The organism is Stenotrophomonas maltophilia group sp. Smal12 (assembly GCF_037079935.1).
In the GTDB taxonomy this organism is placed as follows: Bacteria; Pseudomonadota; Gammaproteobacteria; order Xanthomonadales; family Xanthomonadaceae; genus Stenotrophomonas; species Stenotrophomonas sepilia.
Genome location: NZ_JBAWUK010000001.1, coordinates 56,007 through 113,677, shown reverse-complemented (window position 1 = coordinate 113,677; position 57,671 = coordinate 56,007). Strand labels below are relative to the sequence as shown.

52 protein-coding genes and 1 pseudogene (1 of these 53 only partly in view) are annotated in these 57,671 nt (G+C 66.9%); 17 read left to right on the top strand and 36 right to left on the bottom strand.

Features of this window, described 5'->3' with window-relative positions; genetic code table 11:
• Positions 1-143: 143 nt before the first annotated feature.
• The 3 genes from WDC87_RS00530 (at position 144) to WDC87_RS00520 (ending at position 4,428) form a co-directional block, all read left to right on the top strand.
• Positions 144-2,153, top strand: coding sequence for a M13 family metallopeptidase (locus WDC87_RS00530; protein WP_301655188.1), 2,010 nt, complete (start codon positions 144-146; stop codon positions 2,151-2,153).
• 123 nt (positions 2,154-2,276) lie between these two features.
• Complete coding sequence (locus WDC87_RS00525; RefSeq protein WP_252745393.1) at positions 2,277-2,771, top strand: VOC family protein; 495 nt, start codon at positions 2,277-2,279, stop codon at positions 2,769-2,771.
• 73 nt (positions 2,772-2,844) lie between these two features.
• Entirely contained in the window at positions 2,845-4,428 is a 1,584-nt protein-coding gene (locus WDC87_RS00520; protein ID WP_227836926.1) for an NAD(P)/FAD-dependent oxidoreductase, read from the top strand.
• A 90-nt stretch (positions 4,429-4,518) separates the two neighbouring features.
• Here the strand turns inward: WDC87_RS00520 and WDC87_RS00515 are convergent, their stop codons facing one another.
• From WDC87_RS00515 to WDC87_RS00485, 7 genes and pseudogenes are all read right to left on the bottom strand, one after another.
• Positions 4,519-5,193: a rhomboid family intramembrane serine protease gene (locus WDC87_RS00515; protein WP_005410509.1), complete on the bottom strand. Its 675-nt coding sequence runs from the start codon at positions 5,191-5,193 to the stop codon at positions 4,519-4,521.
• Positions 5,194-5,286: 93 nt separating this feature from the next.
• Positions 5,287-5,625, bottom strand: a complete 339-nt coding sequence (locus WDC87_RS00510) for an MGMT family protein (RefSeq protein ID WP_227836960.1) — start codon at positions 5,623-5,625, stop codon at positions 5,287-5,289.
• Positions 5,622-6,542, bottom strand: coding sequence for a DMT family transporter (locus WDC87_RS00505; RefSeq protein ID WP_061479639.1), 921 nt, complete (start codon positions 6,540-6,542; stop codon positions 5,622-5,624). Before WDC87_RS00505 ends, WDC87_RS00510 begins: the two co-directional genes overlap by 4 nt.
• A gap of 159 nt (positions 6,543-6,701) precedes the next feature.
• Positions 6,702-8,060, bottom strand: coding sequence for a glutathione-disulfide reductase (gene gorA / locus WDC87_RS00500; RefSeq protein WP_072168518.1), 1,359 nt, complete (start codon positions 8,058-8,060; stop codon positions 6,702-6,704).
• Positions 8,057-8,221: pseudogene (locus WDC87_RS00495) on the bottom strand (amino acid dehydrogenase); the annotation flags it as partial. The gene gorA and the pseudogene WDC87_RS00495, both read right to left, overlap by 4 nt.
• 23 nt (positions 8,222-8,244) lie before the next feature.
• Positions 8,245-9,489, bottom strand: a complete 1,245-nt coding sequence (locus WDC87_RS00490; protein WP_252745392.1) for a DUF418 domain-containing protein — start codon at positions 9,487-9,489, stop codon at positions 8,245-8,247.
• A 99-nt stretch (positions 9,490-9,588) separates the two neighbouring features.
• On the bottom strand, positions 9,589-10,071 hold the full coding sequence (locus tag WDC87_RS00485) for a peptidylprolyl isomerase (RefSeq protein ID WP_005418041.1): 483 nt from the start codon (positions 10,069-10,071) through the stop codon (positions 9,589-9,591).
• A 111-nt stretch (positions 10,072-10,182) separates the two neighbouring features.
• On the opposite strand from WDC87_RS00485, the gene WDC87_RS00480 reads away from it, so the two are divergent.
• Positions 10,183-10,722 (top strand): C40 family peptidase, encoded by a 540-nt coding sequence (locus WDC87_RS00480; protein WP_005418044.1) that lies wholly within the window; start codon positions 10,183-10,185, stop codon positions 10,720-10,722.
• 197 nt (positions 10,723-10,919) lie between these two features.
• Positions 10,920-11,627: a C40 family peptidase gene (locus tag WDC87_RS00475; protein WP_227836959.1), complete on the top strand. Its 708-nt coding sequence runs from the start codon at positions 10,920-10,922 to the stop codon at positions 11,625-11,627.
• Between the two features lie 287 nt (positions 11,628-11,914).
• On the opposite strand, the gene WDC87_RS00470 is transcribed toward WDC87_RS00475, so the two are convergent.
• Positions 11,915-13,249: a dicarboxylate/amino acid:cation symporter gene (locus WDC87_RS00470; RefSeq protein WP_072168520.1), complete on the bottom strand. Its 1,335-nt coding sequence runs from the start codon at positions 13,247-13,249 to the stop codon at positions 11,915-11,917.
• Positions 13,250-13,403: 154 nt separating this feature from the next.
• Here WDC87_RS00470 and WDC87_RS00465 point away from each other — a divergent pair, with 154 nt between their 5' ends.
• The 5 genes from WDC87_RS00465 (at position 13,404) to WDC87_RS00445 (ending at position 18,644) form a co-directional block, all read left to right on the top strand.
• Positions 13,404-15,110 carry an alkaline phosphatase gene (locus WDC87_RS00465; protein WP_252745391.1) on the top strand — a complete coding sequence of 569 codons (1,707 nt, stop codon included), beginning with the start codon at positions 13,404-13,406 and terminating at the stop codon, positions 15,108-15,110.
• Positions 15,107-15,652, top strand: a complete 546-nt coding sequence (locus WDC87_RS00460) for a WG repeat-containing protein (RefSeq protein WP_188240763.1) — start codon at positions 15,107-15,109, stop codon at positions 15,650-15,652. The genes WDC87_RS00465 and WDC87_RS00460 overlap by 4 nt, the downstream gene beginning before the upstream one ends.
• Before the next feature lie 540 nt (positions 15,653-16,192).
• Complete coding sequence (gene tilS / locus WDC87_RS00455; protein ID WP_181357781.1) at positions 16,193-17,479, top strand: tRNA lysidine(34) synthetase TilS; 1,287 nt, start codon at positions 16,193-16,195, stop codon at positions 17,477-17,479.
• A 36-nt stretch (positions 17,480-17,515) separates the two neighbouring features.
• Entirely contained in the window at positions 17,516-17,776 is a 261-nt protein-coding gene (locus WDC87_RS00450) for an exodeoxyribonuclease VII small subunit (RefSeq protein ID WP_005410522.1), read from the top strand.
• On the top strand, positions 17,766-18,644 hold the full coding sequence (locus WDC87_RS00445) for a farnesyl diphosphate synthase (RefSeq protein WP_072168525.1): 879 nt from the start codon (positions 17,766-17,768) through the stop codon (positions 18,642-18,644). Before WDC87_RS00450 ends, WDC87_RS00445 begins: the two co-directional genes overlap by 11 nt.
• A 75-nt stretch (positions 18,645-18,719) precedes the next feature.
• Here the strand turns inward: WDC87_RS00445 and WDC87_RS00440 are convergent, their stop codons facing one another.
• Together WDC87_RS00440 and pmbA are read right to left on the bottom strand one after the other, a co-directional pair.
• Positions 18,720-19,091 (bottom strand): DUF4870 domain-containing protein, encoded by a 372-nt coding sequence (locus WDC87_RS00440; protein ID WP_005418071.1) that lies wholly within the window; start codon positions 19,089-19,091, stop codon positions 18,720-18,722.
• An 87-nt stretch (positions 19,092-19,178) separates the two neighbouring features.
• Complete coding sequence (pmbA, locus tag WDC87_RS00435) at positions 19,179-20,546, bottom strand: metalloprotease PmbA (RefSeq protein WP_072168526.1); 1,368 nt, start codon at positions 20,544-20,546, stop codon at positions 19,179-19,181.
• 68 nt (positions 20,547-20,614) lie between these two features.
• Between pmbA and yjgA the strand changes: the two genes are divergently transcribed.
• A complete protein-coding gene (gene yjgA / locus WDC87_RS00430) occupies positions 20,615-21,202 on the top strand; it encodes a ribosome biogenesis factor YjgA (protein ID WP_088496583.1) in 588 nt (195 codons plus the stop codon).
• A gap of 41 nt (positions 21,203-21,243) precedes the next feature.
• On the opposite strand, the gene tldD is transcribed toward yjgA, so the two are convergent.
• The 4 genes from tldD to WDC87_RS00410 are packed head-to-tail and all read right to left on the bottom strand — an operon-like array spanning position 21,244 to position 28,724.
• The gene (tldD, locus tag WDC87_RS00425) at positions 21,244-22,689 is read right to left on the bottom strand and encodes a metalloprotease TldD (protein ID WP_072168528.1); all 1,446 of its coding nucleotides are present in this window, start codon (positions 22,687-22,689) and stop codon (positions 21,244-21,246) included.
• A gap of 58 nt (positions 22,690-22,747) precedes the next feature.
• On the bottom strand, positions 22,748-26,605 hold the full coding sequence (locus WDC87_RS00420; RefSeq protein WP_252745390.1) for a YhdP family protein: 3,858 nt from the start codon (positions 26,603-26,605) through the stop codon (positions 22,748-22,750).
• Between the two features lie 30 nt (positions 26,606-26,635).
• On the bottom strand, positions 26,636-28,123 hold the full coding sequence (gene rng, locus WDC87_RS00415) for a ribonuclease G (RefSeq protein WP_005418079.1): 1,488 nt from the start codon (positions 28,121-28,123) through the stop codon (positions 26,636-26,638).
• On the bottom strand, positions 28,116-28,724 hold the full coding sequence (locus WDC87_RS00410) for a Maf family nucleotide pyrophosphatase (RefSeq protein WP_301655247.1): 609 nt from the start codon (positions 28,722-28,724) through the stop codon (positions 28,116-28,118). The genes rng and WDC87_RS00410 overlap by 8 nt, the downstream gene beginning before the upstream one ends.
• 130 nt (positions 28,725-28,854) lie before the next feature.
• On the opposite strand from WDC87_RS00410, the gene WDC87_RS00405 reads away from it, so the two are divergent.
• The 4 genes from WDC87_RS00405 (at position 28,855) to arcD (ending at position 35,029) form a co-directional block, all read left to right on the top strand.
• Positions 28,855-29,592: an SIMPL domain-containing protein gene (locus tag WDC87_RS00405; RefSeq protein ID WP_252745389.1), complete on the top strand. Its 738-nt coding sequence runs from the start codon at positions 28,855-28,857 to the stop codon at positions 29,590-29,592.
• Positions 29,593-29,807: 215 nt separating this feature from the next.
• Complete coding sequence (locus WDC87_RS00400; protein ID WP_005418094.1) at positions 29,808-30,458, top strand: energy transducer TonB; 651 nt, start codon at positions 29,808-29,810, stop codon at positions 30,456-30,458.
• 195 nt (positions 30,459-30,653) lie between these two features.
• Entirely contained in the window at positions 30,654-33,443 is a 2,790-nt protein-coding gene (locus WDC87_RS00395) for a TonB-dependent receptor (protein ID WP_061479655.1), read from the top strand.
• Positions 33,444-33,607: 164 nt separating this feature from the next.
• On the top strand, positions 33,608-35,029 hold the full coding sequence (gene arcD / locus WDC87_RS00390; protein ID WP_072168533.1) for an arginine-ornithine antiporter: 1,422 nt from the start codon (positions 33,608-33,610) through the stop codon (positions 35,027-35,029).
• Positions 35,030-35,385: 356 nt separating this feature from the next.
• Here the strand turns inward: arcD and WDC87_RS00385 are convergent, their stop codons facing one another.
• From WDC87_RS00385 to WDC87_RS00280, 22 genes are all read right to left on the bottom strand, one after another.
• A complete protein-coding gene (locus tag WDC87_RS00385; RefSeq protein WP_026069911.1) occupies positions 35,386-35,631 on the bottom strand; it encodes a DUF2274 domain-containing protein in 246 nt (81 codons plus the stop codon).
• Positions 35,628-36,917, bottom strand: a complete 1,290-nt coding sequence (locus WDC87_RS00380; protein WP_026069910.1) for a TrbI/VirB10 family protein — start codon at positions 36,915-36,917, stop codon at positions 35,628-35,630. The genes WDC87_RS00385 and WDC87_RS00380 overlap by 4 nt, the downstream gene beginning before the upstream one ends.
• Positions 36,918-36,919: 2 nt before the next feature.
• Complete coding sequence (gene trbG, locus WDC87_RS00375) at positions 36,920-37,915, bottom strand: P-type conjugative transfer protein TrbG (protein WP_099589025.1); 996 nt, start codon at positions 37,913-37,915, stop codon at positions 36,920-36,922.
• Between the two features lie 143 nt (positions 37,916-38,058).
• Complete coding sequence (gene trbF, locus WDC87_RS00370; RefSeq protein ID WP_252745388.1) at positions 38,059-38,760, bottom strand: conjugal transfer protein TrbF; 702 nt, start codon at positions 38,758-38,760, stop codon at positions 38,059-38,061.
• A gap of 18 nt (positions 38,761-38,778) precedes the next feature.
• A complete protein-coding gene (gene trbL, locus WDC87_RS00365) occupies positions 38,779-40,152 on the bottom strand; it encodes a P-type conjugative transfer protein TrbL (RefSeq protein WP_014646149.1) in 1,374 nt (457 codons plus the stop codon).
• The gene (locus WDC87_RS00360) at positions 40,149-40,439 is read right to left on the bottom strand and encodes a hypothetical protein (RefSeq protein WP_014646148.1); all 291 of its coding nucleotides are present in this window, start codon (positions 40,437-40,439) and stop codon (positions 40,149-40,151) included. The genes trbL and WDC87_RS00360 overlap by 4 nt, the downstream gene beginning before the upstream one ends.
• Positions 40,440-40,451: 12 nt before the next feature.
• The gene (trbJ, locus tag WDC87_RS00355) at positions 40,452-41,180 is read right to left on the bottom strand and encodes a P-type conjugative transfer protein TrbJ (RefSeq protein WP_014646147.1); all 729 of its coding nucleotides are present in this window, start codon (positions 41,178-41,180) and stop codon (positions 40,452-40,454) included.
• Positions 41,177-43,639 carry a conjugal transfer protein TrbE gene (gene trbE / locus WDC87_RS00350; protein WP_014646146.1) on the bottom strand — a complete coding sequence of 821 codons (2,463 nt, stop codon included), beginning with the start codon at positions 43,637-43,639 and terminating at the stop codon, positions 41,177-41,179. The genes trbJ and trbE overlap by 4 nt, the downstream gene beginning before the upstream one ends.
• A 12-nt stretch (positions 43,640-43,651) precedes the next feature.
• Positions 43,652-43,936 carry a VirB3 family type IV secretion system protein gene (locus WDC87_RS00345; protein WP_014646145.1) on the bottom strand — a complete coding sequence of 95 codons (285 nt, stop codon included), beginning with the start codon at positions 43,934-43,936 and terminating at the stop codon, positions 43,652-43,654.
• Positions 43,933-44,316 (bottom strand): TrbC/VirB2 family protein, encoded by a 384-nt coding sequence (locus tag WDC87_RS00340; protein ID WP_014646144.1) that lies wholly within the window; start codon positions 44,314-44,316, stop codon positions 43,933-43,935. Before WDC87_RS00340 ends, WDC87_RS00345 begins: the two co-directional genes overlap by 4 nt.
• Positions 44,313-45,365, bottom strand: a complete 1,053-nt coding sequence (trbB, locus tag WDC87_RS00335; RefSeq protein ID WP_014646143.1) for a P-type conjugative transfer ATPase TrbB — start codon at positions 45,363-45,365, stop codon at positions 44,313-44,315. Before trbB ends, WDC87_RS00340 begins: the two co-directional genes overlap by 4 nt.
• On the bottom strand, positions 45,362-45,826 hold the full coding sequence (locus WDC87_RS00330; protein WP_014646142.1) for a ribbon-helix-helix protein, CopG family: 465 nt from the start codon (positions 45,824-45,826) through the stop codon (positions 45,362-45,364). The genes trbB and WDC87_RS00330 overlap by 4 nt, the downstream gene beginning before the upstream one ends.
• Positions 45,823-47,823, bottom strand: a complete 2,001-nt coding sequence (locus WDC87_RS00325; protein WP_019184027.1) for a conjugal transfer protein TraG — start codon at positions 47,821-47,823, stop codon at positions 45,823-45,825. The genes WDC87_RS00330 and WDC87_RS00325 overlap by 4 nt, the downstream gene beginning before the upstream one ends.
• A gap of 235 nt (positions 47,824-48,058) precedes the next feature.
• On the bottom strand, positions 48,059-48,325 hold the full coding sequence (locus WDC87_RS00320; protein ID WP_014646140.1) for an EexN family lipoprotein: 267 nt from the start codon (positions 48,323-48,325) through the stop codon (positions 48,059-48,061).
• On the bottom strand, positions 48,322-49,266 hold the full coding sequence (locus WDC87_RS00315; protein ID WP_014646139.1) for a LysR family transcriptional regulator: 945 nt from the start codon (positions 49,264-49,266) through the stop codon (positions 48,322-48,324). Before WDC87_RS00315 ends, WDC87_RS00320 begins: the two co-directional genes overlap by 4 nt.
• Positions 49,267-49,275: 9 nt before the next feature.
• Entirely contained in the window at positions 49,276-49,611 is a 336-nt protein-coding gene (locus WDC87_RS00310) for a putative quinol monooxygenase (protein ID WP_034010246.1), read from the bottom strand.
• A gap of 67 nt (positions 49,612-49,678) precedes the next feature.
• Positions 49,679-50,182: a Slp family lipoprotein gene (locus WDC87_RS00305; RefSeq protein WP_019184026.1), complete on the bottom strand. Its 504-nt coding sequence runs from the start codon at positions 50,180-50,182 to the stop codon at positions 49,679-49,681.
• 165 nt (positions 50,183-50,347) lie between these two features.
• The gene (locus WDC87_RS00300; RefSeq protein ID WP_099589019.1) at positions 50,348-51,043 is read right to left on the bottom strand and encodes a hypothetical protein; all 696 of its coding nucleotides are present in this window, start codon (positions 51,041-51,043) and stop codon (positions 50,348-50,350) included.
• Positions 51,044-51,223: 180 nt separating this feature from the next.
• Positions 51,224-52,030: a MipA/OmpV family protein gene (locus tag WDC87_RS00295; protein WP_019184024.1), complete on the bottom strand. Its 807-nt coding sequence runs from the start codon at positions 52,028-52,030 to the stop codon at positions 51,224-51,226.
• A gap of 101 nt (positions 52,031-52,131) precedes the next feature.
• Complete coding sequence (locus WDC87_RS00290) at positions 52,132-52,419, bottom strand: EF-hand domain-containing protein (protein ID WP_034010244.1); 288 nt, start codon at positions 52,417-52,419, stop codon at positions 52,132-52,134.
• Positions 52,420-52,568: 149 nt separating this feature from the next.
• Positions 52,569-53,876 (bottom strand): ATP-binding protein, encoded by a 1,308-nt coding sequence (locus tag WDC87_RS00285; protein WP_252745386.1) that lies wholly within the window; start codon positions 53,874-53,876, stop codon positions 52,569-52,571.
• On the bottom strand, positions 53,873-54,592 hold the full coding sequence (locus tag WDC87_RS00280; RefSeq protein WP_014646135.1) for a response regulator: 720 nt from the start codon (positions 54,590-54,592) through the stop codon (positions 53,873-53,875). Before WDC87_RS00280 ends, WDC87_RS00285 begins: the two co-directional genes overlap by 4 nt.
• A 438-nt stretch (positions 54,593-55,030) precedes the next feature.
• On the opposite strand from WDC87_RS00280, the gene WDC87_RS00275 reads away from it, so the two are divergent.
• Together WDC87_RS00275 and WDC87_RS00270 are read left to right on the top strand one after the other, a co-directional pair.
• Positions 55,031-56,041, top strand: coding sequence for an efflux RND transporter periplasmic adaptor subunit (locus WDC87_RS00275; protein ID WP_014646134.1), 1,011 nt, complete (start codon positions 55,031-55,033; stop codon positions 56,039-56,041).
• Between the two features lie 9 nt (positions 56,042-56,050).
• Positions 56,051-57,671, top strand: the 5' portion of a protein-coding gene (locus WDC87_RS00270) for an efflux RND transporter permease subunit (RefSeq protein WP_014646133.1). It continues 1,421 nt past the right edge of the window; the window shows 1,621 of its 3,042 coding nt (coding positions 1-1,621); the start codon lies at positions 56,051-56,053; the stop codon falls past the right edge of the window.

Below are 57,671 nucleotides of genomic sequence, written 5' to 3'. Positions count from 1 at the left end.
ATCCACGCATGGCCCACGCCGTTGGAAGATGCCGACCTTGGTCGGCGCACGGCTCGGCGGAGCCACCGTGATGCGTGCATGCCGCGCCCATGCCCGGCTTGCTATAGTGCGCGCGCCCTCAATCCATCACGGATTCGTTCCACATGCCCAACTTCCGTCCGCTTGCCATCGCCCTGGGCATCAGCCTGGCGACTCTGGTCCCGACCCACGATGCGTTTGCCGCCGCCAAGAAGAAGGCCGCACGCGCCCCGGCCGTCAGCGCCCAGTGCAGCGACTTCTATAACACCACCAATGCAGGCTGGTTGAAGGCCAACCCGGTGCCGCAGACCGGCGCCACGACCGCGCTGGGCCAGTTGGTCGACCGCAGCCGCCAGCAGCAGCGCGACCTGCTCGATGCCGCGATGAAGTCGCCGCAGGGCAACGTGCAGAAGCTGCTGGGTGACTTCTGGGCCAGCGGCCTTGACGAAGCCGCCGTGGAAGCGGACGGTTCCAATCCAATCGCCCCGCTGCTGACTCGCATCAACGCCATCAAGAAGGCCAAGGATGTGCCGGCCTCGATCGCCGCGCTGCACCAGGTGGGCATCCCCGTCGCCTTCAACTTCGGCCCTGACGTCGACCTGAAGGCACTGGACCGCCACATCGGTTACTTCATGCAGGGCGGCATGGGCCTGCCGGATCCGGCGTTCTATACCCGCACCGACGCCGATACCGTGGCGCTGATGGGCCGCTACCGCAACTACGTCAAGCAGATCCTGGCGCTGACCGGCACCCCGGCGGCCAAGCTGGATGCCGAATCGCAGGCGGTGATCGCGCTGGAGACCGAGCTGGCGCGCAACGCGCAGTCGCTGGCCGGCATCAACAACCCGTTCAACAACTACGCGCCGATCTCCACCAAGGAGCTCAACAGCCGCTACCGCAACCTGCAGCTGGACGCGTTCCTGAAGGCACAGGGCGTGGACGATGACCTGGTCTCGCTGGCCGACCCAGGCCTGTTCAAGCAGCTCGATGGCATGGTCACCAAGCTCAAGCCGGAGCAGTGGAAAGCTTACCTGCGCTGGCGCGTGGGCGACTCGATGGCGCCGTACCTGTCCAAGGCCTACCGCGACGCCGAGTTCGAATTCCGTGGCCGTGTGCTGCGTGGCCAGACGCTGCCGCCGCAGCGCTGGGAATCCGTGCTGGATGCAATCAATGTGGCCGCCGGCCCGATGGTCGGCCGCGAGTACGCCGCCCGCTACCTGTCGGCCGAAGATCGTCGCCAGGCCGCATGGATCGTCGACAAGGTGCGCGAAGTACAGATCGAGGCGGTAAAGAACAGCAGCTGGATGAGTGCCGAAGCCAAGACCGAAGCGCAGGCCAAGCTGGCTGCGCTGAAGATCGAGATCGGCACTCCACTGCGCGACCTGGACTACAGCGTGCAGCCGATGGGGCGCGGCTCGTTTGGTGGCAACATGCTGATTGCATCGACTTGGCGCCACCGCGAGGAAATGAAGCGCATCGGCAACGGCAATGCCGACCGCCGCTGGGACGTGCTGCCGCAGCAGCCGTCGCTGGCCTACGACCTGGCGCAGAACCGCCTGATCGTCACCGCCGCGATCCTGCAGGGCCCGGTGTTCAACGCCAAGGCCGACGCCGCCGACAAGTTCGGCAGCTTCGGTGGACTGGTCGGCCACGAGCTGACCCGTGCGATCGATGCGAAGGGCGCGCTGGTCGATGCCAAGGGCGAACTGCGCAGCTGGTGGACCCCGGCCGACAAGACCGCCTGGACCCTGCTCGGCAATCGCGTGGCCGCGCAGTACAGCGCCTACGACTTCCCGGGCGTAAAGGGTGCCAAGGTCAACGGCACGCTGACCCAGGAAGAGAACCTGGCCGACATCGCCGGCCTGGAACTGGCCTGGGCGGCGTATACCGCGCAGGAACCGAAGGCCAAGCAGGCACAGCAGCAGGGCTTCTTCCGCGCCTGGTCGGCACTGTGGGTACAGCAGCTGTCGCCGAACGAGGCCGCGCGCCGCCTGACCGCCGACATCCGCGCACCGGGCCTGTGGCGCAGCAACGGCACGCTGGCCAACCTGCCGGCGTTCGGTGCCACCTTCAGTTGCAAGGCCGGGCAGCCGATGCAGCGCAGCGAAGCCGACCAGATCAAGGTCTGGCGCTGAGCCCGCGGCCGCACTGGTAGTACAAAGGGCGCCTTCGGGCGCTCTTTTTTTGCGGGTGCAGCACGATCCCGGGTTAACACTGCGCGTGCTATCGCTGCGGCTTCGTCCAACGTGGAGCCGGACATGGCACACAAGAACACGATCTGTATCTGGTACGACAACGGCGCGCTCGAGGCCGCCACCTTCTATGCCAACACCTTTCCCGACAGCGCGGTGACCGCTGTCCACCACGCCCCGGGCGACTACCCGGACGGCAGGGAGGGCAACATACTGACCGTCGAATTCACGGTCTGCGGCATCCCCTGCGTCGGCCTCAACGGCGGCACCGCGTTCAAGCACAGCGAAGCCTTCTCCTTCCAGATCCAGACCGAGGACCAGGCCGAGACTGACCGCTTGTGGAACGCCATCGTCAGCAACGGCGGACAGGAGAGCCAGTGCGGTTGGTGCAAGGACCGATGGGGCGTTTCCTGGCAGATCAGCCCACGCATGCTGATCGAAGCGGTGACCAGCCAGGACAAGGCACTGGCCAAGCGCGCCTTCAATGCGATGATGCCGATGAAGAAGATCGACATCGCCACCATCGAAGCGGCAATCAAAAAAGGGGACGGAGGGGATTAAGTCGTTTCTTCCCCCCTGTGCGCAGATGCGGATTGCGACTTAATCCCCTCCGTCCCCTTTCTCCGAGGTGCTGATGTCCTGGGATGCGATCATCATCGGTGGCGGCCACAACGGCCTGGTCTGCGCGGCCTATCTCGCACGCGCTGGCAAGAAGGTGCTGGTGCTGGAACGTCGTGGCGTTCTCGGCGGCGCGGCGGTCACCGAGGAATTCCACCCCGGGTTCCGCAACTCGGTGGCGTCATACACGGTGTCGCTGCTGCAACCAAAGGTAATCGACGACCTGCAGCTGCATGCGCATGGGCTGCGCATCATCAGTCGCCCGGCCAACAACTTCCTGCCATTGCCGGACGGCCGCTACCTGCTGTCCGCACCGGGCCGCACCCAGGCCGGGGTCGCGAAGTTCTCCGAGCGGGATGCACAGCGGCTACCCGAATACGAAGCGCGCCTGGAGATCTTCGCTGATGTGCTGCGCGCCTGGGCCCTGCGCGCGCCGCCGGACCTGGGTGCAGCAGGCGGTTGGCGTGCGCTGCCCGCCCTGTGGCAGATGGGCCGCCTCGGTCGTGAACTGGCCACGCTGGATGCCTCGCTGCGGCAGGAGCTGCTGGACCTTTTCACGCTGTCGGCGGCCGAGTACCTGGACCGCTGGTTCGAAAGCGAGCCGATCAAGGCGCTGTTCGGCTTCGATGGCATCGTCGGCAACTACGCAAGCCCCTATACACCGGGCAGTGCCTACGTACTGCTGCACCACGTGTTCGGCCAGTGCAATGGCATGAAAGGTGCGTGGGGCCATGCGATCGGTGGCATGGGCGCGATCAGCCAGGCCATCGCCACTGCCGCGCGGGAGGCCGGGGCTGAGCTGCGCGTGGATGCCGGTGTGCAACGCCTGCTGATCGAGCAGGGTCGTGTCGTGGGCGTGGCGCTGGCCAACGGCGAAATCCTGCGCGCACGCGCGATGATCGCCAACGTCAATCCAAAGCTGCTGTACGAGCAGATGCTGGCACCGGAGCAGGTACCGGACGCAACGCGCGAACGCATGGCGAACTGGCGCTGCGGTTCCGGCACGTTCCGGATGAATGTCGCGCTGTCGCAGCTGCCGGACTTCCGCGCTCTGCCCGGTCCCGGCGATCACCTCAGCGCCGGCATCATCATGGCCCCAAGCCTGGATTACATGGACCGTGCCTGGCTGGATGCGCGTCGCAATGGCTGGTCACGCGAACCAATCGTGGAAATGCTCATTCCCAGCACGCTGGACGATTCGCTGGCGCCGCCGGGGAAGCACGTCGCCAGCCTGTTCTGCCAGCACGTGGCGCCCGTGCTGCCCGGCGGGCGTCACTGGGATGATCATCGTGAAACGGTGGCCGATCTGATGATCGCCACCGTTGAACGGTATGCGCCGGGTTTCGCTGGCAGCGTACTGGGCCGCCAGGTGCTGTCACCGCTGGATCTGGAGCGCACCTTCGGCCTGATCGGCGGCGACATCTTCCACGGAGCGCTCAGTGCCAACCAGTTGTTCTCGGCACGGCCGATGGTTGGCCAGGCTGGCTATCGTGGTGCCCTGCCCGGCCTGTATCTGTGCGGGTCGGGAACACATCCCGGGGGCGGCGTGACCGGCGCGCCAGGTCACAATGCGGCGCAGGTAGTGTTGCAGGATCTGTGAGGGCGTGCCAACCAAGGTTGGCACCTACCCGCGTGGGAGAAGGCGTGCCGACCAACGGTCGGCACCTACAGCGTCAAATGATCCTTCGGATCATTTGACGCTGCGCAGATGGTTCGGGCGCTTCGGTGGGCCGGGCGGTCGGCGCTTGTTGAACGGCGGCTGCCCGCGCCAGTAGCGAATCAGCAACCAGCCGAACAGCATGCCGCCGAGGTGCGCGAAGTGGGCCACGCCCGGCTGCCAGCCGGTCATGCCCAGCACCAGTTCGCCCACGCCGAACAGGATCACGAAGGTGCGCGCCTTCATCGGGATTGGTGGGAACAGCAGCATCACCCGCTGGTTCGGGAACAGCATGCCGTAGGCCAGCAGCAGGCCGAACACGCCGCCAGAGGCACCCAGCACCGTGGCCGGGTTCTCCAGCAGCGTACCCACCAGCAGCTGGCAGACACCGGCACCGGCCACGCAGACCAGGTAATACAGCAGGAAGCGCTTCTCGCCCCAGGTCTGCTCCAGTGGCGCACCGAACATGAAGACCGCCAGCATGTTGAAGAACAGGTGGCCGAAGCTGCCATGCAGGAAGCCATAGGTCAGCAGCTGCCAAGGCTGGAAGTTGCCACCCGGCGAGAACGCATCGAAGCCCTGCTGCAGCGGTTGCAGCATGAACGGCTCAAAGGTCTGCATGCCGAGCAGGAACGGCTGCTGCAGCAGGAACAGGATCGCGTTGGCGATCAGCAGGGCCTTGGTGACGGTTGGCAGTCGCGGGAACATGGGAGCACCGGCATGGAACGACCTCCATCATAGCCGCAGCACCGCGCCTTGTTGGCGACCCGCAGGTCCGGCCTGTTCAGTCGCCAGCGGCGCTCAGCCCGGCCCCCATACGGCAGCATCCAGCGCTACCGCCGGATCGGTCGTGGGCATCTGCACCCGGCCGTTCTCAACCACCACGCCCTCGGCACGCAGCCGCTGCGACTGCTCGCGCCAGCCCGCCGACCCTTCTTCCATGGCGATGCGCCCATCCGAGCGCAGCACGCGGTGCCAGGGTAGGTCCGGGTCGTCGTTCTGGCCCAGGATGCGCGCGGTCAGGCGTGCACGCCCGGGCAGGCCCGCGCGCATCGCCACCTGGCCGTAGCCCATCACCTGCCCCGCCGGGATCGCGCGGATCACCGCCAGGATGCGCGCACGCGCCTGCTCCGGCGTCAGCGCCGCAGGCGGGTCACCAGCAGAACGCCGATCAGCACCAGCACGGTGCCGGCGATCTGTGCCGGCCCCATCGGTTCGTCGAGCAGCCATAGGCTCATCACGATGGTGGAAACAGGGCCCAGCATACCGACCTGTGCGGCCAGCGACGAACCCACGCGCTGCACCGCCAACATGATCGCCAGCACCGGCAGCACCGTGCAGACAGTGGCATTGACCAGCGACAGCCACTGTACCGGCGCCGGTGCCTGCCACAGCAGTGGCAGCGGATGGGTCACCGCGAAATGCAGCAGCACCAGCACGCTGGCCACGCAGCTGGCATAGGCCGTCAGCCGCACTGCACCGATGCGCGCGACCACCTGCCCGCTGCCGAACAGGTACAGCGCGTAGCTGAGCGCACTGCCCAGCACCAGCAGGCTGCCGACGATGATCTGGCCGCCCTCGCGCTGCAGGTCGTGCCCGAAGGCCAGCAGCACGCCGAGGTAACTCAGCACCAGCGCGCCGATCTGCCAGCGTCCCGGCCGCTGGCGCGCCAGCAGCACGTTGATCAGCAGCACCAGGGTCGGGTTCAAGTACAGGATCAGCCGTTCCAGCGTCACGCTGATGTACTGCAGGCCCTGGAAATCGAGCAGGCTGGACAGGTAATAGCCGGTGAAGCCCAGCCACAGCACGCGGGCGCGGTCGGCCCAGGACAGCGGTGTGGCCCGGCGCGCGGCCCACAAGGCCATCAACGCGAACAAGGGCAGCGCCATCAGCATGCGCAGGGCGAGCAGCGTGGTGGCATCCACGCCGTGGCGCAGGCCGAGCTTGACGATGATGGCCTTGCCGGAAGCAGCAATGGCGCCGATCGCAGCCAGGCCGATACCCCCCAGCGCGATGCGGGGGGAAGCCGTAGCGATGCGGGAAGCGGGCGTGGACATCAGGACGACGGCGGGCCGCGCAGAGCGGCCCGGTAAGGCGTGGGGGCGCCCATTGTCGCACGGGCGCCCCCGGTGCCCTGTAGAGCCGAGCCTGCGCTCGGCTTCGCCAAGCCTGGGCGAAAAGCAGCCGAGCGTGGGCTCGGCTCTACAACTGCGGGCTCAGCGCATCAGCACCACTTCCTCGGCCGAGGTCGGGTGGATCGCCACGGTGTCGTCGAACTGGGCCTTGGTTGCGCCCATCTTCACCGCCACCGCGAAGCCCTGCAGGATCTCGTCGGCCGCTTCGCCCAGCAGGTGGATACCCACCACGCGCTCCTCCGGGCCCGCGCAGACCATCTTGAACAGGCTGCGCTGGGTGCCGTTGGCCAGCGCCTGCAGCATCGGGCGGAAACGGCTGTGGTAAACGCTCACCTGGTCAAAACGCGCGCGCGCTTCCTCTTCGCTCATGCCCACTGCACCCAGCGGCGGATGCGAGAACACCACGCTGGCCACGTTCTCGTAATCCATCTTCGATTGCGGACGTCCACCGAACAGGCGGTCCATCAGCCGCCGTGAAGCGGCCACCGCCACCGGGGTCAGGCCGACCTTGCCAGCGATGTCGCCGACCGCGTGCACGCTCGGCACAGAGGTGGTCTGCCATTCGTCCACCTGCACCTGCTGGTGCTCGCCAATGCCGATGCCGAGCGCTTCCAGGCCCAGATCACGGCTGTTGCCGCGGCGGCCGGTGGCAAAGAACACCGCATCGAACACGCTGTCGATCGGGCCGTCATGGCCGAACGCACGCACGCGCTCGCCATCGCGCTGCAGTTCGCGCAGGCGATAGTCGAAGTGGATCCGCACGCCCTGCTGCTTCAGGTTCTCGGCCAGCTGGTCGGTCAGCTCGTAGTCGAAGCGCTCCAGCAACCGCTTGCCCCGCACCAGCAGGCTCACCTTGCTGCCCAGCGCCTGCAGCAACCCGGCCAGTTCCACCGCGATGTAGCCGCCACCAATGATCGCCACCTCGGCCGGTGCCGCACGCAGATCGAAGAAGTCATCGGAAACCAGGCCCAGTTCAGCGCCGGGAATATCCGGGCGCAGCGGATGCGCGCCGGTGGCGATCAGGATGTGCTCGGCGCTGTAATGCACGCCGTCACTGCAGGCCACGGTATGCGCATCGAGCAGACGGCCGCGCGCAGGGATGCGCACCACGCCGGTTTCATCCAGGCGCTTGTGGTAGCTGGTGTGGATGTTGGTGATGTAGGCCTGGCGATGGATCACCAGCTCCTTCCACGACAGCGCCGGGCGTGCCTCGACATCGAAGCCCATCGCATTGGCCAGGCCGATGCGCTCGTGCAGATCGGCCGCCAGCCACATCGCCTTCTTCGGCACGCAGCCAACATTGACACAGGTACCGCCCAGTTCGCCCGGTTCCAGCATCGCCACGCGCTTGCCATGCTGCGCTGCACGGATGGCACCGGCCAGGCCGGCGGAACCGCCGCCAAGGACGATCAGGTCGTAATCATAAGGTGCAGTGCTCATCGGAATCGCTCGGGTCGGTAAGGGGCAGGATCGATCGCTGGCGTGCGGCCGCAGACGAGATCGGCGATCAGCTGGCCGGTGCCGGCGCTCATGCTGATGCCGAGCATGCCATGCCCCGCTGCAAGCCAGACGTGAGGATGCGCGGGCGCGCGGCCGATCAGCTCAGCGCATGCGCGCCCATCGCTCACCCCTGCTCCGTCCTGCGCCGCATCGGTGGCCACTGCCGATAGGTCATCGCACGCCATACCCACTCGATTGGGCCGAAGCGGAAATGGCGCAGCCACAGGTGCGAGAAGACCACCTGCGCGGCAAACAGCAGCAGCGCGAACAACAGCTGCACGCTGCGCGGCATCATCTCGAACCTGCCCAGGCCATAGTGGTAGAAGGTCCAGGTACACAGCAGCGACTGACCAAGATAGTGGGTCAGCGCCATGCGCCCGACCGGTGCCAGCCAGGCCAACCGCGCACGCCAATGCACGATCCACGCGAGGTAACCCAGGCACATCGGCAGGCCACCGATCGTCACCAGCGCCATCGCCGCCGTCGCCGGCAGGCCGTAGGCACCCGGCGCCAGATAGGGCTTCCAGGCAATACCCAGCAGCGTGACCACGAGGCCCAGCGGCAGTGCCCCCCAACGCAGCACCGCGTACAGCCGCGGAAAGCGCTCCGGCGTCGCCAACGCGCCGCTGGCGGCGAACCAGCTGCCGATCAGGAACATGCCCAGCACTTCCGGGCCGGTGATCAGCAGCGCGCCCATCGAGGTGCCGAACTCGCTCAGGCGCTGCACAGTGGCCTGCGCCCAGCTGCCCTGCCCGTACACCTGCCGCTGTAGGTCGATGCTCTGCTGCGCCTCGGCAAGCATGCCCCGCACCTCTTCGGCCGAAGCCATCGACACCATCGCGCCCACCAGCAGCATCAGCGCAACGCCGCCCAGATAGACGATTACGCCCATCCACGGCAGCCAGCTGCGCGGCGCCTCGCGGCAGGCCAGCAACGGCAACGAGACCAACGCGTACATCACCAGGATGTCGCCGGACCAGACCAGCAGCGCGTGGCACAGGCCGATCAGCAGCAAGCCAGCGCTGCGGCGCAGGTAGAACGGGGTGAAGTCGCGCCCGGCGGCCTCAGCGCGCTGCGCCATCACCGCGAAGCCGGCGCCGAACAGCAGCGAGAACAGGGTGAAGAACTTGCCCTGCACGAACACGTACACAAAGGCATCGGCCCAGTAGTCGATGCCCTTCCAATGTACGTCGATGCCGGTGAAGGCCAGGTCCAGCGGTCCGCTGAAGGCCTCGATGTTCATCAGCAGGATGCCCAGCAGCGCGGCACCGCGCAGCACGTCCAGCACGGCGATGCGTTCGCCGGAAGCGACCGGCTGCAGGGAAGGAGAAGCGGCGTTCACGGGGCGTCCGTCAGGCAGGTCCGCCATTATGCCGCCGGCCCGTACGCCATGGATGGCCGCGCCGTGTTCCAGAAACGCAACGGCCCGCCGAAGCGGGCCGCTGCATCCATCACGATCGCGCTGCGATCAGTGCTGGTGACCACCGTCGCCGTGGACGTGGCCGTGGTCGATCTCTTCCTTGCCGGCTTCGCGCACGTCGACGATCTCGACGTCGAAGTGCAGGTCCTTACCGGCCATCGGGTGGTTCAGGTCGACGTCGACGACGCTCATGCCGACCTTCTGCACGGTCACCGCACGCGGGCCGAAGTTGGTCTGCAGCACGACCTGCTGGCCCGGGGCCAGCTTGGTGTTGCCGAAGTGCTTCTTCGGCACGCGCTGGGACAGGCCTTCACGACGCTCGCCGTAGGCATCGGCCGCCTTGACGTCGACGTTGAAGGTCGCGCCGGCTTCCTTGTCCATCATGGCGTTTTCCAGGCCCGGGATGATGTTGCCGTGGCCGATCAGGATCGCCAGCGGCTCGCCGCGGTCCTTGGACGACTCGATCGGCTCCTGGCCGACTTCGGAAACGGTGTAGTGGAAGCGGACAACGCGGTCTTTTTCGATCTTCATGCGCAACTCTGTCTGGATCTGCCGGAGGCAGGCGGGTTGGGGCGGGTTGTCGCCCGGCGGGGACGCCGCCATCATGACGGCCAATCCAAGGTGGCGCATTATCCGGAGATCATGCACATCACGCCAGTTTCGTCCGGCCCGCGCCGGTTTCTCGCCCCGGCCCTGCTGCTGGCCCTGCCCGTGTTGATGACCGCCTGTGGCGGCGGCAAGGCCACCCGCCCGGCGCCGCCCCCGCCGACGGCGAACTGGCCGAAGACCGTGCCGGACAACCCCGAGGCCGCCAACTCGGTGCTGATGCGGGCCATCAGCCTGGTCGGCACGCCCTACCGCTATGGCGGCAACACCCCGGATTCGGGCTTCGACTGCAGCGGCCTGGTCGCCTATGTCTATCGCGAAATGCTGGACCTGCGACTGCCGCGCACCTCGCGCGACCTGGCCGCCGTACAGGGCCCGAAGATCGATCCGCAGCGCCTGGCCACCGGCGATCTGGTGTTCTTTGGCAGCCGAGGCAGCGTCACCCATGTCGGCATCTATGTAGGTGAGGGGCGTTTCGTGCACGCGCCGAGTACCGGCGGGACGGTACGCCTCGACTCGCTCAGCGGCCCCTACTGGAAAGACCACTACACAGGGGCGAAACGCGTCCTTCGCTAAAATGAACAGGCGATATGTTCAAAACTGTGACGTAAATCACTACTGAAATAACGTTTTACTAACGGAATTTTTAACTTATCGGCGGTTTTACAGGGCATGATGCCCCATCGTTTTTTTCCTGTGACCGACGCGTGACGACTGACGACCTGAAAAGCGAAGGCCAGACTTCCGTATCTTCACGCAGTGCCCGCCCGTTGTTGCTTGGCCTGGCACTGTGCCTGACCAGCCTTCCGGCCTGGTCGCAGACTGCTCCGAACCGTTCCGATGTGCCCCCGGCCCCGGTGGCCGAGAGCGCCGCCCGACCGGCCGCCAAGGCCGAGGCTGCCGCTCCGCAGCGCAGCCGCGTCGATGCCGCCGCCAGCGCCACGCTGGCCGCCCTGCTGCCGCACCTGGCCGCCAACGACACCATTCCGCTGATGGACCGCTCGGCCGTGGTGGCCGGCGACCTCAGCCGCCTGCTCGCCAACTACGACACCAGCAGCGCCGCCAATGGCAGCGTTGTCGGTACCGCCGCCGACAACGGCAAGGTGCAGTCGCTGCTGCGCCGCGCGATGACCCTGCTGGGCACCCCGTACCGTTGGGGTGGCAGCAACCCGGACAGCGGTTTCGACTGCAGCGGCCTGGTCGGTTATGTGTTCCGTTCGGCCCTGGGCATCGAGCTGCCGCGCGTCTCGCGCGAGATGGCCCACGATGACAACGCCGAACTGATCAACGACCGCACCGCGCTGGCTGCCGGTGACCTGGTGTTCTTCGGCCGCAAGGGCCGCGTCGACCATGTCGGCATCTATGTCGGCGACGGTCGCTTCCTGCACGCCCCCAGCTCGGGCAAGGACGTGCGCGTGGACACCCTACTCAGTGGTTACTGGGGCAACAAGTTCATGCAGGCCCGCCGGGTCGACCTCTGACCCGCTGGCGCTACGGCGCCGCCTGACGCGAGAAGCCGCTGCCCTGCAGCGGCTTTTTTGTTGGCAGGAATCCATTGCCCCCCATCCACGCATAGCGTGGATCTACTGGGACCTGCTCGTTGTGCCACCGCCGACCGCCCTGGTAGGTGCCGACCGTTGGTCGGCACTGTGTCTCTCCCCCCACGCATGGCGTGGATCTACGAGGAATGCCCCTTGGCCGGCACCGCGTCGGCCATCCCCAAGCAAAAGGCCCGCCGGTCAGGCGGGCCTTTCATCTCCACGCAACCTCAGCTGCGTGGCGGAGTCGGGTCAGGATCGTCCACGCCCACATTGCTGGACGGATTGTCATACACCGCCTGGTCGAGCAGCCCGGTTTCCTTGGCCACGAGCACCGGCACCAGCATCTGGCCGGTCACATTCGTCATCGTGCGCATCATGTCCAGGATGCGGTCGATGGCATACAGGTAACCGATGGTCTCCAGCGGCAGGTTCGCCGCGCTCAGCACCACCGTGGCCATGATCACCGCAGTACCCGGCACGCCGGCGGTGCCGAAGCTGCCCAGCACCGAGGCGATCAGCACCACCACGTACTGCTCCGGGGTCAGCGGCACGCCGCTGTACTGCGAAATGAACACCGCGCACAGCGCCGGATAGATCGCGCCGCAGCCGTCCATCTTGATGCTGGCGCCCAGCGGCACCGCGAACGAACCGTAGTCCTTGTTCACGCCCAGGTTGTGGGTGATCGAACGCAGCGCCACCGGCATCGCCGCGAAGCTGGACGAGCTGACGAACGCAACCTGCATGCCCGGTGCGGCGCCACGGAAGAACTTCAGCGGGTTCAGGCCGTGCGCCAGCAGCAGCGCGCTGTAGACCACCACGATGTGCAGCGCACAGGCCACGTACAACGCCAGCACGAAATGGCCCAGCGGCAGCAGCTTCTCGAACCCATAGCTGCCGACCAGGCCCGCGATCAGGCCGAAGGTGCCGATCGGGGTGACTTCCAGCACGAAGCGGGTCACCTGGATCATGATGTCGCTCATCTGGCCGACCAGCTTGCGCGCCTCGGTCACCTTCTCGCCCAGCTTGACGATGGCAAAGCCCACCAGGCCGGCGAAGAAGATCACCGGCAGGATCGAGCCGCGACCCGCGGCCAGCACGGTCTCACCGGCCGCGTTGACCTTCGTGCCGATGCCGGACAGCGCATAGAAGACATTGGCCGGCACCACGTCCAGCAGAACCTGCACCACGCTGGGCACTTCGCGCGGCACGTAGTTGCTGGCCATGGACAACTGCAGGCCACCCGCGCCGGGCTGCAGCACCGTACCCACGGCCAGGCCGACACACACTGCCAGCGCGGCGGTGATCACGAACCACAGGAAGGTGCGCCCACTGAGCGCGGCCACGGACTTCTGCCCGTGCAGCGACGAGATCGCGTTGATGACTGCGAAGAACACCAGCGGCACGGCGATCATCTTGATCAGGGTGACGTACAGCTCACCGAGCGGGCCGAACCACGTTTCCGCGGCCGGGCCGAGCGCCCAGCCGGCCAGCGCGCCGAGCACGAAGCCACCGACCACGCGCTGCCAGAACGGAATCCGCAGCCAGGCAGAGACCAGCGTCATAGGCAATCCAGAGGGGAAGGAAGGGATGCTGGCACGATAGCCCAAGGCAGCCCGCAGAACGACCGCCCGGCCGGCAAATCAGTGTGTCATCGGCGTGCCTTGCTGGGGCGGGCATAATGAATGTCCCGTTACAGTTTGTGAGATCCCAGCGTCCATGCGCCGTTCCGTCTCCCTGTTGGCCGCCTGCGCCACCACCCTTCTGCTGGGCGCCTGCGCCAGCACCTCCCCTGCCTCCACCCCGGCCGGCCTGAAGATCGCCGTCGACCCGGTCGCCCATCCGGCCGGCGAGACCCCGCAGTGGTGGTACCGCAGCGGTGCCGCCCAGGCTGCGGCCAATGGTGCGATGTCCGGCAAGGCGAAGAACGTCATCCTGTTCCTCGGTGACGGCATGAGCTTGACCACCGTGGCCGCCTCGCGCATCTACGAGGGCCAGCGCAAGGGCGGCTCCGGCGAGGAGAACCTGCTGTCCTGGGAACGCTTCCCGGCCACGGCGTTCAGCAAGACCTACAACACCGATTCGCAGACGCCTGATTCGGCCGGCACCATGACCGCCATCACCACCGGCGTGAAGACCCACATGGGCGCGATCGGCGTCAGTGCCGGAAGCCGCACCGACTGTGCCGACAGCCTGTCCAAGGGCCTGCTGACCTGGCTGCAGCTGGCCGACAGCGCCGGCCTGGCCACCGGCGTGGTCTCCACCGCCCGCCTGACCCATGCCACCCCCGCTGCCACCTACGCGCACTCGCCCGAGCGCAACTGGGAAAACGACACCGACCTGACTGAAGCGGCCAAGGCGGCCGGCTGCAAGGACATCGCCCAGCAGCTGCTGTCGACCTCGCGCTATGGGCGCGGTCCGCTTGTCGCCCTTGGTGGCGGCCGTGGTGAGTTCACCACCGTGGAAGAGCGCGACCCGGAATACGACGACAAGGTCGGCCAGCGCCTGGACGGCCGCAGCCTGGTCCAGGAATGGCAGCAGGCGCATCCGCAGGGTGCCTATGTCTGGAACAGCAAGCAGCTGGCCGCAGCCGCAAATGCGCCGGCCATCCTTGGCCTGTTCGAGCCGGACCACATGCGCTACGAGTACGAGCGCCCGCAGGATCCGGGCGGTGAGCCGAGCCTGGCCGAACTGACCGCAGCGGCGATCAAGAACCTTTCAAGGCACCCGGAAGGCTACGTACTGATGATCGAAGGCGCGCGCATCGACCACGCCAACCACAGCGGCAATGCCTACCGTGCACTGACCGAGACCGTGGCGCTGTCCGATGCGGTGCGCGTGGCCAACGAGCTGACCTCGGCCGACGACACCCTGATCATCGTCACCGCCGACCACTCGCACACGCTGAACTTCGTCGGCTACCCGGCACGCGGCAACCCGATCCTGGGCAAGGTGAAGGACAAGGGCGGCGAAGACGGCGCCGGCAAGCTGGACTACGCCCTGGACGGCACCGGCCAGCCGTACACCACGCTGAGCTACGCCAACGGCCCAGGCCACACCGGCAGCAGCAACCAGCAGCCGGCCGGGCCGAAGCGTTACCCGCACAACCCAAGCAGCTTCGAACCGGCCAACGGTCGCCCGAACCTGCGCGAGGTCGACACCGAGCATCCGGACTACATGCAGGAAGCGCTGGTGCCGATGAAGTCCGAATCGCATGGTGGTGAGGACGTCGGCATCTGGGCGCGTGGCCCGGGCAGCAAGGCGATCCGCGGCACGCTGGAACAGAACGCGATCTACCACATGATCGTGCAGGCCACCCCGGCCCTGCGCGAGCGCCTGTGCCAGGCCGGCACCTGCGATGACAAGGGCGTGCCGGTGCAGTTGCCGGCACCGACGGGCTTCGAACGCAAGGCCGAGGCCAAGTGATCGCGCGGCAGGCCCGCCCTGCCCCTGCCAGCGGCCGCCTTGCGCGGTCGCTGGCAATGCTTGGCGTGCTGGTCAGTGCCAATGCACAGGCACAGGCACCGGCATGCAAGCTGCTGACCGACGAACACGGGTTGTGGCCGCTCCCCAACTGCGAGGTGGTCGATCACCGGCTGAAGATCAGCGCCGATACGCTGAAGGACCTGAACTACGACGACCACGGCCTGGCCGTGGTGTATGCCGACCAGGGCTTCCACTACGTCGACCGCACGGGCCGCAGCCTGCCGGTGCTGACCTGGGACAACGGCCCGGAAACGCCGCAGGAAGGCCTGCTGCGCGGCCGCGTCGGCAGCCGCGTCGGCTACTTCGACCTGAAGTTCCGCCAGGTGGTGCCCGGCACCTTCGATTTCGCCTGGCCATTCCAGGATGGCGTGGCCGAGGTCTGCAACGGCTGCCGGCGCGGCACGCCGGATGCCGATGGCCACACGCCGATGGAAGGCGGAGAGTGGTTCCGCATCGACCGCTCGGGCCGCCGGGTGAAGTAGGATTTCGGCAGGGCTGCGCCCTGCACCTGCCGAAGCCAAATCAAGATCAAAAGCGGCTCTGGTTTTCTGTGAGTTGGGCGGGACGGTGTGGCTGGTCAGGACACGCCGTAAACCCGTCCATGGGGGCTCGATGGCGCCATCCATGGCGCCAACGGTCCTGCCCACCCACACCGCCCCACCCCCCGACAGATTTCCGGTGACGGTTGGACCATCCACGCCATGCGTGGATCAGATCTGTCAGATATCGAATTGAATCCGGGGTCAGATCCGTTTTCCTGCGGAAAACGGATCTGACCCCATCAACATGTCCAACAGACCGTAGGAAACTGTCGAAGGCGGGGTGGATCCGGTTGCGGGGGCGTGAGCGCCATGGATGGCGCGACCGAGCCTACAGGGACGTATTTACGGCGTCCCCCGCAACCGGACCCACCGCGCCGACGCGCAGGAAACCAGCTTCTGCTGTTGCTTCGGCTCCTGCCGTGGCCGTGGCCTCTGCGGGTGCAGGGCGCAGCCCTGCCGAGCAACCCTATACTTGCCGGCGTGACTGCCTTCCCTGCCCTCGTTCCGCTCGATGCGCCACTGCTGGTGGGCTACAGCGGTGGTGTCGACTCGACCGTGCTGCTGCACTGGCTGTGGCGCTGCGCACAGGCCTCCGGCACGGCGCTGCGTGCGGTGCACGTACACCATGGCCTGCAGGCCGATGCGGACGGCTGGGTGCTGCATTGCCAGCAGCAATGCGCGGCACTGGGCATTGAACTGGCCGTGCATCACGTGCAGATCGACAATCGCGCGGGCCTCGGCCTTGAAGGCGCGGCGCGGCAGGCGCGACGCGCCGCCTTCGCGGCCGAACTGCGCGACGGCGAAACGCTGGCACTGGCGCAGCACCAGGACGATCAGGCCGAGACCTTCCTGCTGCGTGCCCTGCGCGGTTCCGGTATTGACGGCCTGGCGGCGATGTCCGCACACAGCCACATTGGCGGGCATCCGTTATGGCGCCCCCTGCTGCCGGCAACGCGCAACGCGCTGCTCGACTACGCGCGCCAGCACGCGCTGCGCTGGATCGAAGACCCCAGCAATGGCCACGACCACGCCGATCGCAACTTCCTGCGCCTGCAGGTGCTGCCGTTGCTGCGCCAGCGCTGGCCGCATGCGGCTGCGGCATTGGCGGGCAGCGCAATGCACTGCGGGCAGACCCGTGCTCTGCTGGACGAGGAAGACGCCGAGCTGATCGCCCACCTGGAAGTGGCACCACGCGTGCTTTCGCTGCAACTGCTGCGCCAGGTGTCACCGGGGCGTGCCGCGCGCGTGCTGCGCGCCTGGGTGATCGGCCACGGTGCCGCCCCACTGCCGGCCACGGTACTGCAGCAGGGTCTGCACGAACTCCTGCCGGCCAGCAACGATCGCCAGGCGCGGGTGCGCTGGCACGAGCATGCCATCCAGCAATGGCGCGATCACGCCTATCTGCTGCCCGCACAGCTGCCATCGCTGCCCCGCGGGTGGCAGGCCGAATGGGATGGGCGTGCCCCCCTGCCGCTGCCCGATGGTGGTCAACTGCGCCTGCGGGGCGCCGTGGCCTTCGAACGCCCGCTTCAGGTCCGTGCGCGCGTGGGCGGCGAGCGCATCGTGCTGCCCGGTCGCCCGCATTCGCATGCACTGAAGGACTGCCTGCAACGCGAGCACCTGGCGCCCTGGCGGCGCGCCCAGCTGCCGCTGATCTTCGATGGGCCACAGTTGCTCGCTGCCGCCGACGTGGTCATTGCGGCCCCTCTGCAAGCCTGGTTGCAGGCCCAGGATGCTCAGCTGCAGTGGCGTCCCGGCGGCTGGTGAATTGACCCCCGCGCGCAGCCCGTCCACACTTGCCGCATGGCCAAGAAGTCCCCCGAAAACGCCTCCCCGGTCGCCCAGTTCGAGCAGTCGCTCGAATCGCTGGAACAGCTGGTGGAGCAGATGGAAACCGGCGAGCTGAGCCTGGAAGCCTCGCTCAGTGCTTACGAACGCGGCGTCGGTCTGTACCGCCAGTGCCAGCAGGCGCTGGAACAGGCCGAACTGCGCGTGCGCCTGCTCAGCGATCCGGCGCAGCCGGAAGCATCCGAGCCTTTCGATCCGCCCAGCCATGACGGCTGAGGTTCTGTTCGCGCGCTGGCGCGACCGTATCGAAAGCCAGCTCGACGCCGCCCTGCCCTCGCCCGCCGAAGCACCGCAGCGCCTGCACCAGGCCATGCGCTATTCGGTGCTGGGCGGTGGCAAACGCATGCGACCGCTGCTTGTGTACGCCAGTGGCCATCTGTTTGGCGCGCAGCCTGAACACCTTGACGCAGCGGCGATGGCCGTCGAGCTCATCCACGCCTATTCGCTGGTGCACGACGACCTGCCGGCGATGGACGATGACGCGCTGCGACGCGGCAAGCCGACCACCCACATCGCCTTCGACGAAGCCACCGCGATCCTGGCCGGTGACGCCCTGCAGACCCGCGCCTTCGGTCTGCTGGCCGATGCGCCGCTGCCGGCCACGCTGCGCGTGGCCTGCCTGCAGACCCTGGCCCACGCCTCCGGCGCTTCCGGCATGTGCGGTGGCCAGGCGCTGGACATCGACGCCACCGGCCAGCAGCAGACGCTGGCGGCACTGACCCGCATGCATGCGCTGAAGACCGGCGCGCTGATCCGCGCGGCAGTGCGCCTGGGCGCGCTGTGCGGCCAGGCCCACGAACCACAGCTGGCCCAGCTGGACGGCTTCGCCGACGCGCTCGGCCTGGCCTTCCAGGTCCGCGATGACATCCTCGATGTCGAAGCCAGTTCCGAACAGCTGGGCAAGACCGCCGGCAAGGACCAGGCGCAGGACAAGAGCACCTTCCCCGCGCTGCTCGGCATGGACGGTGCGAAGGCGCAGCTGCGCGAACTGGCCGCACGCATGCAGGCCACGCTGGCCGACTATGGCGAAGAAGCCGATGCGCTGCGCGCGCTGGCAACACTGGCGGTGGAACGCGATCACTGATCGCTGGCGTGACGTTGGCGCCAAACAGGAACGCCCGGCAATGCCGGGCGTTCCTGTTTGCGCACGCAGACGGTATTACTTGACCAGGCGCAGCGCGAACGGGTAGCGGTAGGCTTCGCCGTTGTTGGCCTTCACAGCGGCGATGATGCAGAACACCAGGTTCAGGATGCCGACGATCGGCGCCAGGATGCCGCCGATGATCACGATGGTCAGCACGATGCAGATCAGCATCGCAATGGTGATGGTGATCTGGAAGTTCAGCGCTTCCTTGGCCTGGTCTGTCACGAAGGACTTGCTGGCGTCATCCTTGTTGATCAGCCAGATGATCAGCGGGCCGATGAACCAGGTGAAGATGCCCAGCAGGTGCGCGGCCAGCGCCATCGTGCGCTGGTCGGCCGGGGCATTGGTGGTTGCCGGCGGCGGCGGGACGTTATCGAATTCACTCACGACAAAACTCCTTTTCATTGGGTGGTCTTGACCCACCAGCACCAAGCTGGATGCGTCAGGCGGGCATAGCTTACGCCATCGATGCCATCAATCATTACCGGCAATGGTCATCCGCCCCAGCAGGATCGAGCCGGTCCGGATGTGCGAGCGCGGGTCGACGTCGCTGCCGACCGCCTCGATGCTGCTGAACATCTCGCGCAGGTTGCCGGCGATGGTGATGCCGTCCACCGGGTACTGGATCTCGCCGTTCTCGACACGGAAGCCGCCGGCGCCGCGCGAATAGTCGCCGGTCACCCCGTTCACACCCTGCCCCATCAGCTCGGTCACCAGCAGGCCGTCACCCATCTGCCGGGCGATCTCTTCGAGCGAGCCGGCATTGGCCGCCAGCTGCAGGTTGTGCACGCCGCCAGCATTGGCGGTGGTCTGCAGGCCCAGCTTGCGCGCCGAATAGCTGCCCAGCACATAGCGCTGCAGCACGCCGTCACGGACCAGCGCCGAAGCACGGGTGGCCACGCCGTCGCCGTCGAAGGCGGCTGAGCGCAGGCCGCGGCGCAGGTGCGGCAGTTCGTCAATCTGCATCCACTCCGGGAACAGGCGCTGGCCGACGCTGTCCAGCAGGAAACTGGCCTGGCGGTACAGCGCGCCGCCGGACACTGCCGACAGCAGGTGGCCGACCAGGCTGCGCGCCACTTCCGGGGCGAACAGCACCGGCATGCTGCCAGTGGCCAACGAACGCGGCTGCAGGCGGGCGATGGTGCGCTCGGCGGCGCGACGGCCGACCAGGCCCACGTCTTCCAGGTCCCCCTGCGCCAGCGCGCTGGTGTACCAGCCATCGCGCTGCATGCCGTCGCCCTGCCCGGCGATCAGCGCGCAGCCGATAGAATGGTGGGTGCCGCGCTCACGGCCGAAGAAGCCGTGCGAATTGGCGTACACCGACAGGCTCTGCATGCTCGACACGGAAGCGCCATCGGAATTGCGGATCTGCGCATCGGCCTCGCGGCCAGCGGCCTCGCAAGCCAGGGCCAGGTCCACCGCCTCATCGGCCTGCAGCGCCCACGGGTGCCAGCCATCCAGGTCCGGGAAGTCGGTGGCCATCAGTGCGGCCTCGGCCAGGCCGGCGGCCGGGTCATCCTCGGTATGCCGTGCGATCGCGCAGGCCTGCTCGACCGTAGCGGCCAGGCTGGCCTCGTTCAGGTCGCCAGTGCTGGCACTGCCCTTGCGCTGCCCGAAATAGACGGTCACGGCGATGCCACGGTCACGGGTGGACTGCACGGTCTCGACCTCGCCGAGGCGGACATTGACCTCCAGGCCGCGGTCCTCGCTGCAGCTGACCTCGGCCTGGCTGGCGCCCAGCGCGCGGGCGCGGTCGAGCAGCTGCTGGGAGAGGTCGGCCAGCCGTTCCAGCCGGGCCAGGCTGTCGTCGCCGACGGCCACTTCAGGGGCGATCACGTTCAATGCTTTATCCTGTACGGGTTGGGCCCGGCATCACGCCGGGCGACTTTTTTTGAAATCAGGTAGGGACGATGCGCGGACGCGACGAAGAAACCGGTGAATTCCACGACAAGAGCCGCAGCCAGAACCGGCGCGATGCACTCGACGTGCTGGCCCTGGGTGAGAAGCTGGTGTCGCTGACCCCGGCCCAGCTGGCGCGCCTGCCGATTCCGGAAGACCTGCTGCCGCACATCGCCGAGTGCAAGCGCATCACCGCCCACATCGCCCACAAGCGCCAACTGGCGTTCCTGGCCAAGCACATGCGCCGCGAAGAAGAGGCCACGCTGGATGCGATCCGCGATGCGCTCGACGCCAACAGCGAAACCGGCCGCCGCGAAGTGGCGATGATGCACCGTGTGGAAGACTGGCGCGACCGCCTGCTGGCCGAGGGAGACAAGGCGCTGGCCGCTCTGCTCGATGACTATCCGCAGGCCGACCGCCAGCAGCTGCGCACGCTGGTACGCAACGCGCAGGCCGAGAAGGCCAGGAACAAGCCGCCGCGCGCTTACCGCGAGATCTTCCAGGTGCTGCGCGGCCTGATGCTGCCAGCCGCGCTGGGCCTGAAGGCCGGCGCCGAAGACGCCGACCACATCGGGACCGGCGAGGCCGACGAGGACTGAGTCCCCGTCGGCCCGGGCGGTTGCTGTGGCCATCGCCACGCTCAGGCCTGGGTACCGCCGACGGTGATGCCCTCGATCAACAGCGAGGGCTGGCCGACACCCACGGGCACACTCTGCCCGTCCTTGCCGCAGATGCCCACGCCCTCGTCCAGGGCCAGGTCATTGCCGACCATGCGCACCTTCTGCATGGTTTCCGGGCCGTTGCCGATCAGGGTCGCGCCCTTCACCGGCGTGGTGATGCGGCCGTCCTCGATCAGGTAGGCCTCGGTGGCCGAGAACACGTACTTGCCATTGGTGATGTCGACCTGGCCACCGCCGAAGTTGACCGCGTACAGGCCCTTCTTCACCGAACGGATCATCTCCTGCGGGTCGTGCTCGCCGGCGCGCATGTAGGTGTTGGTCATGCGTGGCATGGTCAGGTGCGCGAACGATTCACGGCGCCCGTTGCCGGTCGGGGCCATGCCCATCAGCCGCGCATTGAGGCTGTCCTGCATGTAGCCGACCAGGATGCCGTCCTCGATCAGCGGGGTGCACTGGCTGGGGTGGCCTTCGTCGTCGATGTTCAACGAACCGCGGCGGCCGTCGAGGGTGCCGTCGTCGACGATGGTCACCCCCGGTGCCGCCACACGCTCGCCGATGCGGCCGGCGTAGACGCTGGTGCCCTTGCGGTTGAAGTCGCCTTCCAGGCCGTGGCCGACCGCTTCGTGCAGCAGCACGCCCGGCCAACCCGGGCCGAGCACCACCGGCATCATGCCGGCCGGCGCCGGCACCGCTTCCAGGTTCACCAGCGCCTGGCGCAGCGCTTCCTGGGCGAGGGCTTCGGGGCGGCCGCTGGCAAACAGGTCTTCGTAGCCATAGCGGCCACCGCCCCCGGCATAGCCGGACTCGCGACGGCCGTTGTGCTCGACGATCACCTGCACATTCAGGCGTACCAGCGGACGCACATCGGCCGCCAGCACACCGTCGCTGCGGGCGATCAGCACCGTATCGACGCCGCCGGACAGGCTCACCATCACCTGCTTCACGCGCGGGTCGGCGGCACGCAGGTAACCATCCAGGCGCTTGAGCACCTCGACCTTGGCTTCGTTGCCGATACCATCGATCGGGTCCAGCGCCGGGTACAGTGCACGCGCATTGCCGCGCAGCAGCGATCGCCCGGACTGCGCACCGCCCTCACGCGAGATCGCGCGCGCCGACTGCGCCGCCGCCAGCAGCGCGTCGGCATGGATGTCATCGGAGTACGCAAATCCGGTCTTCTCGCCGGAAATCGCACGTACGCCCACGCCCTGCTCGATGGAATGGGCACCGTCCTTGACGATGCCGTCTTCCACGCTCCAGCTCTCGCGGCGGGCGTGCTGGAAATAAAGGTCACCGAAGTCGACACCGGGGCCGAGCAACTGGCCGAAGGTGCGCTCCAGGCCAGCGGTATCCAGGCCGCCGGGGCGCAGCAGGCGGTCTTGGGCAAGCGTCAGGGCGATATCAGTCATGGTCTCGATCTGGGGGTGCGGGGGCGCTCAGGCAAGCCCCGTGAACAGGGAACCGCGCTCAGCGCGAGCGCGGTAGGTCGGTGACGGTCGGCGGAATGGCCGGTGCAGACGCCGGCTCGGGCGGTGATGGGGTCTTGTCGCGGCTGCGCTCGATCACTTCCACCTTAGGTTCCTTCCATGGACCGGTCACCTTGTAGGTTCGGGCGCCAATCTCGCCCAGCGGCTTGGACAATACCGCATTGGTGGCCGCGCCCAGCGCGGCCCCCACCGGGCCGCCGGCCACCGCACCGACCACGGTCAGCAGGTTGCCCGCGCGCGGGTTGACGTCGATGGTCTGGTCGAACCGCTGGTTGCGCAGGTCGGCCTGGCCACGGATGGTGATGTTGGCCGCCGGGCCTTCGATCAGCACCTTGTCGGTGCGCGCCATGCCCTGGCCGAACTGCATGCTGCCGTCGATCTGGTTGAACGCGAAGCCCTTGGAGAAGAAGTCGCGGAAGTCGAACATCAGGCGCCGCGGCAGCTGCGCGACGCTGAGCAGGCCCAGCACGCGGCCGGCGCCTGGCTCCAGCTCCAGCAGCTGGCCATTGCGCGCGTGCAGGTCGAGGCTGCCCTGCAGATTGCCCAGCTGGAAGTCCGACGGGCCTCCGCTCCACGAGGCCTGCAACTGCGCCTGGCCGGAACCGCCGTGCAACTGGCCACCGTAATCAAGATTCTGCATCAACCCACCCAGATCCTCACTGCGCACCTGTGCGGTCAACTCGGTACGGGCACCGCCGGTCCGGCCCAGCCAGCGACCGCTGATGTCGATCTCCTGGTCCGGCGCACGGAAACGCAGCTCATCCACGTTCAGGCCGTTGGCCAGCGGCCGCGTGCGCAGCACCGCCTGGCCCAGCACCACCTTGCCGAACTTCAGGTCGGCAATGTCCAGCGCGAACGGCGGCAGCTTGGCCGGGTCCATGTCGTTGGCACCGGCCTGTACCCGCGCCGGTGCAGCCGGCGCACCCGGTGCCGCCGGCAGTGACTGCCAGTGCACGCGGTCAAGCTGGCCACTGATCGTGCCACCGTCCGCATTGGGGACGGTCAGGCGTCCGGCCAGCGACGGGCCGTCCAGGCGCACATCCAGTGCCTGTGGACCCGGGTGCAGCTGCAGCCGGGTCTGCTCGAACACGCCGCCGATCAGCTTCAACTGGCCGACCTGGACGTCCACCGCTCGCAGCGGCATCGCATCGTCGTCACCGCCGCCCCGCGCCAGGCCGATCCACTCCAGCGCATCCAGGGTCGCGCTGCGGCCATTGACCGTCAGCCCGCTCGGCGGCGGCTCACGATCAACATGATCACTGCCCAACGTGACCTGCACGCCGGTCTGGTTGTTGTGGCTGCGTGCGGCCAGGGCCAGGCGCTGGCCGAAGGCCACATCGATGCGGCCGGCGCCCATCGGCAACTGCGCGGCCACCGTGGTCGCCAGCGCTTCGGCGGCCGGCTTGTCCAGCGGTGCCGGCAGGTCCAGCCGCGTGCCGACCAGATCCGAACTCAACCGCAGTTCACTCGGCGGCGCGGGCGCCCCCGGGGCCACCTTGGGCAGGTTGACCGCGATGGTCCACGCTGAAGTGCCGGTGATGTAGGGCTTGAGCCAGGCCATTTCCGGTGCGCGGTCGATCAGTACGCCCGCATCAAGATGCGCCGTCAGCTTCGATTCGAAGGCCTGCGTGCTGTCGTGCACGTAGCCGCCAGCGCGCAGGCTCAGGCGGCCATCCTGGCCGAGGTGGCGCACCGCCAGTTCGTCGGCGCCGAAGCCGCCATTGCTGTAGCGCGCCTGCCCTCGCATGTTGTCGAAGGCCAGCTGGAAGCGCTTGTCGACCAGCTTCACGCCGGTCAAGTCGACCGTCCCCTGCAGATGACCACCGCCTTCATCGTGGTGCAGCGGCTGCAGCAGATCGAAAGTCACATGTGCCGGACCACTGGCGACCAGGTTGTCCAGGGTATCGCCATAGTCCTTGTGCAACGGGCTCTGGCGCAGCATCGCCAGCAGCTTGCCGGCCTCGCTCGGCGCGTCGGCGCGCACGTACAGCGGCTGGTGGCCGAAGTCCGGAATGCCGGCTTCGAATTTCTGCACCGCCACGCCCGCCAGGTCGCCACGTCCACGCATCTCGAAGCCGGGGCCGATGAAGGCGATATCGGCATCGACCTGGCGCATCAGCGGCCAATCGTGCTGGAAGCGGATGTCGCCATTGCTGATGTGGCCGGTGGCCTCGAAGCGGCCATCGTTGTTGTCGAACGGCCAGTCGTCCAGGTCACCGGTGACCAGGCCGACACCGCCACGCACCTGGCCGCCGGCCAGTGCCATGTCCAGCCAGTCGGTGGCGCCCTTGCTCATCTTGGAGTGGATCCAGAAGCGCTTGGCTGCCGTCATCGGCACGTCGTCCAGCTTGGCGGCCAGCTGCAGCCACGGCCGCGTGCCGTCGCCCTGGAACCAGACGCCGCCGCGCACGTCGGCCGCGTAGTCGGTGCCCTCCACGCGCATCGCCGGCGTTCCGATCCGCCAACCGCCGCCCTCGTCGCGCCACCCCACGATCTGTCCGGCCAGATGCAGGTCATGCCGCACGCCAAAGCCGGTCGGCCAATCGAACTGCAGCTGCCGTTGCGGCTGCAGCTGCAGGCTGAAGCCATCGGCATCGCCTTCGAAATGTCCACCCAGGCCGCGCAGGCCCGGAGAGCCACCGACGCTGGCAAAGCCCAGTGACTGCAGTTCGCCCTGTGCCCGCAACGGGCCATCACGCTCGCCGGCCAACTGCAATCTGCGCACCTCCAGCTGCGGCCTGGACAGGAACAGCCAGCGCCGCAGACCCGGTTCAAGGAGATTGCTCAGGGCCAGCCCTCGCAGCGCGGTGCCGGCCTGCACCGCACCGGCGTTCACCCGCAGCTGCTTGCCGATCTGCAGCTGCAGGCCATCGAGCTGCTGTTCGCCATCTCCGGTCTTCAGGCGCAGGCGCGGCACCTGCAACGCCCAGCCATCGGCCTGGCGCTGCCAGCGCAGGCGGGCCTGCAGCCGCTGCAGCTGCAGCTGCGGCACTGCCACGCCGGGCATCGGTGCACCGTCGACGCGCACGTCCCGCAGGTCCGAATCGGTGGTCAGCGCGACCGGCGCGAAATCACGCAGGGTCAGCCACAGGTTCAGCTCGCCCTTGCCCTCGCGGAGGCGCACGCCGCCGGCCGCCAGCAAGGGCGACCAGGCATGGAAATCGACCGGGTCGGCGCCGAGCCAGGCCTGGCCGTTGCCGCGCGCACGGTCCACGTCCAGTACCGCGGTCAGCGGCAGCGCTTGCGCATCGGCCCAGGCGCGTACACCCACGCGCAGGCGATCACCATTGACCCGCATGCGCAGGTCGATGCGCGGCAGCGTGGTGTCGATGCCGATCCCCGGCGCGTGCACGCCCAGGCGGCCGCCGATCACCTGCAGCTCGCCGAGCCGGCGCAACGCATCCAGCGGATCCCCCCCGTTGTCGGATTGCGGCAGCCCGCGCACCGACCAGCGTCCGTCTTCGCCCTGCTGCAGGTCCAGGGCCAGGCCACGCAGGCGCAGTTCGGTCAACGAGCGCCCGGGCAGCAGCCCGCTGTACATCGATACCAGCACCTCGGCCTCGCCGATCGCCAGGCCCTGCCCGGCACCGATGCGCAGGCCCTTCAGCTGCAGCAGCGGGCCACGACGGGTCCAGGTCGTCTGCAGCTGGTTAAAACGCACCGGCTGGCCAGCCCGCTCACTCAGCCAGGCGGCGATCCTGTCGGGATGACGCTCGGCCAGCGGCAGCAGTTGGCTGAAGGTGCCCACCAGCAGTGCAAGCCCGACCAGGCCCACCGCACAGGCGGCAATGAAATGACGGCGGATCCTTCGCAGTCGCAGGCGCGGCGGCGCGCTCATCGGCCACCGCCGGCCTGCAGCCGGCGAGGATCAGAGCAGAACAACATCGAATTGCTCCTGCAGGTACTGCTCGTCCGCCTGGAAGCGGATGCTCTTGCCGAGAAATTCCTCCAGCTCAGCCACCGCCGAGGATTCCTCATCGGTGATGCGCGCGACCACCTTGGTCGACGCGATGACCAGCAGCCGCGCGGCATCAAACTGGCGCACGGCGCGGGTGATCTCGCGGAAGATCTCGTAGGTCACCGTCTCGGTGGTCTTGATGCTGCCGCGGCCGCTGCACTGCGGGCAGGTTTCCGACAGCTGGCGCTCCAGGCTTTCGACCGTGCGCTTGCGGGTCATTTCCACCAGGCCCAGCGGCGAGAAGTCGTACACCGTGGTCTTGGCATGGTCGCGGGCCAGCGCCTTTTCCAGCGTGCGCAGCACCTGGCGGCGATGCTCTGCATCATCCATATCGATGAAGTCGATGATGATGATGCCGCCCAGGTTGCGCAGCCGCAGCTGACGCGCCACTGCCTGCGCTGCTTCCAGGTTGGTGCGGAAAACCGTCTCTTCCAGGTTGCGCTGGCCGAGGAACGAACCGGTATTGACGTCGATGGTGGTCATCGCCTCGGTCTGGTCGATCACCAGGTAGCCACCGGATTTCAACGGCACCTGCTTGTCCAGCGCGCGGCCGATCTCGTCTTCCACGCCGAACATGTCGAAGATCGGGCGATCGCCGGAATACAGCTCCAGCTTTTCGGCCAGCACCGGCATGTACTTGGCGACGAAGGCCTGCAACTGGCCGAACGTCTCCTTCGAGTCCACCTTCACCTTGTCCACGTCCTTGCGGATCAGGTCGCGCACGGACCGCAGCGGCAGGCTCAGGTCTTCATAGATGATGCTGCACGACGGCGCCTCGCGGCCGCGGCGCTCGACCACGTTCCACACGCGCGACAGGTAGGCGATGTCCTCGGCGATGGCCTCGGCCGGCTGCCCTTCGGCGTTGGTCCGCACGATGTAGCCGTAGCCACCGTGCTGGGCCGACAGTTCGGTCACCAGCGCCTTCAGGCGGGCGCGCTCGGTTTCGTCTTCGATGCGCGCCGACACGCCCACCACCTTGGACTGCGGCAGCAGCACCATGTAGCGCGAGGGAATGCTGATCTGCGTGGTCAGGCGCGCGCCCTTGGTGCCGATCGGGTCCTTCACCACCTGCACCACGATGTCCTGGCCGTCACGCAGCAGCTCGACGATCGGCACGCTGGCCGGCGGCGGCAGGGTGGTATTCTCGGTGTCGGCGCTGGCCACCGGCGCCGGCCGCACCACGTCGTTGGCGTGCAGGAACGCCGCGCGCTCCAGGCCGACTTCGACGAAGGCGGCCTGCATGCCGGGCATGACCCGCTGCACCTTGCCCTTGTAGATGTTGCCGACCACGCCACGGCGCCAACCGCGCTCGATGTGAAGTTCCTGCAGCATGCCGTTTTCGATCACCGCGACACGGGTCTCGCGCGGGGTCACATTGACCAGGATTTCCTCAGACATCGGCAGCCTCCCTGGCGGCATCGGCAGTGGGGACCGGCACGCCACAGCGCGCCAGCAGACGATCGGTATGCAGCAGCGGCAGCCCCATCACGCCGGAGTAGCTGCCGGAAAGGTGTTCGATCCAGCGTTCGGCCCCACCCTGGATGGCGTAGGCGCCGGCCTTGTCCAGCGGCTCGCCGGTGGCGACATAGGCGGCGATGTCGGCGGCGTCGATCGGGGCGAAGGTCACCTCGGAAATGACCAGCTCGCTGTCCAGGCCGCCCGCGCCGACCACCACCACGGCGGTCATCACCTGGTGGGTGCGCCCGGCCAGCCGCGCCAGCATCGCCCGCGCGTCAGCGGCATCGACCGGCTTGCCGAAGACCTCGCCGTCCAGGACCACCTCGGTATCCGAACCAAGCACCCGCGCCTGCGGGTCGTCGGCCAGCACCCGGGCCAGCCCGGCGCGCGCCTTGTCGGCGGCGACCCGGCATACATACTGTTCGGCGCTTTCAGTGGCCGCGCGCTGCTCGACGACCTCCAGGTCAAGGGCCTGGAAGGGGCGTCCGAGTCGGGCCAGCAGCTGGTTGCGTCGGGGGGAGCGGGAACAAAGATAGAGCATCGGCACAGCATAACCTGACGCCGCCACCTGAATCGTCGGCAACCCGTTACGGAACGCGTACAACCCCGAACAGGCTCACAGCGCGTTCATCGCTACGACACCACCCTCACCGGCACAACAAGGAGATCCCATGCGCCTGACCGCCACCCCGCTGCTGCTTGCCGTGTCCCTCGCCCTTGGAACCTCGATGACTGCTCATGCCGCTCCGTCGTCGCCGTCGATCGCCGCCGCGGCCGAAGGCACCCTGCTGAACATCTCGGCCAACGCCGAGGCCACCCGCGTGCCGGACGTCGCCACCCTGTCGGCCGGTGTGGTCACCCAGGCTGCCGACGGCAACAGCGCCATGCGCCAGAACGCCCAGCAGATGGACAAGGTGCTGGCCGCGATCAAGGCCGCCGGCATCGCCGAGCGCGACGTGCAGACCAGCGGCGTCAGCCTCAATCCGCAGTACCGCTATGCCGACAATGAGGCACCGAAGATCACCGGCTACCAGGCCAGCAACACGGTCAGCCTGAAGGTCCGCGACATCGCCAAGCTCGGCAAGGTGCTCGACGCGCTGGCCGCGCAGGGGGCCAACCAGATCAACGGTCCGCAGTTTGAGATCGACCAGCCCGAACCGGTCTATGACGAAGCCCGCCTGGCCGCCCTGAAGAAGGCCCAGGCCCGCGCCCAGACCTATGCCAGATCGCTGGGCCTGCAGGTGCGCCGCATCGTCAGCATCTCTGAAAACAGCAACGGCGGTTTCCGCCCGATGCCGATGATGCGCACCATGGCCGCCGGCGCGGCGATGGACAAGGCTACCCCGGTCGCACCGGGTGAATCGACCGTCTCGGTCAACCTGGACGTGGTGTTCGAACTGGGCCGCTGATCGCGCCCGGCACGGCCGACGCAGGCGGGTCCCGCAGGGGCCCGCCTTTTTCGTGTATTCCGGCGGCGTTGGCTGAAGGCCAGCCCAACGCGCATGCCCCTGCCTCTAGGCAGTGGCCGCCATGCCGCGCTACTGATGGACTGCCAGCCGCGTGCGGCAACCCCGCCACGGACCCTGGTGTGTTGAGGACTTCGTCACTGGCATGGAGGTGGATCATGGTTCGTACCTATCCCGTTGCATCCCCGCACTTCGACCCCGCCCGCGTAGCGGCCTGGAGTGCAGCGATCGCCCTGCACCTGCTGGCCTTCCTGTTGCTGCTCATCCCTGCGACCTACCAGGCCGTGCAGGCCCCGCGTGAAAAGACGCCGGTCCGGCTGATCGAGAAGATCCCGCCACCGCCGACGCCGCCGGCTCCAGTCCCGCCAAAAGAGATCGTCCAGGTGGTACCGAAGCCGCGGACGCAGCCGGTGGTACCGCCACTGCCCGCACCCACCGCGACCGTGGAAGAGACCCAGGGCATCGCATTGCCGGCCGCCGAACCGGCTCCGCCGCAGCTGGCGCCCAGCATCGACACTTCCACCCCGTTGGCCGGCGCCCAGCTGCAGTACCGCAGTGCTCCGCCGCCGACCTATCCGATCCAGTCCCTGCGCAACCACGAACAGGGCACGGTGCTGTTGCGGGTGGAAGTGGACACCCGTGGCCAGCCGGTCGCGGTCAGCGTCGAGCGCAGCAGCGGCTCGCGCAACCTGGACCAGGCCGCCCGCCAGCAGGTGCTCAAGCACTGGCGCTTCGAGCCTGCCCAGCGTGACGGCGTGGCGGTTCCGGCCATCGGCATGGTGCCGGTGCAGTTCTCGCTGCCGGACTGAGCGTCCCACCGGCCCGGCCCCGCGCCGGGCCGGCCCCTGCCACTGCCCGACAAATGCGGACATGCCCGAGCCAAGCGTTACTGATTAAGCAAAAATTCACGTCTTCGTCACCTGCTGGAAACCTAGATTGGCGCGTCCCGGTATCGATCCGGCGACAGCCCTCAACGCTACGGTTTTCCAGTTAGGAGAGAAGCTGTGAAACACCCGATCCAGCGGCCCGCCAGCCGCCGCCGCACCACCCTGGCATCGTCCATCACCCATATCCTTGCTGGCAGCACCCTGCTGCTGGTCGGCGCCGTGGCTTCTTCCTCAGCCTTTGCACAGGAGCAGGCCACCAACCTCGACCGCATCACGGTCACCGGCTCCAACATCCCGCGCACCAACACCGAGACACCGTCGCCGGTGCAGGTGGTGACCCGCCAGGAAATCGACCGCACCGGCAAGACCACGGTCGCCGAGTACCTGCAGACCCTGACCGCCGACGGCGCAGGCTCCATTCCCAAGACCTTCGGCAACGGCTTCGCCGGTGGCGGCGCCGGCATCTCGCTGCGCGGCCTGGGCGCCGGCTCGACGCTGGTGCTGTTGAACGGCCGCCGCATGGCCACCTACGGCCTGGCCGATGACGGCCAGAAGGTCTTCACCGACCTCAGCACCATCCCGCTCGATGCCGTCGAGCGCGTGGAAGTGCTCAAGGACGGCGCCTCGGCGATCTATGGCTCCGACGCCATCGCCGGCGTCGTCAACATCATCCTGCGCAGCGACTTCCAAGGCGCCATCCTGCGCGGTTCCTACGGCATTTCCGGTGACGGCGATGGCGACGCGAAGAAGGCGACCCTCACTGCCGGCACCGGCGACCTGTCCAGCGATGGCTGGAATGCGTTCTTCAGCCTGGACGTCGGCAAGACCGACGCGATCAAGATCAGCGACCGCAAGAACCGCAAGTGGATCGGCACCGGCGATATCCGGCGCTGGGGTTACGACGCTGCAGACGCGCAGTTCCTGGGCGGTGCCTACCTGTCGGGCGGTACCGCCGGCGGCGTGGGTCCCAATGGCTCGGTGTTCGATGCCACCGGCCATCTGGTTGCCCTGCCGGGCTGCGCCGGGCTGACCACGATTCCCGGGCAGAGTGACGCGACCGCGCAGGCCCAGGGTTGCCTGTGGGATCCGGCGCAGCAGTACCGCGACCTGAGCCCGGAAGAGAAGTACGTGAACGTGTTCGGCCGCGCCAGCTTCGCGTTTGGTGAAGGCGGCGAGGTCTATACCGAGATCGGTTACTCGAAGAAGGAAACGATCTTCAGCAATACGCCATCCGGCGTATCCGGCGGCTGGGGCTACCCTGGCGGCCCGGTCAACGCCAACAGCGGTGCCGGTGCGACCCAGCTGTATGCAGGTCATCCGGACAACCCGCTGCCCACCGCGGCCCGCCTGCGTTACAGCGCGTGGGACGTGGGCCCGCGCGTGACCGACAATACCAATGAGTTCAACCGCTTCCTGGTGGGTGTCAAGGGCAACTGGGGCGACTGGAGCTACGACACCGCCTACCTGCATTCCGGCACCGACCTGGTCAACAAGCGCACGGGTTTCCTGCGTTATGACGCAGTACGCTGCGTACTGGGCAATCCGGCCTGCCCCTATGGCACCTGGCGCATCGGCGACAATGCCTCGCAGACGCCGCAGTCGGTCTACGATGCCATCAGCCCGACCATCAGCGCGCGTGCCAAGTCGAGCCTGGACATGTTCGACTTCACCATCTCGCGCAGCCTGATGGATCTCAAGGGCGGTCCGCTGGGCCTGGCCTTCGGTACGGAGTGGCGCAAGACGAGCAACAGCCTGACGCCGCAGACCTTCACCGATATCGGCCAGATCATCGGCCTGGGCTACTCGGCCTACGACGGCACGCAGAATGTGTATGCCGGCTACGCCGAACTGTCCGCACCGGTGCTGGAGCAGTTGGAGCTGAGCGCTGCGGTCCGCTACGACAAGTACGAAAGCGGCGAAGGCAAGGCCACGCCGAAGCTGGGCGTGAAGTGGACCCCGGCCGACTGGATCGCACTGCGCGCCAGCTACGCTGAAGGCTTCCGTGCGCCGAACCCGGCCGAGAACGGTGACGGTGGCCTGGCCGCTTTCTCCAACGCCCGCGATCCGGTGCGTTGCGCCATCGACCCGGCCAACGAATGCACCGCGCGCTCGGTGGCGATCATCACGCGGCCGAACAAGGACCTGAAGCCGGAAGAGTCCAAGAGCTACTCGGTGGGCATCGTGCTGCAGCCAACCTCGACCACCTCGCTGACTGTGGATGCGTGGGAAATCAAGCGCACCAACGAAATCGCGCAGGGCAGCACGGCCGACGCCATCGCCGCGGGCAACGTTCTCCGCGATGCCAACAACATCGGCGGAGTCGCCAACAGCGGCACCATCCTGGCCGTCAATACCGCCTACGTGAATGCCAACTCCTCGCGCGTCCGCGGTATCGACACCGACATCCGCCAGACCTTCGACATCGGCCCGGGCCAGCTGGAAATGGACCTGCAGTGGAGCCACGTGCTCAAGTTCGAGCGCACCGAGGGTGATACCACCGTCGACTATGTGGGCACCCACGGCAACTGCGACGTGACCAACTGCATCGGCACGCCGAAGGACCGCATCAACTTCGGCACCACCTGGAAGCAGGGCCCGTGGAGCATCAGCGGCGTGGCCAACTACATCAGCAAGCTGGAGAACAAGGACCGCCGCGGCGGTGACTACCTGGCCTTCTATGAAGACGGCGAGCCGGTAGAGAAGATCTCCTCGTTCACCACCTTCGATCTGTCCGGCCGCTGGAACATCACCGAAGCCTTCGAGCTGAACGCTTCGGTGCAGAACGTGTTCGACCGCATCGCGCCGCTCGACCCGAGCACTTACGGTGCAGTCAATTACAACCCGCTGCACTTCAGTGGTGCGATTGGCCGCTACTTCACTGTCGGCGCCAAGTACACGTTCAAATAATCCCGCTGCTGTGTTTGCTTCGAAGGCCCGGGCTGTTGCCCGGGCCTTCGTCGTTTCCTGGCTGTTCGTTGTCCATGCCGGCTCCCGCACACCCGGCCTTGCAGCCATGTTCACGAGTACATGGCTAGGGTGTGCTCGCGGCATCCGGGCCGCAGGGGATCTCAATGGCCACGACATCGCAACGCCTCGGCCTGCCGGCGTTGACTGCACTGGTAGTCGGCTCGATGGTCGGCGCCGGTATCTTTTCGCTGCCGCAGAACGTCGCGCGCAGTGCCGGTCCGGCCGCCGCGATGATCGGCTGGGCGCTGAGCGGTGCGGGCATGCTGATGCTGGCCTTCGTGTTCCAGGCCCTGGCCAACCGCCGTCCGGACCTGGACACCGGCATCTACGCATATGCACGCGAAGGCTTCGGCAACTACATCGGCTTCTCCGCGGCGTGGGGCTACTGGGTCGCTTCGGTACTGGGCAATGCCAGCTTCTTCGTGCTGATCTTCAGCGGCCTGGGCCATTTCATGCCAGTGTTCGGCGAAGGCAACACGCCAGCCGCAGTGGCCGCTTCGTCCGTACTGTTGTGGACCGTCCACCTGCTGGTGCTGCGCGGCCTGCGCACAGCAGCCATCGTCAACGGCCTGGTGACAGTGGCCAAGCTGCTGCCCATCGCACTGTTCCTGGTGCTGGCCGCCGGCGCGTTCCGCATGGAGGTGTTCCGCGCCGACTTCTTCGGCACGCCTGCGCTCGGCGACCTCGGCCAGCAGCTGCGCGGCATGATGCTGGTCACCGTGTGGGTGTTCATCGGCATCGAAGGCGCCAGCATCTATTCGCGGCGAGCCGCGCGCCGTGCCGACGTCGGCCGTGCCACGGTGATCGGTTTCCTGGGGGTCTGGCTGCTGCTGGTCCTGGTCAGCCTGCTGTCGATGGGCGTGCTGTCGCAGGCCGAACTGGCCGGGCTGCCCAATCCGTCGATGGCCTACGTGCTGCGCGCCATCGTCGGCGAATGGGGCGCGACGGTGATCATCGCCGGTTCGATCATTTCGGTGCTGGGCGCGCTGCTGGCCTGGGTGCTGCTGTGTGCCGAAGTGCTGTATGCCGCCGCTGGCGACGGCACGATGCCCGCCTTCCTGGGACGCGAGAATGCGCGTGGCGTGCCGGCCAATGCATTGTGGTTGAGCAACGGGCTGATCCAGCTGTTCCTGCTGTTGGTGCTGTTCAATGCGGGCAGCTACACCGGCCTGGTGCTGCTGGCCGCATCGATGAGCCTGGTGCCCTACTTCCTGTCCACCGCGTTCGGCGTGCAACTGGCTTGGCGCGGGCAGTCCTACGCGGGTGAGCCACGCGAGCGCTGGCGCGATTTCGTCGTCGCGCTGCTGGCCAGCGCCTACGCGCTGTGGCTGGTGTATGCCGGCGGCCTGAACAACCTGCTGCTGTCGGTGCTGCTGTACGTGCCCGGCGTTGTTCTGTTTGCGCAGACCCGGCGCCAGCGCGGCGAGCCGGTTTTCACGCGCTGGGAGTGGGCGCTGTTCGGCGCGATCCTCGCAGTAGCGATCGCCACGCTGGCAGCGTTCTGGAAGGGCCGGATCACGCTGTAGCGCCGAGCGCGTGCCCGGCTTGGAGGATGCAGCCGAGCATGGGCTCGCCGCCACAACACGGCAAAAAAGGGCCTGTGTCAAGCCCTCGGCGAAAATCGCCAAGAGTCCGAAAGCTTAAACAAGACAGGGAGTTAGCTCTACTTCGGGCCGCTTTGCGGGGCGGCGGCCATATGGACTAGGAGCCACATGGGAGCGTCGCGGTAGAGGGCCAAGTCGTGCTGCATCGGGGACGATCACCGGCAGACGGCGGGCTTGCCGCACGATCATAGCCCACTCTGTCGCCATCCTCCAGAACGAAGAACGCGCAGCGTTGGGCTGCGCATTCGAGGGATGGCCGCCGGCGAGACCGTGCATCGTCAGCCCGGCTTCGCTGGCACCGTCCTGCTCACGCTTCCCTTCCTGAATCCCCGGTCCCCCGCGATGAAGGCTTCGAGCATGTGCGGGATCAGCGTCACGGCATCGACTGCTTCGCCATAGGTCTGCGCATGCAGCGCGGCGTAGCGGTCGAGGTCGGCTTTCAGGCTGGCCGGGCAAGGAAAGGTCAGCTTGATGTTCTCGGTCTTCGGCAGCGGTCCCAACCGCAGCTTCCTGGTCGTGCTCATCGTGAAGTCCCTCGGTTGAAGAACAGGGGCTGGTAGGGGCGCAGCGCCAAGTCCCGACTCACGACCAGACGCACCGGCAGACCGGGGCGCGCGCTCAACGTCGGTTGGATGTTCATGTTGCGCCGGGTCATCTCCTGGCCGACCTGGTTGATGCTGTCCTGCGCGCTGTCGCGGCCGGCGATGACGATGCGGTTGCCGTCCTGGCGGTTCTCCGGCGCGGCCAGCTCGGCGCCGACGCCCAGCAGCGTCGTCAGCGCCGCCCCGGCGAAGATCCGATCCCAATGCCAATCGACTTCATCCTCCAGCCCGGCATAGCCGGCCGGATCGGTGCCGACCAGGTTGTCGAGCGTCACCGACGACGTATCGGGCAGAATGATCCGGTTCCAGACGACTTGAACCCGGCTCTGTCCGTAGCTCACCTGGCTGTTGTAGCGACCGAGGATGCGCGAGCCCTGCGGGATCAGCAGGAACTTGCCGGTGGCCGTGTCATAGACCGGCTCCGTCACCGTGGCGATGACATCGCCCGGCAAGTCCGACTTGATGCCCGTCACCAGCGCGCCGGCGATGACCGTCCCGGCCATGACCTGATACGGGGAGGCTGGCAATTGCAGGTTGCCGGAATTACGGGTTTGCGTGGAACCGCCTTGCAGGAACGCCTCCTTCTGTTCCTGCCGGTTCTGTACTGCGGTCGGGTCGGCAGGCTGGGCTGCCGTCGAGGCCGGCCCGGCGGCCATCGGATCGAACGCCGCATTGGCGGCGAAGCCCGGCGCCACGGTGGCCTGTGACTGCGCCACCGGCGCGGCGCGCTGCGTACCCGAGCGGAAGAACACCGATGACGCCGCCGCTTCCTCGGCTTCCTTCAACCGGGCCAGGCGCTCGGCCTCGGCCGGATCGTGGCCGGGCGGCGCGTAACCTGGTGTCGGTTGCTGCGCATTGACGATGGCCGGCCCGAGGTCGCCCGGCAGCGGCGGCCCCAGCTCCGGCACCGGGGACGGCGCGGCCGGCGGCAGCTTGGAGTAGTCGGTCGGAAGCCGCTCCAGCCCTTCGGAGCGCGAAACGCGATCGACGTTGTAAAGCTCGGTCTGTTCGCTGGCGCCGTGTCGCTGCGGTTGCAGCGACCACATCAGCGCGCCCAGCACGGCGACCGACAGCCCGCCGGCCAGGATCGCCAGCATGCGACGATTCAAGCGCGTGACCGGACGCGGCTGGGCGCGCAGCGCTACCGCCTCGGGCGCTGCCTTGGCCGCCTGCGGTGCGACCGGCTCGGGGGTGTCGTCCTGGCGCATCATCAGTTCCTCCGCGCCACGCCGTCGGTGCGCTCGATGCGCACCACGTCGCCCTTGTCGCCGCCCAGACGCAGTTCGGCCGCGCCGAACAGCCGGTCCACGATGTAGTACGGCGAGCGGAAGCGGTAGTTCACCAACTGCCCATCGCCCTGCACGCCGATGACGAACAGCGGCGGCAGTTCACCCTGGGCGATGCCGGCAGGGAACTGGATGTAGACCTTCTCGCCGTCATCGAAGGCACGCAGCGGCTTCCATGACGGATTGCTGCCGCTGATCGCGTAGCGGAAGCGGATGCGCTCCAGCGATAGGCCCGTATCAACCGGCGCCGCCACCTGCGCGGCCTGCGCCTGGCGCTGCAAAGCCAGCATCCGGTCCTTCGGGTAGTCCCACGACACCGACGCCATCCAAGCGCGCTCTGTCGAGGTCAGCTCCAGCAGGTAGGTGCGCCGATTGGTGGTGATGACCAGATTGGTCTTGAGGCCCGAGCGGACAGGCTTGACCAGCACGTTGACGCGCAGCTCGTCGCCGGCACCGCTGGACGTGTCGCCGACGATCCAGCGCACGGTATCGCCGGCGGCGACCGTCACCAGTTCTTCGCCGGGCTGGAGCGAAACCACGGTCACGCGCCCCGGCGCGGCATAGACCTGATACAGCGCGCCATCGGTGAAGGGCCAGACCTGGATGGCATTGACGTAGCCCTCGCGCGTGGGCGCGACCCGCGCCTCGGTATTGGCCTTGGACACGCGCACGGTTTCGTCGGCCGGCTCCGGCCCGGGCTGGGCTTCGTCACCTTCCGGCAGCGGCTTCAACTGCTCCGGCAGCGCCAGCGGTTCGGGGACGGCGACCACCTCCACCGGCGAGGGTGGATCGGGCACGAGCTGCGCCTGCACTGGCTCATCGAGTGGGATCACGGGCGGCGGCTTGCCCTGTGTGGCGCAGCCCGCCAAGGCCGCCACCAGCGTCAACAGGCAAACGTGGCGAAGTGTTCGATCGTCTATCCGCAGATTCGGGGCGAACAAGGGCCATACCGATACGACGCCATCCCGCAGACGCTGCTGATACGCCTCCTGAGACATCCGCCACCGCTCATCGAGGGGAAGATCATCCTGACGCGAAACGGGATCATGCGATTGGAGAGTGTTCATGGTTTCGTTCCTTCCGAGGGATCAAGTTCGCGGCTCCACGACAGGCCGTTGACGTAGATGCCCAGCGGGTTCTTGCGCAGGCGCTCCTCGGTGCGTGGGGTTTGCAGGACGATGGAGATGACGGCGTTCCAGCGCTCGGTGCCGGCCGGCGCGCCGTTGGAGAAGCGTTGCTCGGTCCAGCGCATGTTGAACGACGTGTCGCTGGCGCGCACGACGCTGGTGATCTGCACCGTGACCGACTCCTTGCCGACGCGCGCGAAGGGATCGTTCTTGCTGGCGTAGTCGTTGAGCATGGCGGCGCCTCGGTCGGTCGCGTAGTCGTAGGCGTCCAGCCAGTTCTGCCGGACCACGATCGGGTCGATGGACAGCGAGCGCACCAACGTCACGAAGCGCGCCAGGTGATGCGCGATCTGCGCATCCGTGGGCTTGTACGGCGTGGCCGCCTCGCCTACGGCGCGCACGTGCTCCTTGTCCACCTCCACCACGTAGGGCGTGACGATGGACTGCGCCGAGCGCCAGACCAGGCCGCCGGCCATCAGCAGCGTCAGCACCAGCAGGCCGAAGGCCATGAGGCGCCAGTTCTTGGCCTGCACGCGGGGCGCGCCGATACGCTCGTCCCACACCTGCGCGGCAGATTGATACGGCGTGGCAGGCTGCGGCGTGTCGGCATAGCGCACCTGCGGTCGTTTGAATCGCATGGGTGTTCTCCTTGAAGGTCAGGAATCGGAATCGCGCAGGCTCGGGCCTTGCCCGGAGCCGCCGCCGTCGCCGCCGCGCAGCGCATGGGCGGCGGTGGTCGCGGCGTGGGTGAGCTGCTGGCGGCGGTGCAGCCGCTTGGCCCAGGCCGGTTGCTGCCCGGTGTTGGACGTGGCTTCGCCGCCGGACTGGCCGCCGCCGGACGCGGCGCCTGCGCCTTCATCGGCCGGCGGCCCGTTCCAGCCGGCGCGGAAAGGCGCAGCCATGCGTTGCCCGATGGCGGAAGCGCGGGATGCGGCACCGCGCCCGGCCGCCTGCGCGCCCGTCTTGGCGACGTTGCCCAGGCCGGCCGCAGCGCCCTTGGCCCCGCCGCCGGCAGCGGCGGACCCGGCCCGGAACGCTGACCGGGCACCACCGGCCGTTGATGTCGCGGCGCGCGCACCGCTGCCGGCCAGCTTGGCGGCAGCAGGCGCCATGCGCGCCCCGGCGGCCACCGCCCCGCCCACGCCGGTTGCGGCAGCACCGATGGCGACGGCCGTGCCGGCAGCGCCGACAGCGGCACCGGCCATCGCCCCCGCACCGAGCTGCGGTGCACCGGACACCAGGCCGGTGGCGATGCCGGGGCCGAAGATGCCCAGCGCCAGCAGCGTCAGCGAGGCCAGCATGATGACCAGCGCGTGGTCGATGGATGGCTCGTCGGGATGCACCTGGAACTCGGCGAACAGGCCCGAGCCGATGCCGACGATCACGGCTAGCACCAGCACCTTGATGCCGGCCGACACCACGTTGCCCAGCACCTTCTCGGCGAGAAAGCTGGTCTTGTTCCACAAGGCGAACGGCACCAGCACGAAGCCGGCGAGCGTGGTCAGCTTGAACTCGATCAGCGTGATGAAAAGCTGGATCGCCAGCACGAAGAAGCACAGGACCACCACCAGCCAGGCCAGGAACATCACCGTGATGGCGTCAAGGTTCACGAACACCTCGGGGAAACCAGCCATCTCGCCGACCTGCTCCAGGATCGGCGTGCCTGCGTCGATGCCGGTCTTCGCCAGCCGGCCCGGTTGCAGGAAGTTCTCCATGCTCAAGGTCGAGCCGGTGGCCGTCAGGCCCAGGCCGGCGAAGGACCGGAAGACGATGCCTGCCAGCCAGTTGAAGTTGCCGATGATGTAGGCGAAGGCACCGACGTAGAGCACCTTGCGCAGCAGCTTGGCGATCACGTCCTCGCCTTGGCCGGTGGCGTGGCTCATGGCCCAGTAGAGGCCGGCGATGGTCATGTCGATGACGATCAGCGTGGCCGTCAGGAACGCCACCTCGCCCTGCAACAGCCCGAACCCGGAGTCGATGTAGCGCGAGAACGTATCCAGAAAGCGGTCGATGATCGTCACGTCGTTCATGGCGTTTCATCTCCAATCGGCTCATCGAAGGTTGGGGGAATGGGCGGCAGCTCCTCCAGCGTTCGGTACTCGTCCGGCCCGGTTTGGCCGGCGAAGAAGCGCCGGCGGAAGGCTTCTGCGGCGGCCAGGCAAGCGTCCTCGCCGACGGCCTGCCGGTCGGCCGCGCATTGCGCGCGCAGTGCCTTGAGCCGCACGGGATCGGCGGCCAGGGCATCGGCGCGGTTGTCGGCCGAGTGCTGGCCGCAGGCTGTCAGCAGCACGGCCAGCAGGAGGCAAGCGCATCGCATGGCCGTCTCCCGTCAGTTGCGGTAGAAATCCACGCGCTGCGGCGTGTACGGCGTGCCGGTGCCGAGGAAGCGCCGGCGCACTTCGCGGGCGCGCTCGGTGGCCGCCGCCTGCCGCGCCAGTTCGAGCGAGGTCGCGCGGTCCTGGGTGATCTGGAGCTGTTGCGCCTGGATCGACTGCTTGGCCTGCAAGGCCAGGAGCTGATTGGTCGCCTGCGCGGCCTGCAAGGCGCCGGTGGCGGACTGGCTCTGGCTCACGAGGTCGGCCAGCGCGGATTCGTCCTCGCGCAGGTTCTGCGATACCTGCGCCTGCATGCGCATCGCAGTATGCAGACCGTCGAGCGTGTGCTTCCAACGCTCCTGCGCATCCCGGTACATCTGGTCGCCGCTGACGGTGGCGGCGTATTGCTCCGGGTACAGACGTGCGAACTCGCGGTCGAGGTTCTGCACATCAAAGGCCAGTCCCTGCGCCTCGGCGATCAGCCGCTCGGTCGTCGCCAGCGTCGAGCGCAGCCGGTTGACGATGTTGAAGTCCAGGCTCGCCAGGTTGCGTGCCTGGTTGATGAGCATCTGTGCTTCGTTCTGGAGCTGCTGGATCTGGTTGTTGATCTGCTCCAGCGTGCGGATCGCGGTCAGCGTGTTCTGCACCAAGTTCGTGGGATCAACCACGACCCATTGCGCCTGCGCGGTGGACACGGTGCAAAGCATGGCCGCGATGGCGGTGGCGATAAGACGCTTCTTCATGGCAGGTTCTCCTGTGGTGGTGGGGAAAGGACGGAAGGGGCCAATGGCGCGGCGCCGGGGAACTCGGCCAGCAGGTCGGCGGCCCAATCGAGGCCGCGATGGCGCAGCCACGCGCCGGCAAAACCGGGCACGCCGGCTTGCGCCAGCACGCGGTCGATGTCGCGCTGGTCCTGCGGGGTCGAAGCGCCCGCGAACGCGAGCGCGGCCGGCCCCAGGTCGAGGTCGAACAGGCGATTGCCCAGGCGCGACTGGTAGTAGTAGTCGCGCTTGGGCTCGGCGGTGGCAACGATCTCGATCTGCCGGCTGTTGAGGCCAAAGCCCTCGTAGATCGTCCGTATCTGCGGCTCGGTGGCCTGCGGGTTCGGCAGGAAGATTCGGCTGGCGCAGCTTTCGATGATCGCCGGCGCGATGGTCGAGTCCTTGATGTCGGCCAGCGACTGGGTGGCGAAGATGACGCTGACGTTCTTCTTGCGCAGCGTCTTGAGCCACTGGCGGATGCGCGCCGCGAAGGCCGGTTCATCGAGGAACAGCCAGGCTTCATCGAGGATCAGCAGCGTGGGCGCGCCGTCGAACCGTTCATCGAAGCGGGCGAACAGATAGCGCAGCACCGCTTGCACGGCGGCCGGGCTGTGCATCAGCTCCTCCATCTCGAAGCCCTGCACGTCGGCGCTGCCCAGCCGGTCGAGGTCGGCGTCCAGCAGCTTGCCGTGGGCGCCGCCGAGCACGTAGGGCGAGAGTGCCTGACGCAGCGCGTTGGATTGCAGCAGCACGGAGAGCCCCGTCATCGTGCGCTGCTCCGGCGGCGCACCGGCGAGGCTCCCCAGCGCCGACCAGATGGCGGCCTTCTCGTCCGGGCCGACGGTGACGCCTTCGTGCAGCAGGCGGCCTTCCACCCACTCGGCCGCCCAGGTGCGATAGCCCTCGCTGTCGATACGGGCCAAGGGCTGGAACGCGATGCCGCCATCGGCACCGAGGTCGTAGTGCTCGCCGCCCAGGCCCAACACCGTCGCCCGCATGGACCGCCCCATGTCGAAGGCAAAGATGCGCGAGCTGAAGTAGCGCCGGAACTGCATCGCCAGGACGGCAAGCAGGACCGACTTGCCCATGCCGGTCGGGCCAGCGACCAGCGTATGCCCCACGTCGCCGATGTGCGTCACCAGCCGGAACGGCGTCGCGCCATCGGTGCGCGTCACGATCAGCGGCGGGCCGTCGAGATGGTCGTTCTTCTCCGGCCCGGCCCATACCGCCGACAGCGGCATCATGTGTGCAAGATTCAGCGTCGAGACGATGGGCTGGCGCACGTTGGCGTAGGCGTGGCCGGGGATGGACGACAGCCAGGCGTCCACGGCATTGAGGGTTTCGGGGATGGTGACGAAGCCTCGGCCCTGGATGGCGCGCTCCACCATCCGCTGCTTCTCGTCGGCCACGGCCGGATCGGCGTCGAGCACCGTCACCGTGGCGGTGAGATAGCCGAAGGCGACCTGATCGCTGCCCAGTTCCTGCAAGGCGGCATCGGCATCGGCCGCCTTGTTGCTGGCGTCGGTATCCACCAGCGGCGATTCCTGCTGGAAGATGGTTTCGCGCAGCAGCGCGATGACGTTCTTGCGCTTGGCGAACCACTGGCGGCGCAGCCGGCCGAGTTCCTTTTCCGCTTCGGCCTTGTCCATGCACAGGAAGCGCGTGCTCCAGCGGTAGGCGAACCCCAGGTGATTGAGGTCGTCCAGCAGTCCCGGCCAGGTCGAGGTCGGAAAGCCCCGCACCGTCACCACGCGCAGGTGCTGGTCGCCCAGCGTGGGCGCCAGGCCGCCGGCCAGCATGGAGTCGGCCAGCAGCGCGTCGAGATAGAACGGCACCTCGGGCACCGCGACCCGATAGCGCCGGGTGGATACCGTGCCATGCAGGTAGGTCAGCGTCTGACTGTCATCGAGCCAGGCGACTTCCGGCATCACGCCATCGAGCAGATCGAACACGCGATCGGTTTCCGCTACGAAGGCGTCGAGCCGGCCGCGCCAGTCCACGCCATCGCCGGGCGTGTTCTCATAGAGCAGCCTGGCGGCACGGGCGCGCGATTCCTCCGGTGGCAGGAACGCGAGCGTCAGGTGATAGGCGCTCTCGAAATGGTGGGTCGATTCCTCGAACGCCGCGCGGCGTTCCTCATCGACCAGCCACGACAGCGGTTCGGGGAAGTCGGAATGCGGGTAGTCCGCCGCCGGCTGGCGTTCTGCCTCCACGAACAGCGCCCAGCCCGAACCCAGCCGGCGCAGCGCGTTGTTCAGCCGTGCGGTGGTGGCGATCAGCTCGCCCTGCGTGGCGCTATCGAGGTCGGGGCCGCGGAAACGGGCCGTGCGCTGAAAGCTGCCGTCCTTGTTCAAGACGACACCCGGCGCGACCAGCCCGGCCCAGGGCAGCCAGTCGGCCAGCAGCGCGGGTCGCTGGCGGTATTCGGCAAGGTTCAGCATGGCGGCATCCCCTCACACGTCCAGCAGCGGGCGGTGCTTGATGTGCCGGGCGAAGACCTGCATGAACTGCGGATCGACGCGCGCGCCCCACACGGCCAGCGAGTGGCCGACGATCCAGAGCACGACGCCGGGAATCCACAGTTGCAGGCCCAGCCCGACGGCAGCGGCCAGCGTGCCGTTGGCGATCGCCACGGTGCGCGGTGCGCCGCCCAGCAGGATCGGCTCGGTCAGCGAGCGATGCAGCGGCACCTCGAAGCCGAGCGCGAAGCCCGGCGTGCCTTCATCGGCGGCACTCATACGACGGCCCCGCCGGAGAACGAAAAGAAGGACAGGAAGAACGAGGATGCGGCGAACGCGATGGACAGGCCGAACACGATCTGGATCAGCTTGCGGAAGCCGCCCGACGTGTCGCCGAAGGCCAGCGCGAGGCCGGTCGCGATGATGATGATGACGGCCACGATGCGCGCGACCGGCCCCTGGATCGACTCCAGGATGGATTGCAGCGGCCCTTCCCAGGGCATCGAGGAACCGGCAGCCTGCGCGGTGCCGGCCGTCATCAGCATGATGGCGGCCAGCAGCAGGCCGCGATGGGCCGGCCGGGCCAGGCGCCGGAGGCGTGCAAGGATGGGAACCGGATTTACGGAAAGGCGGAAAGCAGGAACGTGCATCTGCGTCATGGCAGTTCTCCAAGTGGGTCGAGGGACGGGGAAGGCGCAGCGGCGGCGGCTGCGAGGGAAACCGGCGGCAGCTCGGGAAACGGCGTTTCCAGCGCGTCCGCCAGTTGGTAGCCGGCGGCGTCGAAGCCGACGACGCGGGCGATGCTTTCGACGTGGCGCTTGCGGCCACGCCCGGCGATGTGGATCACGACGTTGACCGCCTCGGCGATCAGCGCACGCGGCGGGTTCACCGCCACTTCGAGAATCAGTTGTTCCAGGCGCAGCAGCGCGCCCAGCGCGGAACCGGCGTGGATGGTGGCGATACCGCCGGGGTGGCCGGTGCCCCACACCTTCACCAAGTCCAGGGCTTCGCCGCCGCGCACCTCGCCGACGATTACGCGGTCGGGGCGCAGGCGCATCGTGGCGCGCACCAATTCCTGCATCGACACGACGCCGGCGCGGGTGCGCAGCGGCACGTGGTCGCGGGCCGCGCATTGCAGTTCGATGGTGTCTTCGAGCACCAGCACGCGGTCGCCGGTGGCGGCGATCTCGGCCAACAAGGCATTGGCGAGCGTGGTCTTGCCCGTACTGGTGCCGCCCGCGATCAGCACGTTCTGCCGTTCGCGTACCGCCCGCCGTAGGAACTCGGCCTGTGGCGCGGACAGGATGCCGTCGACCACGTAGCGATCCAGGCCGATGATGCTCACGGCCCGCTTGCGCAGCGCGAAGGCCGGGCCGGGCGCGGCCGGCGGCAGAATGCCCTCGAAGCGTTCGCCGGTTTCCGGCAACTCGGCGGTCAGCAGCGGCTGGCCGCGATGCACTTCCGCACCGACATGCGCGGCCACCAGGCGGATGATGCGTTCGCCATCGGCCTCGGACAGTTCGACGCCCAGCGGGGCGCGGCCCGACGACAGCCGATCCACCCATAGGGTGCGGTCGGGGTTGAGCATGATTTCCACCACGTCGGGGTCTTCCAGCGCGGTGGCGATCAGCGGCCCCATTGCCGTGCGCAGCATCTGGATGCGGCGATCCAGAGCAGCGGCGGTGGATGACTTCGGTGCGGCGCTCATGACGCACGCTCCCGCGCCTCGGCCAGCGCCGCCGCATCCTCCATCCGCACCGGGTCAGGGTGCAGTTCTTCCACCACGTCGCGCACCAAGCTGCGGCCGCGCAGCAGGTGGCGGCCAAGCTGTTCCACGAACTGCTCGAAGCGCGCCTTGCCCTGCGCGCGGGCCGCGTCCTGATGGGCTTCGGGAATCGGCGTGCTGACGGTCAGGAAGTAGCGGATGAACAGCGCCAGCGTTTCGATTTCGATGTTCTGGTCGCGCTCCAGGCGTTCGGCCTGGCGCGACAGGCGATCCAGCCGCCTGGCGATGGCCGCCTCGCGCTGGTCGCCGGCATCCGGCGATAGCCAGGACGCCAGGGCGGCGGCAACGATGCTGGATTTCGAGACGCCTTTCTTGGCGGCCAGTTCTTCGAGGCGCTTGGCATGTTCGGGCTGGATGAACAGGTTGAGGCGGTACTGGCTCATAGTTCGATTCCGTCGTTGGGATTCAGCGATGCCAGCCGGGCCGTGCGCTGCATGGCCGGGTCGAGCTGGCCGGGAAGCGGCAGCGGCAGGTCGTCGTCGTCATCGAGCAGCGCCAGGTCGTTGCCTGCGTGCTGCGGCTCGGGGCTGTATTCGGCGACTTCGGATAGCTCGGGCTGGCGACGTGGGCCGCCGTCGTCGGCGGTGCCCAGGCCATCGGCGGATGTCGTTGCAGGGGCGTCGGGCACGGCAGGAATCGCCAGGCCGCTCCAGTCATCCGGCCGCGAGGGCGGCGCATCGGCGTACTGCCCGGCTGCGAGCGCCGGCGGCGGCAGCACGCGCCGCTTGAAATTGGCGTCGGCGTAGTAGCGCAGCTTGTTCGCCTTGATGGGCGCCACGCTGGACACCATCACCACGGCCTCGTCGGGCGGAAGCTGCATCACTTCGCCCGGCGTCAGCAGCGGGCGAGCCGTCTCCTGGCGCGACACCATCAGGTGGCCCAGCCACGGCGCGAGCCGGTGGCCGGCGTAGTTGCGCTGCGCACGCAGTTCGGTGGCGGTGCCCAGCGTCTCGGAGATCCGCTTGGCGGTGCGCTCGTCGTTGGTCGCAAACGTCACGCGCACATGGCAGTTGTCGAGGATGGAATGGTTCTGGCCGTAGGCTTTGTCGATCTGGTTGAGCGACTGCGCGATGAGGAAGCTGCGGATGCCGTAGCCCGCCATGAAGGCCAGCGCCGTCTCGAAGAAATCGAGCCTGCCAAGCGCCGGGAACTCGTCGAGCATCAGCAGCAGCTTGTGGCGGCGCGCGATGCCGTCGCTGCCGTCGAGCGATTCCGTTAGGCGCCGGCCGATCTGGTTGAGGATCAGGCGAATGAGCGGTTTCGTCCGCGAAATGTCCGAAGGCGGGACCACCAGATACAGCGAGACGGGATGCTCGGATGCGATCAGGTCGGCGATGCGCCAATCGCAGCGCGAGGTGACTTCGGCCACCGTGGGGTCGCGGTAGAGGCCAAGAAACGACATGGCGGTGCTCAACACGCCCGAACGCTCGTTATCCGACTTGTTGAGCACTTCGCGCGCAGCGGACGCGACAACCGGGTGCGGTGCATCGCCCAGGTGCTTCGTCGTCATCATCCGGTGCAAGGTCAGCTCGAACGGGCTGGCCGGGTCGGACAGGAAGTTGGCGACGCCTCGCAGCGTCTTGTCCTCGCCCGCGTACAACACATGCAGGATGGCCCCGACCAGCAGCGCGTGCGAAGTCTTCTCCCAGTGGTTGCGCTTCTCCAGCGCGCCTTCGGGATCGACCAGGATGTCGGCAATGTTCTGCACGTCGCGCACCTCATGCGCGCCGCGCCGGACTTCCAGCAGCGGGTTGTAGGCCGCCGACTTCGCATCCGTGGGGTTGAACAGCAGGCAGTGCGAGAAGCGCGAGCGCCAGCCTGCGGTGATCTGCCAGTTCTCGCCCTTGATGTCATGGATGACGGCCGAAGCCGGCCAGGACAACAATGTCGGGACGACCAAGCCCACGCCTTTGCCCGAGCGCGTGGGCGCGAAGGTCAGGACGTGTTCCGGGCCTTCATGTCGCAGATACTCGTTGCGATACTTGCCGAGGAAGACGCCGGCCGGCTGCGTCAGCCCGGCTTTGCGAATGTCGTCGGCTTCGGCCCAGCGCGCCGAACCATAGGTCGTGACCAGCTTGGCCTGCCGCGAGCGCCACACCGACATGGCGATGGCCACCACCACGGCCAGCAGGCCGCTGCCGCCCGCGAAGGCCCCGCCGATGTCGAAGACCTGCGGCGCGTAGGCATCGAAGAAGAACCACCACTCGAACAGCCGCCAGGGGTGATAGACCGGCGTTCCGAAGAAATCGAACCAGGGCGAGCCAAGGCGTAGTTGATAGCCCAGGGCGGCGGCTGTCCATTGTGTGGCACCCCACACACCGGCGATCACGATGCCGAAGACGGCGGCGATCTGCCCGAACAACACGCCCTGACCTTGCATGACTGGCCTCCGATTTCCTCTGCGCTGATTCCTCGTTCACGCGCAGCACAAGGACGTGCCGCATGAAGTGAGGATCAGTGCCGGGTCGGTGCCGGTCAAAGACCGTTATCGGGAGAAAGGTCGAGTAATCGGAAAGAATTGGGGCTGCATCGCGCCAAAGAAAAACGCCGCAAGCGAAGGCGCGCTGCGGCGTGTCGAGCAGAAAAGCAGAGGTTTCGTGGTGGAGCACCCACGGTCAGAACTTCGGCGGACTCTCCGGCGGCGTGTAGGGCGTATTGCCGTCGCCATAGAACCGCTTGCGCGTGGCTTCGGCGACTCGATTGCAAAGCACGTCGCCCAGCTTGGGGCGATCCGTCTTGCATTGCTGGCGCAGTTCTTTCAGCCGCACGGGATCGGATGCCAGTTCTTCAACGCTGGGCGCGTCCGTCTTCTCTGGCGTGTCAGTGGGGCCGCAGGCCGTCAGCACCGCAGCAGCCAGCAGGAACGGAATGGTCTTCTTCATGGTTCGGATTCCTCCGGGACATCGGGTTCATCGCCTGGCGTCGGCCTGGCGGCCTCGGGCGAGTCGATGGCCTGCACGCGCTCGATGAAGCGAGCCAGCGTCTCCGATGGTTCGGCATCCAGGCGCAGCAGATAGGTGGTGAGCACGGGCGAACATCCCGCCAGCGCCCGTGCGACCACGCCTTGTTCGCGGCTGGCCGTGATGTGCGCTGCGCCCGTCAGCCCTAGGGCGAACCCGGCCGATACCAAGGCCATCATCAGGTCGCAGGACGCCACCCGCTCGGCCACCAGCGGTTCCATGTCCACGCGGCGCAGCAGGCGATCCACTTGTCGCGCGTGGCCTTCGCACGCCACCGGGTCGCAGAGCACCAGTGGGAAGCGCAGCACTTCTTCCAACGGAATCCGCTTGTACCTGAGCAGGTCATGCCGGGCCGGCACGGCCACCATCAGCGGATCGTTCCAGACAGGCATCGCTACGATGCCGTCACCTGCTTCGTCGGCGCGAGCGAACCCCACGTCGTACAGGTCGTCGTGCAGGCCCTTGATCTGCTGCGACAGCGGCACCTCGGTCAGGCGGATTTCGACTTCGGGTTCTTCCTGCCTGCACAGCGCCAGCAAGGCCGGCAGACGCGACGGCGTAATGCCGTCGGACAGGGCGATGCGCAACTGGCCGTGGAAGCCATTGGCCGCGGCCTTCGCACTGTCGCGCGCCTGCTGCAAAGCAGTGAACACGCGCGGCACGTGATCCAGGAACAGTTTGCCCGCACGGGTCAGTCGCGTGCTGCGCGTGGTGCGGGCGAACAGCGCCACGCCCAGTTCTTCCTCCAGCTCCTTGATGGCGCGTGACAATGGCGACTGCTCGATGTGCAGGCGCTCAGCTGCACGGGCGAAGTGCAATTCTTCGGCGACAGCCAGGAAGCAACGAAGATGGCGAAGCTCCATAACGTTCGCTCATTCCAACCAGGTAATTGGCTGAAAATCCACGGATTCACAGCATGCTCGCACGCGCGCCACTCCATCCAAGAAGTACGGCGTATGCTCGTGTCGGAACAGTGCCTCGGCATCGACCCAACGCTCCAGCAGGAAAAATCGGTTTTCCGATAGGCTTCCTCGGGCAATGCGATAGTCCAGACATCCTGGATCTTGAATGGCGGCCTCGCGTAATGCCTGCAGCACGTCACGCATTTCCTCTATGCGATCACTCGATGCCTTCAATGCGATGATCAATTCAACAACCGGCATGTCATCCTCATTGGAATTCAGCGGCATCGTCTCGTAGGCATACATGCTTGCCACCTTCGACAGTTGATGGAATCAAAGGCCATTTTGATGTCTTGGCGCTTTCCCTTACCGTCTACCACCACCAACCGCGGTAACCCCAGACAGGACCGTAGTAGGGATATGGATAGACCACGCGCGCTTCCTTCGTTTCGGGCCACAGATAAATCACGCTGGCATTGACTCTGGGCAATGTGTAGTCGTACTCGCCGATCTTGGTCGTGGTAGTACCTTCGATCGTGCCCACGACGGTGACCTCGCGTCCCGGGGCGAACACGACTGGATCGTAGAAGTCCGCGTGACAGGCGACGAAGCGTCCGCCTGCCGCATCCGGTGTGCTGCGGTTCGGGCGAGCATGGCTGTCGAGAGGTCGAGAGATCAGTTGCACGCAGGTCGAGTCCGGTCCTGGCTTGGTTTCGACGATGCTGCCACCCCAGCGCACTTGCGCAACGGCCTGCGCGCCGGCCGCCACATCGTGCGGGCTAACTTGGGTGAATGTGCCTTGCAGCGGCTTGGGCGCGGTGGCACAGGCGGTAAGGGCGATGCAGGCAGCAAGGGAAAGCAGGATACGAATTTCCATGAAGCTCTCCGATGGAGCAAAGGACGAGAATTGCAGGGACGGCCGTGATGGGGCCAATAGGACCCGAAACTCGCGCAATTTCTTCCCAAGGGCGGTAAGGTGGGCGCCGCTACGGAGACGGCCAGAGGGAGGAGAATCCGCCCCGCAGCGGCACCCAGACAAGCATCAGCGGCAGGACACCACCTCACCCGAGGCGTTGGTGCAGCTGCCGGTGTGGGTGAGCGTGCCGTTGCTGACTTCGGTCGAACCGGAGTAGCTGTTGCCATTGCGACCAGTCATCTCAGTGCTGCGGCTGCCGGAATAGCTTCCATCGTCGGTCTTGGCGAAGTTGCTGCTGCGACTAGCACTGCCCCCATTGGCACCTTCGACCGAGGCGTTGTAGTTGTAGCCGGCATTGCCTGCGCCATCCCGGTAACCGTTGGCCGTGCGGCTCGCACGCCCGCCATTCGCCCCTTGGACGGAGGCGGTCGCGCTCCTCCCGGCGCTGCCATCGGCATTGCGATAGGCATTGGCCTGATAATGGGCGCTCCCGCCATAGATGGTGCCGGCGCTGCCGGAGCGACTGGCGCTGCGATTGCCGTTTCCGTCGGCGCTGAAGTTACGGGTACGAGCATAGACGGCCGAGGGGTGTGTTGGCGTCGAGACGATGACCGGCGCGGGTTTCCTCACAACGACGGCTGTGGCGGGCGGTGCTGGCACCGCGACTACGACTGGCGCCGGTTTCCGTACTACGACGGTCGCTGCCGGCGGCGCGGGCGGCGGGACTACGACAACCGCAGCGTGCGCGCTGCTGATGTCCGCGAAGGGGATGGCGACGGCGGCCAGGACGGCCAGTTTCGAAATGATTTTCAGTAAATACATGGTGGGACTCCTGTGCTATGGGATAGGGGAAATGGCGGCGCGGGGACGCCGCGCTTGAAGGTGCCGGCGGTGGGAATCGCACGCTCTGCCAAGGATGCTCACCGACCATGCGTCAACATCCGCATACACTTCCCACGCGCCGGCGTAAGTAGGAGTGGCCGGTCTTGCTCCGATCTACCGTCAGAATCGACGTGCCAGGAATGCAGACATGCTGCGCTGGGTCTCGTCCTCGACCAGCGGACTGGCGCGCGCTTCGGACTGCAGCCTCGCGATCCGCAGGCCCGCGCCGAGGATCCATTTGGGAGATACCGCGTAACTGATCCCCGCCTGCATCGCGATTTCCTGAAGGCCACCGGAAGGCTCGTATTGCGCGAGTTCGGTACTGCCAAGCGGGACACCGAAGTAGGTCCGCATGTTTTCGTCATCTGCCCAGGTCGCCGACGGTCCGAAGGTGATACGCAGCCTGGGATTCAGGGTAATAACGCGCTCCAGACGGAGCGTCGCGATCATTCCTTGTTCGCTGTCGCCCAGCGCCTTGGCTCCGGTCAGCGTGGCCGATACCTGCTCATAGTTCCATTGCGCGAACACCAATGCGGCGCTGCCTCGCTCGATGTCTTCCACACCCGCTTCTCGCTGGCGATTGTCGGCTTCGCGAGGCTCGTTGGCTTGGGTGGAAAATCCTGCGCCGAAACGCCAGCCGCCATCGGTTTTCCATGCTGCGCCGGCTTGAAGTGGCGATCCGCCAAACGGGTTTCCCACGTAGAACGCACTTCCCGAGAAGCGCAGGCTCAGGACAGGAAGAGGAATGGTTCGCTGGTCATCGCTTCCCGGCGCATCCGGGATTGACGCCGCGCCCAGGCCGATCAGACCATGCATCTTGTGATCGTCGTCCGACGACCATGCATCTTGCGCACGCGCGTTGATCGGCTTGGCTGAAAGGAAGAGAGATGCGAGCGCAAGCACCGCACCCGTGAACTGCTTTGGCATCGGGCGATTCCTCGCGAAGGAAGAGAGCCCCGTTCACCGGCCCGGGAGAGACCGGGAGATGGGTGTGCCGGTGAACGGGGAGGAAACTGGCTATGCGAGGCTTAGTTGCCCCTGCCGGCCGCGGCCGCTTGCTGGGCGAATGCGCGGAGCTGATCCAGGGTCACGTAACCGTTTCCGGCGGCGTCGATCTTGGAGAAGTTCTTGGCGATCCGAGGCATGCCCCTCTCGGCCTCGGCTTGGGTCAGCTTGCCGTCCTGATCGGTGTCGGCCTGCTTGAACCGCGCTTCCAGCTGCTCGGCGGCCTTGGCACGATCAGCGCCGCCGAACTGCGGCGCGGCCAGGGCCAATCCAGGCAGCACCAGCAAGGAAGTCAGAATGAGGGATCGCATTTGGCAGTACTCCTATTGGGTTGATGGAATCAGGCGGAGTAGATCCGGCCTGATGAATCCATGCTAGGAAGTGCTGCTGCGAGAGGTGTTGCGCTCGGTAAGGCAGATGTTTCATTTCCTTACAGAGGTTTGGCGCGTACAGATGACCTTCAGTTCGGCGATGCCTGAACGGGCAGCACGATGGTCGCATGCAGGCCGCCTTCAGGCGGACTTTCCAGGCGCAGATCCCCGCCATGAATCCCTGCCAGGCGGTCCACGATCGCCAGACCCAGACCCGTGCCTCCGTTGTTCGAGCGTGCATCGTCGGCACGCGTGAATGGCCGCGTCAGGTACTCCACCTGGTCCGGCGGAATGCCGGGGCCAGCGTCACGAACACGGATGCTCACACATCCATCGCCGACCTGCGTGTCTACGGCCAGCCCTGTCTTGCCGTAGCGCACGGCATTTTCCATCAGGTTGGCGATGGCACGTTGCAATGCCAGCGGCCGCAAGCACATCGTAGGAAGGGCAGGGTCCAGATTCAGAGCGAAAGTGTCCCCACGCTCGCCGAATTCCGCGGCAAGCTGCTGTACGAGGATGTTGACGTCGAGTATGGACGGTGCCTCGTCACCCTCGGTTCGGCCGAAGTCCAGGAACTGGCCGAGGATTGCATCGATCTGCTGGATGTAGCCGCTGGCGGTGTGCTCGTCCAGCTGGTCCATGGCCAGCAACAGGCGCAGCTTGGTCAACGGCGTTCGGATGTCGTGCGAGATGCCGGCCAACATCAGCGTACGCATGCCTTCGTTGCGTTCCAGGTTCTCGGCCATGCGATTGAACTGCCTCGTGACCGCTGCCAGTTCGCTGGGTCCGTCTTCGGGCAGTCTACCGGGCGCCCGGCCGCTACCCAGGGCATGGGTTGCGCGTTGCAGCTGCCGTAGCGGGCGATTGATTCTTCGCTGGATGAGCCAGGCAGCCAGCAACATCAGGCCGACGATCAGCCCCGAAGTGGCCACGGCGACGGTCATGGCCCGGTCGCGCAGCTGCACATGAAGCGGTAACGATAGCCAGTAGGCCTGATCACCCACCTGCATCCGTACATGGGCAGCGCCCAGGTGCGTGATCGCCGGCCGGCTGCCTGGCGGCAGTTGTCTCTCCAGGCGCCGGGCAAAATCGGTCAGCCAAATGCCGCCGCTCTCCTCCCCGTGAGAAGCATTCCCCTCAATGGCGGGGCTGATCTTCATGGCGCCTTCGGCGTTGATCCGCCGGATCACGTCGTCGCGCTCGCCAGGAGGCAGTGCCGCGAGGATGACGCGTTGGGTGTTGATCTGCGAGGCGACAAGCGTCGCCAGCCCTTCGCTGCGGGGCTTCTGCAGGAGTTGGTAGAAGGTCGCGAACACCGAGAACTCCAGCGCCAGCGCCAGAACCATCAGCAGCAGAAAATTACGCGCCAGTAGCGACCTGGGCCAGGGCAGTTTCATTCGGAGGCCTGGGCAACGAACATGTAGCCTACGCCCCATACCGTGCGGATGTAGCGTGGTGATGACGGGTCGTCCTCGATCTTGCGTCGTAGACGCAGGACCTGCACATCCAGGCTGCGATCGAGCGAGTCGTACTCGCGCCCCTTCAGCTTCTCCAGCAGATGCTCGCGGCTCAAGGGGCGCCCGGCATTGGTCGCCATAATGCGCAAGAGCTGAAATTCCGAACTGGAGAGCGCCAGTACCTCACCATGGCGTGTCACCTCCATCCGAGTCAGATTGAGAATGAAGGGCCCGAAGTGGATGACGTTGCCACCGGCCCAGCGGCCATCGCAGTTCACCATGGACTGCCGGCGCAGGATCGAATGCAGCCGTGCAATCAGCTCGCGCGGGTCGAAAGGTTTCGCCAGATAGTCGTCAGCGCCCATTTCAAGGCCCAGGATCCTGTCCACCGCCGCCCCGCGTGCGGTCAGCATCAGGATGGGAACGGTGCTTCCCTCCGCGCGCAGGCGACGGCAAATCGACAAGCCGTCCTCGCCAGGCATCATCAGGTCCAGGATCAGTACGTCGAAGGGTTCACGCCGTAGTCGTTCGTCGAGTCGGTCGGCGGAAGCCAGAATCTGTACGTCGAAGCGATGCTCGCCCAGATAGCGGCGCAGCATGTCGCGCAATTCCAGGTCATCGTCGACGACCAGTATTCGGTGCGGTGCATCTTCCACGGAGTCTGCCATTCACGAAGGGTTAGACAAATTCTTCGCGCAAGAGGCGTTGCCTTGCAACCGCAACCGCACCGTCAGGGCATGATGAATCTCGGAAATAGCCCTTTTGTTTCAGCCACTTGTCCATGACGGTCGACCAAGGCTGTAACCGAATGTAACAACATGTGCGCAGTTTGAAGCCGATTGGGCAGGCGGCGTTCGTACCATGCCGCCCCGACGAGGAAGGTTCGTAACGGCCCCGCATCGATCCATGCCGATCGGGGCTCGGCCCTTCCTTCTCTCCCTTCCTTGCTTCCGTGTGGCCTATTCCAGTGAAAGTCCGACGTTGGCGCCCTGTGGCGCTGCTTACCCTTTTGCTCGTTGTGATCGTTCTCGTAGCCAGCTTACTAGCTTAGACATCGTCAAGCAGGCCAAGGCGACGAGAATGTATCGCGGGTCGTGCGGACCACAGCGATCGCCGTACGCGACGTGCCTGTATTTCTGAACGCGGTCGGTACCGTCACGCCATCGACCACGGTCATCGTGCGTGCCCAAGTACAAGGCACGTTGGCCTCGATCAACTTCAGGGAAGGACAAGTGGTCGCCCGCGGCGATCTGCTGGCTACGATCGATGATCGTGCGTTGCGGGCGCAGTTGCAGACGGCGGAAGGCGCGCTGCTGCGAGATCGCGCACAACTCGCCAACGCGCGCCGCGACCTGGATCGCACGCGGGCGCTGGTCGACATTGGCTCCGCCTCGCGCCAGCAGCTCGACACGCAAGAGACTGCGGTCCAGCAGGCCGAGGGCATAGTCAAGGCGGACTCGGGCTCGGTGGACAACCTGCGCGTACAGCTGAGCTATACCCGGATCACCGCGCCCATCGACGGTGTGGTGGGCCTGCGGGCGGTGGATCTTGGCAATCTTGTGCAATCCGGTGATGCCAACGGCGTTGCCACGCTGACGAGCGTATCGCCGACGACGGTGAAGTTCGCGCTATCGATCGACCAGATGTCCCGTGTACTCAACGCACGGCGACAAGGTCCTGTACGGGTTGATGCGTTGGGCCGGGACGGCGGCGACGTGCTTGCCGAGGGCAGCCTGGAGGCCATCGACAACCGCGTGGACGCCGCAACAGGAACGGTGATGTTGCGCGCCCAGTTCAACGATGCCGCGCACCGATTGTTTCCCAACCAATTCGTCAGCGCGCGGGTCCATCTGCAGACACTGGAAAACGCCATGGTCGTGCCGCTTTCGGCGATCCGGTACGGCAACCAGGGTGCCTATGTCTTCATGATCAAAGACGACAAGGCGCATCTGCAGAACGTAACGATGGGGCCGACCCTGGACAGCCAAAGCGTGGTGGTCGCCGACGCGCTCAAGCCCGGCATGCAGATCGCAGTCGACGGCATCGACGCGCTGGAGGACGGTGTTGCGGTGCGCGTGGTCGCGCCGGCGCAAGCCGGGCGTTGAACCTACGCCATGAATCTCTCCAGCACCTTCATCCGCCGGCCGGTGGCCACCGCACTGCTGATGGTCGGCGTACTGCTTGCCGGTCTTATCGGCTATCGCAGCTTGCCGATCTCGGCACTGCCAGAAGTCGACTATCCCACCCTGCAGGTCTACACCGAGTATCCCGGCGCTGGACCCGACGTAACCGCGAACACCCTTACCGCACCGCTCGAGCGCCAGCTGGGACAGATCGCGGGACTGGAGCGTATGCGGTCGAGCAGTGCCAATGGTGCCTCGGTCATTACGTTGCAATTCGGCCTGTCCACCTCGCTGGAGGAAGTGGAGCAGGAAGTGCAGGCCGCGATCAACGCGGCGCGGGCACGCCTGCCCGACGACCTGCCTTATCCCCCGGTCTACAGCAAGGTCAACCCAGCCGACACGGCGGTGCTGACGCTCGCCATGACGTCCGACGTGCTGCCGCTGACGCAGGTGCAGGCGTTGGCCGAGACGCGCATCTCGCAGAAGATCTCGCAGATGTCCGGTGTCGGGCTGGTAACGGTCAGCGGCGGCCACCGTCCCGCAGTCCGCGTTACGGTCGATACACGCCAGCTCGCCAGCCACGGGCTGACGCTGGCAGACGTCGAGGCGGCCCTGACCGCCGCCAACGTCAACCTTCCCAAGGGCACCATAGACGGTCCGACGGTCGCCTACGCGATCGGCGCCAACGACCAGTTGGTCGAACCGGAAGAATATGCATCGTTGGTGCTGGCCTGGCACGATGGTGCGCCGCTGTATCTGCGCGAAGTGGCGCAGATCGCCACCGGAGCGGAAGACACGCGACAGGCGGCCTACGCGAACGACACGCCGGCGATCCTGATCAGCATCCAGCGCCAACCCGGTGCCAACGTGATCAGGACCGTCGACGGCATTCGCGCCGCGCTGCCGAGCCTGTCGGCCGCCCTGCCCAGCTCGGTCCGTCTGCAGATACTGAGCGACCGAACCGAGACGATCCGCGCATCGGTTCACGACGTGCAGGTCGAACTGCTGATTGCGATCGTGCTGGTGGTAGCGGTGATCTGGGTATTCCTGCGCAACTGGCCAGCGACGATCATCCCGGGCATCACCGTCCCATTGTCCCTGCTTGGCACGGTGGCGATCATCTATGGGCTGGGGTTCAGCCTCAACAATCTGACCCTGATGGCGTTGACCGTGGCCACTGGCTTCCTGGTCGACGATGCCATCGTGATGATCGAAAACATCAGCCGGCACATGGCGATGGGCAAGTCGCGCATGCAGGCCGCTTTGGAAGGTGCCGGACAGGTCGGCTTCACCATCGTATCGCTGTCGGCAGCCTTGATCGCGGTAATGATCCCGCTGTTGTTCATGGGCGACGTGGTTGGCCGCCTGTTCCGCGAGTTTGCAGTGACCCTCTCGGTGGCCATCGTGGTGTCGGCAGGCGTGACCCTGACGCTGGTACCGATGCTGTGCGCGCGCGTGCTCAAGCCGGAGGCCGAGCACGACGAGGCAGGGTTCTTCGTGCGCCTGGAGCGTGGCTATGCACGATTGCTGGATCGCCTGATGCAGCGCCGTGCGGCGGTCATGCTTGCCGTGGCCGGCGCGACGGTGCTGACCCTGGCGCTGTTGTGGGCGC

Coding starts and splice junctions, on each gene's coding strand:
- gorA (WP_072168518.1), bottom strand. CDS start 8,060: ATGAGCACTGCACCTTATGATTACGACCTGATCGTCCTTGGCGGCGGT.
- WDC87_RS00320 (WP_014646140.1), bottom strand. CDS start 48,325: ATGAAGAAGACCATTCCGTTCCTGCTGGCTGCTGCGGTGCTGACGGCC.
- WDC87_RS00470 (WP_072168520.1), bottom strand. CDS start 13,249: ATGACGCTGGTCTCTGCCTGGCTGCGGATTCCGTTCTGGCAGCGCGTG.
- WDC87_RS00520 (WP_227836926.1), top strand. CDS start 2,845: ATGTCCTGGGATGCGATCATCATCGGTGGCGGCCACAACGGCCTGGTC.
- WDC87_RS00485 (WP_005418041.1), bottom strand. CDS start 10,071: ATGAAGATCGAAAAAGACCGCGTTGTCCGCTTCCACTACACCGTTTCC.
- WDC87_RS00400 (WP_005418094.1), top strand. CDS start 29,808: ATGGTTCGTACCTATCCCGTTGCATCCCCGCACTTCGACCCCGCCCGC.
- WDC87_RS00325 (WP_019184027.1), bottom strand. CDS start 47,823: ATGCAAGGTCAGGGCGTGTTGTTCGGGCAGATCGCCGCCGTCTTCGGC.
- WDC87_RS00420 (WP_252745390.1), bottom strand. CDS start 26,605: ATGAGCGCGCCGCCGCGCCTGCGACTGCGAAGGATCCGCCGTCATTTC.
- arcD (WP_072168533.1), top strand. CDS start 33,608: ATGGCCACGACATCGCAACGCCTCGGCCTGCCGGCGTTGACTGCACTG.
- WDC87_RS00330 (WP_014646142.1), bottom strand. CDS start 45,826: ATGAGCCAGTACCGCCTCAACCTGTTCATCCAGCCCGAACATGCCAAG.
- trbJ (WP_014646147.1), bottom strand. CDS start 41,180: ATGAAGAAGCGTCTTATCGCCACCGCCATCGCGGCCATGCTTTGCACC.
- WDC87_RS00465 (WP_252745391.1), top strand. CDS start 13,404: ATGCGCCGTTCCGTCTCCCTGTTGGCCGCCTGCGCCACCACCCTTCTG.
- WDC87_RS00405 (WP_252745389.1), top strand. CDS start 28,855: ATGCGCCTGACCGCCACCCCGCTGCTGCTTGCCGTGTCCCTCGCCCTT.
- WDC87_RS00295 (WP_019184024.1), bottom strand. CDS start 52,030: ATGCCAAAGCAGTTCACGGGTGCGGTGCTTGCGCTCGCATCTCTCTTC.
- WDC87_RS00385 (WP_026069911.1), bottom strand. CDS start 35,631: ATGAGCACGACCAGGAAGCTGCGGTTGGGACCGCTGCCGAAGACCGAG.
- tldD (WP_072168528.1), bottom strand. CDS start 22,689: ATGACTGATATCGCCCTGACGCTTGCCCAAGACCGCCTGCTGCGCCCC.
- WDC87_RS00360 (WP_014646148.1), bottom strand. CDS start 40,439: ATGCGATGCGCTTGCCTCCTGCTGGCCGTGCTGCTGACAGCCTGCGGC.
- trbF (WP_252745388.1), bottom strand. CDS start 38,760: ATGCGATTCAAACGACCGCAGGTGCGCTATGCCGACACGCCGCAGCCT.
- yjgA (WP_088496583.1), top strand. CDS start 20,615: ATGCGCGGACGCGACGAAGAAACCGGTGAATTCCACGACAAGAGCCGC.
- WDC87_RS00290 (WP_034010244.1), bottom strand. CDS start 52,419: ATGCGATCCCTCATTCTGACTTCCTTGCTGGTGCTGCCTGGATTGGCC.
- WDC87_RS00450 (WP_005410522.1), top strand. CDS start 17,516: ATGGCCAAGAAGTCCCCCGAAAACGCCTCCCCGGTCGCCCAGTTCGAG.
- rng (WP_005418079.1), bottom strand. CDS start 28,123: ATGTCTGAGGAAATCCTGGTCAATGTGACCCCGCGCGAGACCCGTGTC.
- WDC87_RS00410 (WP_301655247.1), bottom strand. CDS start 28,724: ATGCTCTATCTTTGTTCCCGCTCCCCCCGACGCAACCAGCTGCTGGCC.
- WDC87_RS00530 (WP_301655188.1), top strand. CDS start 144: ATGCCCAACTTCCGTCCGCTTGCCATCGCCCTGGGCATCAGCCTGGCG.
- WDC87_RS00315 (WP_014646139.1), bottom strand. CDS start 49,266: ATGGAGCTTCGCCATCTTCGTTGCTTCCTGGCTGTCGCCGAAGAATTG.
- WDC87_RS00480 (WP_005418044.1), top strand. CDS start 10,183: ATGCACATCACGCCAGTTTCGTCCGGCCCGCGCCGGTTTCTCGCCCCG.
- WDC87_RS00285 (WP_252745386.1), bottom strand. CDS start 53,876: ATGAAACTGCCCTGGCCCAGGTCGCTACTGGCGCGTAATTTTCTGCTG.
- WDC87_RS00305 (WP_019184026.1), bottom strand. CDS start 50,182: ATGGAAATTCGTATCCTGCTTTCCCTTGCTGCCTGCATCGCCCTTACC.
- WDC87_RS00525 (WP_252745393.1), top strand. CDS start 2,277: ATGGCACACAAGAACACGATCTGTATCTGGTACGACAACGGCGCGCTC.
- WDC87_RS00490 (WP_252745392.1), bottom strand. CDS start 9,489: ATGGCGGACCTGCCTGACGGACGCCCCGTGAACGCCGCTTCTCCTTCC.
- WDC87_RS00380 (WP_026069910.1), bottom strand. CDS start 36,917: ATGCGCCAGGACGACACCCCCGAGCCGGTCGCACCGCAGGCGGCCAAG.
- WDC87_RS00300 (WP_099589019.1), bottom strand. CDS start 51,043: ATGTATTTACTGAAAATCATTTCGAAACTGGCCGTCCTGGCCGCCGTC.
- WDC87_RS00505 (WP_061479639.1), bottom strand. CDS start 6,542: ATGTCCACGCCCGCTTCCCGCATCGCTACGGCTTCCCCCCGCATCGCG.
- trbB (WP_014646143.1), bottom strand. CDS start 45,365: ATGAGCGCCGCACCGAAGTCATCCACCGCCGCTGCTCTGGATCGCCGC.
- trbL (WP_014646149.1), bottom strand. CDS start 40,152: ATGAACGACGTGACGATCATCGACCGCTTTCTGGATACGTTCTCGCGC.
- WDC87_RS00310 (WP_034010246.1), bottom strand. CDS start 49,611: ATGTATGCCTACGAGACGATGCCGCTGAATTCCAATGAGGATGACATG.
- WDC87_RS00345 (WP_014646145.1), bottom strand. CDS start 43,936: ATGAGTGCCGCCGATGAAGGCACGCCGGGCTTCGCGCTCGGCTTCGAG.
- WDC87_RS00445 (WP_072168525.1), top strand. CDS start 17,766: ATGACGGCTGAGGTTCTGTTCGCGCGCTGGCGCGACCGTATCGAAAGC.
- WDC87_RS00515 (WP_005410509.1), bottom strand. CDS start 5,193: ATGTTCCCGCGACTGCCAACCGTCACCAAGGCCCTGCTGATCGCCAAC.
- trbE (WP_014646146.1), bottom strand. CDS start 43,639: ATGCTGAACCTTGCCGAATACCGCCAGCGACCCGCGCTGCTGGCCGAC.
- WDC87_RS00340 (WP_014646144.1), bottom strand. CDS start 44,316: ATGACGCAGATGCACGTTCCTGCTTTCCGCCTTTCCGTAAATCCGGTT.